53 protein-coding genes (2 of these 53 running past the window's edge) are annotated in these 55,529 nt (G+C 68.6%); 30 read left to right on the top strand and 23 right to left on the bottom strand.

Annotation, left to right across the window (positions count from 1 at the left end; translation table 11 throughout):
* A protein-coding gene (locus AC07PV_RS18740; protein ID WP_218341229.1) for a LysR family transcriptional regulator crosses the window boundary here: on the top strand, window positions 1-606 show its 3' portion. 306 nt of this gene lie to the left of the window's left edge; 606 of the gene's 912 nt are visible here — the last part of the coding sequence; its start codon lies off the left edge, out of view; its stop codon occupies window positions 604-606.
* Between the two features lie 33 nt (window positions 607-639).
* Here the strand turns inward: AC07PV_RS18740 and AC07PV_RS18745 are convergent, their stop codons facing one another.
* The 8 genes from AC07PV_RS18745 to trpE all read right to left on the bottom strand — a co-directional run bounded on the left by AC07PV_RS18745 (window position 640) and on the right by trpE (window position 7,087).
* Window positions 640-1,356: a uracil-DNA glycosylase gene (locus tag AC07PV_RS18745; RefSeq protein WP_494631025.1), complete on the bottom strand. Its 717-nt coding sequence runs from the start codon at window positions 1,354-1,356 to the stop codon at window positions 640-642.
* 68 nt (window positions 1,357-1,424) lie between these two features.
* Complete coding sequence (trpC, locus tag AC07PV_RS18750) at window positions 1,425-2,225, bottom strand: indole-3-glycerol phosphate synthase TrpC (protein WP_218385017.1); 801 nt, start codon at window positions 2,223-2,225, stop codon at window positions 1,425-1,427.
* Window positions 2,226-2,407: 182 nt separating this feature from the next.
* Entirely contained in the window at window positions 2,408-3,439 is a 1,032-nt protein-coding gene (gene trpD / locus AC07PV_RS18755; RefSeq protein WP_369643585.1) for an anthranilate phosphoribosyltransferase, read from the bottom strand.
* Between the two features lie 41 nt (window positions 3,440-3,480).
* On the bottom strand, window positions 3,481-4,152 hold the full coding sequence (locus AC07PV_RS18760; protein ID WP_494631026.1) for a LysE family translocator: 672 nt from the start codon (window positions 4,150-4,152) through the stop codon (window positions 3,481-3,483).
* A 4-nt stretch (window positions 4,153-4,156) separates the two neighbouring features.
* On the bottom strand, window positions 4,157-4,690 hold the full coding sequence (locus tag AC07PV_RS18765) for a DinB family protein (protein WP_494631028.1): 534 nt from the start codon (window positions 4,688-4,690) through the stop codon (window positions 4,157-4,159).
* Window positions 4,687-5,259, bottom strand: a complete 573-nt coding sequence (locus tag AC07PV_RS18770; RefSeq protein WP_218296793.1) for an aminodeoxychorismate/anthranilate synthase component II — start codon at window positions 5,257-5,259, stop codon at window positions 4,687-4,689. Before AC07PV_RS18770 ends, AC07PV_RS18765 begins: the two co-directional genes overlap by 4 nt.
* The gene (locus tag AC07PV_RS18775) at window positions 5,256-5,591 is read right to left on the bottom strand and encodes a chorismate mutase (RefSeq protein ID WP_218296792.1); all 336 of its coding nucleotides are present in this window, start codon (window positions 5,589-5,591) and stop codon (window positions 5,256-5,258) included. The genes AC07PV_RS18770 and AC07PV_RS18775 overlap by 4 nt, the downstream gene beginning before the upstream one ends.
* Window positions 5,588-7,087, bottom strand: a complete 1,500-nt coding sequence (gene trpE / locus AC07PV_RS18780) for an anthranilate synthase component I (protein ID WP_218296791.1) — start codon at window positions 7,085-7,087, stop codon at window positions 5,588-5,590. The genes AC07PV_RS18775 and trpE overlap by 4 nt, the downstream gene beginning before the upstream one ends.
* A gap of 352 nt (window positions 7,088-7,439) precedes the next feature.
* On the opposite strand from trpE, the gene AC07PV_RS18785 reads away from it, so the two are divergent.
* Window positions 7,440-8,027, top strand: a complete 588-nt coding sequence (locus tag AC07PV_RS18785; protein WP_218341223.1) for a chalcone isomerase family protein — start codon at window positions 7,440-7,442, stop codon at window positions 8,025-8,027.
* Between the two features lie 299 nt (window positions 8,028-8,326).
* Window positions 8,327-9,985 carry a methyl-accepting chemotaxis protein gene (locus AC07PV_RS18790; protein WP_494631029.1) on the top strand — a complete coding sequence of 553 codons (1,659 nt, stop codon included), beginning with the start codon at window positions 8,327-8,329 and terminating at the stop codon, window positions 9,983-9,985.
* On the opposite strand, the gene gph is transcribed toward AC07PV_RS18790, so the two are convergent.
* From gph to AC07PV_RS18805, 3 genes are all read right to left on the bottom strand, one after another.
* Entirely contained in the window at window positions 9,986-10,693 is a 708-nt protein-coding gene (gene gph, locus AC07PV_RS18795) for a phosphoglycolate phosphatase (protein ID WP_369643588.1), read from the bottom strand. It lies immediately after the preceding gene.
* Between the two features lie 240 nt (window positions 10,694-10,933).
* Entirely contained in the window at window positions 10,934-12,400 is a 1,467-nt protein-coding gene (locus AC07PV_RS18800) for a hypothetical protein (RefSeq protein WP_494631058.1), read from the bottom strand.
* Between the two features lie 53 nt (window positions 12,401-12,453).
* Window positions 12,454-13,806, bottom strand: coding sequence for an SPFH domain-containing protein (locus AC07PV_RS18805; RefSeq protein ID WP_494631030.1), 1,353 nt, complete (start codon window positions 13,804-13,806; stop codon window positions 12,454-12,456).
* 230 nt (window positions 13,807-14,036) lie between these two features.
* Between AC07PV_RS18805 and AC07PV_RS18810 the strand changes: the two genes are divergently transcribed.
* Complete coding sequence (locus tag AC07PV_RS18810; RefSeq protein WP_218296786.1) at window positions 14,037-14,738, top strand: response regulator transcription factor; 702 nt, start codon at window positions 14,037-14,039, stop codon at window positions 14,736-14,738.
* A 168-nt stretch (window positions 14,739-14,906) separates the two neighbouring features.
* Window positions 14,907-17,048, top strand: coding sequence for a sensor histidine kinase (locus AC07PV_RS18815; RefSeq protein WP_494631031.1), 2,142 nt, complete (start codon window positions 14,907-14,909; stop codon window positions 17,046-17,048).
* 127 nt (window positions 17,049-17,175) lie between these two features.
* On the opposite strand, the gene AC07PV_RS18820 is transcribed toward AC07PV_RS18815, so the two are convergent.
* On the bottom strand, window positions 17,176-18,243 hold the full coding sequence (locus AC07PV_RS18820) for a DUF5666 domain-containing protein (protein ID WP_494631032.1): 1,068 nt from the start codon (window positions 18,241-18,243) through the stop codon (window positions 17,176-17,178).
* A 512-nt stretch (window positions 18,244-18,755) separates the two neighbouring features.
* A complete protein-coding gene (locus tag AC07PV_RS18825) occupies window positions 18,756-19,628 on the bottom strand; it encodes a DUF6502 family protein (protein WP_255591589.1) in 873 nt (290 codons plus the stop codon).
* 216 nt (window positions 19,629-19,844) lie between these two features.
* Between AC07PV_RS18825 and AC07PV_RS18830 the strand changes: the two genes are divergently transcribed.
* From AC07PV_RS18830 to AC07PV_RS18860, 7 genes are all read left to right on the top strand, one after another.
* On the top strand, window positions 19,845-20,252 hold the full coding sequence (locus tag AC07PV_RS18830) for a type IV pilin protein (protein ID WP_369643592.1): 408 nt from the start codon (window positions 19,845-19,847) through the stop codon (window positions 20,250-20,252).
* A 13-nt stretch (window positions 20,253-20,265) separates the two neighbouring features.
* Window positions 20,266-20,754 (top strand): GspH/FimT family pseudopilin, encoded by a 489-nt coding sequence (locus tag AC07PV_RS18835; protein WP_218341220.1) that lies wholly within the window; start codon window positions 20,266-20,268, stop codon window positions 20,752-20,754.
* Window positions 20,751-21,293: a type IV pilus modification protein PilV gene (pilV, locus tag AC07PV_RS18840; RefSeq protein WP_218341219.1), complete on the top strand. Its 543-nt coding sequence runs from the start codon at window positions 20,751-20,753 to the stop codon at window positions 21,291-21,293. The genes AC07PV_RS18835 and pilV overlap by 4 nt, the downstream gene beginning before the upstream one ends.
* 7 nt (window positions 21,294-21,300) lie before the next feature.
* Window positions 21,301-22,401, top strand: a complete 1,101-nt coding sequence (locus AC07PV_RS18845) for a PilW family protein (RefSeq protein ID WP_494631033.1) — start codon at window positions 21,301-21,303, stop codon at window positions 22,399-22,401.
* The gene (locus AC07PV_RS18850) at window positions 22,398-22,976 is read left to right on the top strand and encodes a pilus assembly PilX family protein (RefSeq protein WP_494631034.1); all 579 of its coding nucleotides are present in this window, start codon (window positions 22,398-22,400) and stop codon (window positions 22,974-22,976) included. The genes AC07PV_RS18845 and AC07PV_RS18850 overlap by 4 nt, the downstream gene beginning before the upstream one ends.
* Window positions 22,977-22,992: 16 nt before the next feature.
* A complete protein-coding gene (locus AC07PV_RS18855) occupies window positions 22,993-25,998 on the top strand; it encodes a pilus assembly protein (RefSeq protein ID WP_369643594.1) in 3,006 nt (1,001 codons plus the stop codon).
* A 262-nt stretch (window positions 25,999-26,260) separates the two neighbouring features.
* Complete coding sequence (locus AC07PV_RS18860; protein WP_218296783.1) at window positions 26,261-26,644, top strand: hypothetical protein; 384 nt, start codon at window positions 26,261-26,263, stop codon at window positions 26,642-26,644.
* Between the two features lie 74 nt (window positions 26,645-26,718).
* Here the strand turns inward: AC07PV_RS18860 and rpe are convergent, their stop codons facing one another.
* Window positions 26,719-27,399 (bottom strand): ribulose-phosphate 3-epimerase, encoded by a 681-nt coding sequence (gene rpe, locus AC07PV_RS18865; protein ID WP_218341214.1) that lies wholly within the window; start codon window positions 27,397-27,399, stop codon window positions 26,719-26,721.
* A 147-nt stretch (window positions 27,400-27,546) separates the two neighbouring features.
* On the opposite strand from rpe, the gene apaG reads away from it, so the two are divergent.
* The 4 genes from apaG to AC07PV_RS18885 all read left to right on the top strand — a co-directional run bounded on the left by apaG (window position 27,547) and on the right by AC07PV_RS18885 (window position 32,492).
* Window positions 27,547-27,954: a Co2+/Mg2+ efflux facilitator ApaG/CorD gene (apaG, locus tag AC07PV_RS18870; protein ID WP_218296781.1), complete on the top strand. Its 408-nt coding sequence runs from the start codon at window positions 27,547-27,549 to the stop codon at window positions 27,952-27,954.
* Window positions 27,951-29,948, top strand: a complete 1,998-nt coding sequence (gene tlpB, locus AC07PV_RS18875; RefSeq protein WP_494631035.1) for a transporter-like protein TlpB — start codon at window positions 27,951-27,953, stop codon at window positions 29,946-29,948. Before apaG ends, tlpB begins: the two co-directional genes overlap by 4 nt.
* A 166-nt stretch (window positions 29,949-30,114) precedes the next feature.
* Window positions 30,115-31,371, top strand: coding sequence for a cation:proton antiporter (locus tag AC07PV_RS18880; RefSeq protein ID WP_218296779.1), 1,257 nt, complete (start codon window positions 30,115-30,117; stop codon window positions 31,369-31,371).
* Window positions 31,368-32,492, top strand: a complete 1,125-nt coding sequence (locus AC07PV_RS18885) for a YbdK family carboxylate-amine ligase (protein WP_218296778.1) — start codon at window positions 31,368-31,370, stop codon at window positions 32,490-32,492. Before AC07PV_RS18880 ends, AC07PV_RS18885 begins: the two co-directional genes overlap by 4 nt.
* Before the next feature lie 18 nt (window positions 32,493-32,510).
* On the opposite strand, the gene AC07PV_RS18890 is transcribed toward AC07PV_RS18885, so the two are convergent.
* Complete coding sequence (locus tag AC07PV_RS18890; RefSeq protein WP_494631036.1) at window positions 32,511-32,912, bottom strand: tautomerase family protein; 402 nt, start codon at window positions 32,910-32,912, stop codon at window positions 32,511-32,513.
* 338 nt (window positions 32,913-33,250) lie between these two features.
* Here AC07PV_RS18890 and AC07PV_RS18895 point away from each other — a divergent pair, with 338 nt between their 5' ends.
* From AC07PV_RS18895 to AC07PV_RS18915, 5 genes are all read left to right on the top strand, one after another.
* Window positions 33,251-34,147, top strand: a complete 897-nt coding sequence (locus AC07PV_RS18895; protein ID WP_218296776.1) for a LysR family transcriptional regulator — start codon at window positions 33,251-33,253, stop codon at window positions 34,145-34,147.
* 109 nt (window positions 34,148-34,256) lie between these two features.
* A complete protein-coding gene (gene thiL / locus AC07PV_RS18900; RefSeq protein ID WP_494631037.1) occupies window positions 34,257-35,240 on the top strand; it encodes a thiamine-phosphate kinase in 984 nt (327 codons plus the stop codon).
* A gap of 127 nt (window positions 35,241-35,367) precedes the next feature.
* A complete protein-coding gene (locus AC07PV_RS18905; protein ID WP_218296774.1) occupies window positions 35,368-35,571 on the top strand; it encodes a YgaP family membrane protein in 204 nt (67 codons plus the stop codon).
* 135 nt (window positions 35,572-35,706) lie between these two features.
* Complete coding sequence (locus AC07PV_RS18910) at window positions 35,707-36,258, top strand: RNA polymerase sigma factor (protein ID WP_494631038.1); 552 nt, start codon at window positions 35,707-35,709, stop codon at window positions 36,256-36,258.
* Window positions 36,259-36,353: 95 nt separating this feature from the next.
* The gene (locus tag AC07PV_RS18915; RefSeq protein ID WP_218296772.1) at window positions 36,354-36,707 is read left to right on the top strand and encodes a hypothetical protein; all 354 of its coding nucleotides are present in this window, start codon (window positions 36,354-36,356) and stop codon (window positions 36,705-36,707) included.
* A 120-nt stretch (window positions 36,708-36,827) separates the two neighbouring features.
* Here AC07PV_RS18915 and AC07PV_RS18920 read toward each other — a convergent pair whose 3' ends face one another.
* Window positions 36,828-38,006, bottom strand: coding sequence for an Acg family FMN-binding oxidoreductase (locus tag AC07PV_RS18920; RefSeq protein ID WP_218296771.1), 1,179 nt, complete (start codon window positions 38,004-38,006; stop codon window positions 36,828-36,830).
* A gap of 39 nt (window positions 38,007-38,045) precedes the next feature.
* On the bottom strand, window positions 38,046-39,086 hold the full coding sequence (locus AC07PV_RS18925; protein WP_494631039.1) for an NAD-dependent epimerase/dehydratase family protein: 1,041 nt from the start codon (window positions 39,084-39,086) through the stop codon (window positions 38,046-38,048).
* Between the two features lie 135 nt (window positions 39,087-39,221).
* Between AC07PV_RS18925 and AC07PV_RS18930 the strand changes: the two genes are divergently transcribed.
* From AC07PV_RS18930 to AC07PV_RS18945, 4 genes are all read left to right on the top strand, one after another.
* Complete coding sequence (locus tag AC07PV_RS18930; protein ID WP_492807869.1) at window positions 39,222-40,106, top strand: LysR family transcriptional regulator; 885 nt, start codon at window positions 39,222-39,224, stop codon at window positions 40,104-40,106.
* A 67-nt stretch (window positions 40,107-40,173) separates the two neighbouring features.
* Window positions 40,174-41,850 (top strand): DUF4139 domain-containing protein, encoded by a 1,677-nt coding sequence (locus tag AC07PV_RS18935; RefSeq protein WP_494631040.1) that lies wholly within the window; start codon window positions 40,174-40,176, stop codon window positions 41,848-41,850.
* A 164-nt stretch (window positions 41,851-42,014) separates the two neighbouring features.
* A complete protein-coding gene (locus tag AC07PV_RS18940; RefSeq protein WP_494631042.1) occupies window positions 42,015-42,545 on the top strand; it encodes a phosphatidylglycerophosphatase A family protein in 531 nt (176 codons plus the stop codon).
* Window positions 42,542-43,069, top strand: a complete 528-nt coding sequence (locus AC07PV_RS18945) for a CinA family protein (protein WP_218296767.1) — start codon at window positions 42,542-42,544, stop codon at window positions 43,067-43,069. Before AC07PV_RS18940 ends, AC07PV_RS18945 begins: the two co-directional genes overlap by 4 nt.
* A gap of 140 nt (window positions 43,070-43,209) precedes the next feature.
* Here AC07PV_RS18945 and AC07PV_RS18950 read toward each other — a convergent pair whose 3' ends face one another.
* Entirely contained in the window at window positions 43,210-44,481 is a 1,272-nt protein-coding gene (locus AC07PV_RS18950) for an IPTL-CTERM sorting domain-containing protein (protein WP_255591576.1), read from the bottom strand.
* Between the two features lie 439 nt (window positions 44,482-44,920).
* Here AC07PV_RS18950 and AC07PV_RS18955 point away from each other — a divergent pair, with 439 nt between their 5' ends.
* Together AC07PV_RS18955 and AC07PV_RS18960 are read left to right on the top strand one after the other, a co-directional pair.
* The gene (locus AC07PV_RS18955) at window positions 44,921-45,814 is read left to right on the top strand and encodes an alpha/beta fold hydrolase (protein ID WP_494631043.1); all 894 of its coding nucleotides are present in this window, start codon (window positions 44,921-44,923) and stop codon (window positions 45,812-45,814) included.
* Between the two features lie 219 nt (window positions 45,815-46,033).
* On the top strand, window positions 46,034-47,911 hold the full coding sequence (locus tag AC07PV_RS18960) for a patatin-like phospholipase family protein (RefSeq protein ID WP_218296765.1): 1,878 nt from the start codon (window positions 46,034-46,036) through the stop codon (window positions 47,909-47,911).
* A 111-nt stretch (window positions 47,912-48,022) separates the two neighbouring features.
* On the opposite strand, the gene AC07PV_RS18965 is transcribed toward AC07PV_RS18960, so the two are convergent.
* Window positions 48,023-48,847, bottom strand: coding sequence for a UPF0149 family protein (locus AC07PV_RS18965; RefSeq protein WP_369643606.1), 825 nt, complete (start codon window positions 48,845-48,847; stop codon window positions 48,023-48,025).
* A gap of 157 nt (window positions 48,848-49,004) precedes the next feature.
* On the opposite strand from AC07PV_RS18965, the gene AC07PV_RS18970 reads away from it, so the two are divergent.
* The 3 genes from AC07PV_RS18970 to AC07PV_RS18980 are packed head-to-tail and all read left to right on the top strand — an operon-like array spanning window position 49,005 to window position 51,998.
* The gene (locus AC07PV_RS18970) at window positions 49,005-50,747 is read left to right on the top strand and encodes an FMN-binding glutamate synthase family protein (RefSeq protein WP_218341201.1); all 1,743 of its coding nucleotides are present in this window, start codon (window positions 49,005-49,007) and stop codon (window positions 50,745-50,747) included.
* Window positions 50,744-51,556, top strand: coding sequence for a BUD32 family EKC/KEOPS complex subunit (locus tag AC07PV_RS18975; protein ID WP_494631044.1), 813 nt, complete (start codon window positions 50,744-50,746; stop codon window positions 51,554-51,556). Before AC07PV_RS18970 ends, AC07PV_RS18975 begins: the two co-directional genes overlap by 4 nt.
* A 13-nt stretch (window positions 51,557-51,569) precedes the next feature.
* A complete protein-coding gene (locus AC07PV_RS18980) occupies window positions 51,570-51,998 on the top strand; it encodes a GNAT family N-acetyltransferase (RefSeq protein ID WP_494631045.1) in 429 nt (142 codons plus the stop codon).
* A 333-nt stretch (window positions 51,999-52,331) separates the two neighbouring features.
* Here AC07PV_RS18980 and AC07PV_RS18985 read toward each other — a convergent pair whose 3' ends face one another.
* The 4 genes from AC07PV_RS18985 to AC07PV_RS19000 form a co-directional block, all read right to left on the bottom strand.
* Entirely contained in the window at window positions 52,332-52,817 is a 486-nt protein-coding gene (locus AC07PV_RS18985; RefSeq protein WP_494631047.1) for a putative toxin-antitoxin system toxin component, PIN family, read from the bottom strand.
* Window positions 52,807-54,111: a THUMP domain-containing class I SAM-dependent RNA methyltransferase gene (locus AC07PV_RS18990; protein WP_218296759.1), complete on the bottom strand. Its 1,305-nt coding sequence runs from the start codon at window positions 54,109-54,111 to the stop codon at window positions 52,807-52,809. The genes AC07PV_RS18985 and AC07PV_RS18990 overlap by 11 nt, the downstream gene beginning before the upstream one ends.
* The gene (locus AC07PV_RS18995) at window positions 54,108-54,590 is read right to left on the bottom strand and encodes an acyl-CoA thioesterase (RefSeq protein ID WP_218341196.1); all 483 of its coding nucleotides are present in this window, start codon (window positions 54,588-54,590) and stop codon (window positions 54,108-54,110) included. Before AC07PV_RS18995 ends, AC07PV_RS18990 begins: the two co-directional genes overlap by 4 nt.
* A 91-nt stretch (window positions 54,591-54,681) precedes the next feature.
* Window positions 54,682-55,529, bottom strand: the 3' portion of a protein-coding gene (locus tag AC07PV_RS19000; protein WP_218296757.1) for an RNA polymerase factor sigma-54. It continues 742 nt past the right edge of the window; only the last 848 of its 1,590 coding nucleotides appear in the window; its start codon lies off the right edge, out of view; the stop codon is at window positions 54,682-54,684.

The raw sequence follows: 55,529 nt of genomic DNA on the forward strand, positions 1-55,529 counted from the left end.
TCGGACGCATTTGCCAACGAGTTGGTGCCGCGCCTGTGTGTGGAATTCCAGCGCACGCACACGGGCATCCAGTTCAGCGTGATCTCGCTGCCCACCGCCCAGGTGCCCGACGCGGTGCGCAGCGGCGCGGCCGACATCGGCCTGTGCTTCAGCCGTGCGCCGCACAAGGACATCGAGGTCGCCTACCGGCAAGGCGCTCCGGTGCTGGCACTCATCCCGCCCGGCCATGCGCTGGCGGAATCGGCCAGCGTCACGCTCGCGCAGATGGCCGCCTACCCCCTGGCCCTGCCGCCCGCCGAGACCACGGTGCGCCAGATGATTGACATCGTGTGCAGCCGCCAGGGCCTGCAGCTGGAGGCGGTGCTCATCAGCAACCATGCCAAGACGGTGCTCAACTTCGTGGCGCATGGCGGGGGGCTGTCGGTGGCCAGCGAGATCGCGGCACGCCACCTGGTGGCGGCGGGCGCCGTGGTGGCCGTGCCCATCAGCGACCCGGGCATGGACCTGCGCGACCTGGAGGTGCAGACCCTGGCGGGCCGCAGCCTGCCCGTGGCGGCGCAGGCCTTTCTCGACCTGCTCAAGGAGCGGCTGCCGGGGCGCTGGTAGACCGCGGGGGCGCAGCGCCGCCGCGCTGGCGCCTCAATACCCGTGCTGCGCCCGGAACGCGCGCGCCTTGCCGAAATGCCCGTTGCCGATGAACGGCACGGGCGGGCGCAGGGCGGACAGCGGCGAAGGGTGGTTGGACAGGAGCAGCAAGTGGCCTCGGTCCTGGGGGATCAGCGCGCGCTTGGATTGCGCGTGCGAGCCCCAGAGCATGAACACCACGGGCCGCTCGCCCTCGGCCACATGGCGGATGACCGCGTCGGTCAGGGCCTCCCAGCCCTTGCCGGCATGGCTGGCGGGCTGGCCCTCTTCCACCGTGAGGCCGGTGTTGAGCAACAGCACGCCGTTCTTCGCCCACTTGACCAGGCTGCCCCCCGGGTTCGGAAACGGCGGGAAAGCCACGCCCAGGTCGCGCTGCATTTCCTTGAAGATGTTTTGCAGCGAGGGCGGCAGGCGCACGCCCGGCGCCACCGAGAACGCGAGCCCCTCGGCCTGGCCGCGCCCGTGGTAGGGGTCCTGGCCCAGGATGACCACGCGCACCTCGTCCGGCGGCGTGAGTTCCAGCGCCCGCAGCGGGCGGGGCGGGAAGATCACCGCGCCCGCATCGAGCCGCGACTGCAGAAAGGCAAGCAGCGACTGGCCGCGCACACCGGCAAAGAAGTCATCGACCAGCGGCTGCCAGCCGGGGGCCACCGGCCAGTCAGCCGGGTCAGCGCTTTGCAGCTGGGTGGGGTTTGCAGCGGCGTCATTCATGGTAAAAAGTGCCTCTACCGCTTGATGGACAAGCGCAATAAGCTATCAAATAAGGAGCAAACGCAGAATCAGGCGAACAGCTTCGCCAGCGCTTCGCCCGGCTCCGGCGCGCGCATGAACGCCTCGCCCACCAAAAACGCGTGAACGCCGGCATCGCGCATGCGCTTCACATCGTCGGGCTTCAGGATGCCCGACTCGGTGACCAGCAGCCGGTCGGCCGGCACGTCCTTGAGCAGGCCCAGGGTGGTGTCCAGCGTCACCTCGAAGGTGCGCAGGTTGCGGTTGTTGATGCCCACCAGCGGCGTCTTGAGCCTGAGCGCGCGCTGCAGCTCGGCGCCGTCGTGCACCTCCACCAGCACCGCCATGTCCAGGCTGCGCGCGATGGCTTCGAAGTCGGCCATCTGGGCGTCGTCCAGGCTGGCCGCGATCAGCAAGATGGCATCCGCCCCCATCGCCCGGGACTCGTAGATCTGGTACGCATCGACCATGAAGTCCTTGCGCAGCACCGGCAGCTGGCAGCTGGCACGCGCTTGCTTGAGGTAATCCACGCTGCCCTGGAAGAACTGCTTGTCCGTCAGCACCGACAGGCAGGCGGCGCTCACCTTGCCGTCGCCATCGGCATAGCTTTGCGCGATGTCGGCGGGGATGAAGTCGGCGCGCAGCACGCCCTTGCTGGGGCTGGCCTTCTTGACCTCGGCGATCACCGCCGCCTGGCCCTTGGCGATCTTGGCGCGCAGGGCTCCTTCGAAGTCGCGCGTGAGCACACGGCTCTCGGCATCGGCACGGATGGCGTCGAGGGGCGTGCGCTTCTTGGCAGCGGCCACTTCTTCGTGCTTGACGGCCACGATCTTGTTGAGGATGTCGCTCATGGGAAACCTGCCTTTTCAACCCCGGCGGGGTCGCGATTGAACGTTGAAACATGGCGCGAGCGCAACGCCCGCGCGGCCCAAAGCGGAGGACACCGCAGCGCTGGCCTTGCCAGGCTGCGGGTGTCGCCCCCCTTTCCGCAGGAGAAGGGGGAAAGCGGCACTGCCGCTCAGGGGGTTGATCTTCATGCAGCCAGCGCATGCGTGCGCGTGACCATCTGCTCGAGCTTGGCCAGCGCCGCGCCCGAGGCGATGGCGGCCCGTGCCTTTTCAAGCCCTGCGGGAACCGAGTCGACCACATTGGCCGCATACAGCGCCACGCCCGCGTTCAGGCAGACGATGTCCTGCGCGGCGCCCGGCTCGCCCTTGAGCACGCCGATCAGCATCTCGCGCGACTGTTCGGGGGATTCGACCTTCAAGGCGCGGTTGCTGGACATGGCCAGGCCGAAGTCCTCGGGGTGGATTTCGTACTCGGTGATCTGGCCGTTTTTCAGCTCGCCCACCAGCGTGGCCGCGCCCAGGCTGACTTCGTCCATGCCGTCGCGGCCGTAGACCACCATGGCGTGTTCGGCGCCCAGGCGCTGCAGCGCGCGCACCTGGATGCCCACGAGGTCGGGGTGGAACACGCCCATCAGGATGTTGGGCGCGCCGGCCGGGTTGGTCAGCGGGCCCAGGATGTTGAAGATGGTGCGCACGCCCAGCTCCTTGCGCACCGGGGCCACGTTCTTCATGGCCGGGTGGTGGTTGGGCGCGAACATGAAGCCGATACCGACCTCTGCGATGCACTGCGCGATCTGCTCGGGCTTGAGGTTGATGTGGATGCCCAGGGCCTCCATCACGTCCGCGCTGCCGCTCTTGCTGGACACGCCGCGCCCGCCGTGCTTGCTGACCTTGGCGCCCGCCGCTGCCGCCACGAACATGGAGCAGGTGGAGATATTGAAGGTGTTGGCGCCGTCGCCGCCGGTGCCCACGATGTCCACCAGGTGCTTGCTGTCGGGCACATGGACCTTGGTGGAGAACTCGCGCATCACCTGCGCGGCGGCCGTGATCTCGCCGATGGTTTCCTTCTTCACGCGCAGGCCGGTGACGATGGCCGCCGTCATGACGGGCGAGAGCTCGCCGCTCATGATCATGCGCATCAGGTGCAGCATCTCGTCGTGGAAGATTTCGCGGTGCTCGATGGTGCGCTGCAGCGCTTCCTGGGGGGTGATGGACATGGTGTCTCCAGTGTCTTTTCGACGGTATCTGTCTGTCTAGTTCAATGCGTGGGTTGATCGGTGAAGGCCAGTTTCAGGCCGAAGCCGATGAACATGGCGCCCGCCACGCGGTCCAGCCAGTGCATGCCGCGCTGCACCGCGCCCATGCGGCGCGCCATCCAGCCCGCGGCCAGCGCCCAGCCCGTGTTGACGGGAATCGCGTTCACGTTGAACAGCACGCCCAGCAGCACGAAGGCCAGCGCCTTGTTCTCGGTGCCGGGCGTGATGAACTGCGGCACGAATGCCAGGAAGAAGATGGCGACCTTGGGGTTGAGCACGTTGGTCCAGAAGCCGCCCATGAAAATCTTGGACAGCGGCGTGGCAGCACCGGACGATGCCCCCGCCTGCGCCACCGCGATGGCCGCCGCGCTGCCACCGTCACCCGAGGGCTTGGACAGCAGCATGCGCACGCCCATCCACATGAGGTAGGCCGCGCCCACCCACTTGAGCACGGTGAACGCCGTGGCCGAAGTGGCCAGCAGCGCGCCCACGCCCACGGCGGCCGCGAAGATGTGCACGAAGCACCCGGCCGTGATGCCAAGGCCGGCGACGATGCCCGCGCGGGTGCCGGACTTGAGCGCGTTGGACACGATGTAGAGCACGTCCGGGCCGGGCGTGAGGTTCAGCAGCCAGCCGGCCGCGATGAACATGAGCAGTTGGTGGCTGTCGGGCATGGTGTTACGACCAGCGTCGCTCCGGTTGCAGGCGGTGCAGGAAGGTGGTGAGCGAGTCGCGCGGCAGCGGCACCGCATGCCCCGCCAGGATGCGGCCGGCCGCGCCCCGGTGGTAGGTGCCGTGGACCACGACGTGGTTCAGGATCTCGGCCCGCGTCATGGTGCCGGTGTCGCCGTCGGTGAAGCGGAACTGCACGGGCTCGGCCAGCTGGTCCGCGCCGAGGCCGCCGGCGTACTGCAGGTACCAGTCGTCCGACGCGCGCACGGCTTCGCGCAGGGCGGGCAGTGCGGGCGTCTCTTCGGTGTTGGTGGCCGCGTAGGCGGTCTGCGGCAGGCCCTGCAGGTGGCTCGCGAAGATGCGGTCCACCACGTAGGTGTGGTTCAGGATGCGCACGAAGAGCCGGCGGTCGCCTTCGGGCAATACCGCCTGTGACGCCTCGCCCAGCGCGAGCAACTCTTCATTGGCCCAGCGCTTGTACTGGAACAGCTGGGCGAGCGAGCCCGAGGAAGCTGCTGCAGCATCGGCCGGCGCCGTCATGCGCGCTGCTCCAGAAAGTTCTTCAGCATCGCGTGACCGTGTTCGGTGAGGATGCTTTCGGGGTGGAACTGCACGCCCTGGATGGCCAGCTCCTTGTGGCGCACGCCCATGATCTCGCCGTCATCCGTCCAGGCCGTGACCTGCAGCACGTCGGGGCACGCGGCGCGATCGATGGCCAGCGAGTGGTAGCGGTTCACGGTGAATTTTTCGGGCAGGCCCGCGAACACGCCCTGCTGTGTGGTGGTGATGACGCTGGTCTTGCCGTGCATCAGCTCCTGCGCGCGGACGATGGTGCCGCCGAAGGCCGCGCCGATGCTCTGGTGGCCCAGGCACACGCCCAGGATGGGCAGCTTGCCCGCGAAGTGCTGGATCGCCGCCACCGAGATGCCGGCCTCGGCGGGCGAGCACGGGCCGGGCGAGATCACCAGGCGGTCGGGCGCGCGCGCCGCAATGCCTTCAAGCGTGATTTCATCGTTGCGGAACACCTCGACCTCGGCACCCAGCTCGCCGAAGTACTGCACGATGTTGTAGGTGAAGCTGTCGTAGTTGTCGACCATCAAGAGTTTCATGCGGCGCTCCCGGCAGAGGCGGATTCGCGCAGGCGGGCGAACTCGCGGTGTTCATAGGCAATGCAGGCTTCCATGAGGCTGCGGTAGATGGCTTCCATCACGTCGGCATCGCCGCCTTCGGCCAGCGCCTGCTCGCGCACGCGGTCCACGATGGCCTGTATGCGCGCCTCATCGCGCACCTGCGTGGCGTCTTGCTTGATGCGCGCGGCCTGCGTCATGTAGCCCACGCGCTCCACCAGCAGGGGCACCAGCACGTCGTCCAGCCTGTTCACCTCGCGGCGCACGTCCGGCATGGCGGCGCAGGATTTGACTTTGTCGATGGCGCGGGTCATTCGAGGCCCTCCTCGACCAGCTCCGCCGCGCGCAGCAGCGCACGGGCCTTGTGCTCGGTTTCCTTCCATTCCAGCTCGGGCACCGAGTCGGCCACCACGCCGGCGGCCGCCTGCACGTAGAGCGTGCCGTTCTTCACGATGCCGGTGCGGATGGCGATGGCCACGTCCATGTCGCCGGCGTAGCTCAGGTAGCCGCAGGCGCCGCCGTACAGGCCGCGCTTGGTGGGTTCGAGCTGGTCGATGATTTCCATCGCATGCACCTTGGGCGCGCCGGTGAGCGTGCCGGCCGGGAAGGTGGCCTTGAGCACGTCGATGGCCGTCATGCCGTCGTTGAGGATGCCTTCCACGTTGCTCACGATGTGCATCACGTGGCTGTAGCGCTCGATGGCGAAGGCCTCGGTCACCTTCACCGTGCCGGTCTTGGCGATGCGGCCGATGTCGTTGCGCGCCAGGTCGATCAGCATCACATGCTCGGCGCGCTCCTTGGGGTCGTTGATGAGCTCGACCTCGGCGGCCTTGTCCTTCTCCAGCGTGGCGCCACGGGGGCGCGTGCCGGCCAGGGGGCGGATGGTGACCTTCTGGCCGTCGGGCGTGTTCTCCTGGCGCACCAGGATCTCGGGGCTCGCACCCACCACGTGGAAGTCGCCGAAGTCGTAGAAGTACATGTACGGCGACGGGTTCAGCGAGCGCAGCGCGCGGTACAGCGACAGGGGGCTTTCGGTGTAGCGCTTGTGGATGCGCTGGCCCACCTGCACCTGCATGAAGTCACCCGCGGCGATCAGTTCCTTGGCGCGGTCCACGGCGGCGAGGTAGTCGGCCTTGGAGAAGTCGCGCTGCGCGGGGTGGCTCTCGGTGGGCTTGACGATGGGCGCGCTCACCGAATACTTGAGCTGGTCCTTCAGGTCGCGCAGGCGCTTCTTGGCCTTGGCGTAGGCCTCGGGCTGGGCCGGGTCGGCGTAGACGATGAGGTAGAGCTTGCCCGACAGGTTGTCGATGACGGCGAGTTCCTCGCACTGCAGCAGCAGGATGTCGGGGCAGCCCAGCGTGTCGGGCGGGCAGGTGTCTTCGAGCTTCTTTTCGATGTAGCGCACCGCGTCGTAGCCGAAGTAGCCGGCCAGGCCGCCGCAAAAGCGCGGAAGGCCGGGGCGCAGGGCCACCTTGAAGCGCTTCTGGTACGCCTCGATGAAGTCGAGCGGGTTGCCCGCTGCGGACTCCACCACCTCGCCGTTGGTCACCACCTCGGTCTTGGCGCTGGCGCCAAAACCGCTGGCGCGCAGCAGCGTGCGCGCGGGCAGGCCGATGAAGCTGTAGCGCCCGAAGCGCTCGCCGCCCACCACGGATTCGAGCAGGAAGCTGTGCTTGCCGCCGTCCTTGCTGTGGGCCAGCTTCAGGTACAGGGAGAGAGGGGTTTCCAGGTCCGCAAAGGCTTCCGCCATGAGCGGAATGCGGTTGTAGCCTTCGCCGGCCAGGCTTTTGAATTCAAGTTCTGTGATCACGGGGAGAGCTCCCAGCTGTGGCAGCGCGTGTCCCCCGGGCAATAAAAGGGGGCGCTGCGGTCCATTCAATCGGCCCCGGTAGGGCCACGGGTGCACGCTGGGGCGATTGCCCAGGTGCCATCAGGCGTTCAAGGAGACAGGCTGACGCCAGGGCCAGGCTCCCCGGTCGCTGCAACCTGTGATGAACACGTGGTGAATGAACATGGCCCAAAGTGTAGCAAAGGTTCCCGGCCGCCCCGGTTTTGACACACCGCAACGCCGCGCCGCGCAACCACTCGAAAACCCTGTTGCGGCAAAAAGCAGGTGCAGCAACAATTTGAAACGAACGACCGTTCTTTTTTAGGAGTTGCGCATGAAGTTCCTCCAGCGATGCGCCGCAGCGGCAGCGTTGTGCCTGCTGACGGCCGGTGCCATTGCCCAGACCATCACCGTGGCCGACGTCAAGTACGAAGAAACCACCAGCCTGAGCGGCAGCAGCCTGCAGCTCAATGGGGCGGGCGTGCGCTACAAGGCGGTCTTCAAGGTCTACACGGCCGGCCTGTATCTCGAAAAGAAAGCCCACACGCCGCAGGACATTGCCGCGCTCAAGGGCCCCAAGCGCATGAGCATCACCATGCTGCGCGAGATCGACTCCACCGAGCTGGGCAAGCTCTTCTCGCGCGGCATGGAGGACAACATGGACCGCGCGGCGTTCTCCAAGCTGATTCCCGGCGTGCTGCGCATGAGCCAGATCTTCTCGGACCACAAGAAGCTGCAGGCAGGCGACCAGTTCATGATCGACTGGATACCCGGCACCGGCACGGTGATCACGGTCAAGGGCAAGCCGCAGGGCGAGCCTTTCAAGGAGCCGGAATTCTTCAACGCGCTGCTGGGCATCTGGCTGGGCAACACACCGGCCGACTGGAAGCTCAAGGATGCCTTGCTCGGCAAGCCCGCATAGCCGCCCGCGCCGGTTGCGCGTCCCGGGACACCGCCGCTACGGGCAAACCCCCATGAAAGCATGCCTGCGGCTGTCACCCGCCCGACAGCGGCGGGCCGCACCGGGGCGTAACCTTTGATCCAGGGAATTCAGGGCCTTCGACGCAACCTGCACCGCATGCCCCTGCGGCGCCACCCGCGCCATGTGATGCCACGCACAGCCCGGCCCGGGCGCCCTGCGCCACCCGCATGCGCCACGGCCCTTGCCACCCCAGAGCCCCACCCCCGCCCCCAGACACCTTTTTTGCGCCCGCCCTCACCATGAAATTCAGCAACCTTTCCGTCGGCCTGCGCCTGGGCGCATCCTTTGGGGCCATCCTGCTCATCACCGCCCTCATCGCAGCCACCGGCATATGGCGCATCGCCAGCCTGCAGAACGCCAGCGAGCGTGTCGCCACGCAGGAGATCGAGCAACAGATGCTGGTGGAAGACTGGGCCTCCGACATCCGCCTGAACTGGGTCCGCACGGAGGCATTCCTCAAGGCCATCGACCGCGACTACATGGACAAGCTCGCCGCGGACACCCAGGCCACGGCCAAGGGCATGGATGCCAAGGTCCAGCGCATCGAGGCGCTGGTGCAGGGCGAGCCTGGCCGCGCACTGCTGGCCGCCATTGCCACGGCGCGCGCGGCCTACAACGACAAGCAGGCCGAGATCCGCGAACTGCACCGGGGCGGCGAGCCGAACGTGCCCGCCCTGGTGGACAAGGACCTTCGCCCGCTGGCCGACAAATACCTGAAGTCACTGGACGACCTGCGCACGGCCATGGCCACGCAACTGGCTGAAAGCCAGGCCGACACCGGTACCCTTGCCAAGGCCAGCCAGGCACTTCTGGGCGTGGGCACTCTGGTGGCGGTAGCGCTGGGGGCCCTGCTGGCCTGGACGGTCACGCGCTCGATCGTCCGGCCCGTGCAGCGGGGCAAGCAGGCGGCGGAGAGCATTGCCAGCGGCGACCTCACGCACGCCATCGAAGCCCATGGCGGCGACGAGACAGGCCAGCTGCTCCAGGCGCTGTCCACCATGCAATCGCGCCTGGCCACCATCGTGGGCAATGTGCGCCACAGCGCCGAAGGCGTGGCCACCGCCAGTGCCGAAATCGCCTCGGGCAACAACGACCTGTCGGCCCGCACCGAGCAGCAGGCCTCGGCGCTGCAGCAGACGGCCGCCTCGATGGAACAGCTGGGCTCCACGGTGCGCCAGAACGCGGACAACGCGCGCCAGGCCAACCAGCTGGCGATGAGCGCCTCCACCGTCGCCCAGCAGGGCGGCGACGTGGTGGCCGAGGTGGTGGACACCATGAAGGGCATCAACGACAGCAGCCGCAAGATCGCCGACATCATCAGCGTGATCGACGGCATCGCGTTCCAGACCAACATCCTGGCGCTCAACGCGGCGGTGGAGGCGGCCCGCGCGGGCGAGCAGGGCCGGGGCTTCGCGGTGGTGGCCGGCGAGGTGCGCAGCCTGGCCGGGCGCTCGGCGCAGGCCGCCAAGGAAATCAAGGCCCTGATCGGCACCAGCGTGGAGCGCGTGGAACAGGGCACCGCGCTGGTGGACAAGGCGGGCGCCACGATGGCCGAGGTGGTCGGGGCCATCCGCCGCGTGACGGACATCATGGGCGAGATCAGCGCGGCCAGCAGCGAGCAGAGCCAGGGCGTGTCGCAGGTGGGCGAGGCGGTCACGCAGATGGACCAGGCCACGCAGCAGAACGCGGCGCTGGTGGAGCAAAGCGCCGCAGCGGCCGACAGCCTCAAGACCCAGGCAGGCCAGCTGGTCGATGCCGTGGCCGTGTTCCGGCTGGGCAGCGACGCTGGTGCTGGCGCGCCAGCGCATGCGGCACTCGTCACCACGGCACCACCGGCCCGTACAGCCGGCAGCGCACGGGTGCTGACAACGGCTGCGCAGCGCCGTATCGCGGCCTGATCAGCCCGCGAACGCGCTCAGCGCATCCGCGAAACCATCGGCATCCACCGCCCGCGCGGGCTGGCCGTGGTTGTAGCCGTAGGTCACCAGCACCACGGGGCAGCCGGCGGCGCGCGCGGCCTGCGCATCGTTGCTGGAATCGCCGACCATCAGCGTGCGCGCGGGCGCGGTGCCCAGGGCCTCGCAGGTCTTGACGAGGGGCAGCGGATCGGGCTTCTTGCGCGCGAAGCTGTCGCCACCGAACACCTGCGAAAAGTAGCCGTCGAGCCCCTTGGCCTTCAGCAAGGGCACGGCGAAATCCAGGGGCTTGTTGGTCAGGCAGGCCAGGCGCAGGCCCGCGGCCTGCAGCGCCTGCAGGCCGGCCACCACGCCGGGGTACACCTGCGCATACTGGCCGTTGATGGCCAGGTAGTGCTTCTGGTAGCTGGCCCAGGCGGCGGGGTACAGCGATTCGACCTGCGCCGCATCGGCCGGCTGGCCCTCGGATGCCAGCACATGGGCCAGCACCGACCGCAGCAGGTGCTCCGAGCCTTTGCCCACCATGCGCTCGATGGAGGGTGCCTCGATGGGTGGCAGCGCCAGTTCGCGCAGCATGCGGTTGAGCGCCTCGGCAAAGTCCCCGAGCGTGTCCACCATGGTGCCGTCCAGGTCCACGATGGCGGCGTCCACGCGGGACAACAGGGCGGACAGGGGCGAGGGTGTGGACATGCGAAAAACCTTGCAGTGCAGACGAGGAAAGGCCGGGCATCTTGCCCGGCCTGCCTGGATTTTAAAGGGCCCATCTTCGTCGCACATCGCGACCGCCATGCATGGCCATTGCCCCGTGAAACTGGCGCGGCCAAAACCAGTGCTCCCGCGCAAGGGCCGCCCCGCCGCGCTGGGAGCGTCCCCGCCCAGATTGCGAAACAATCTGAGAGAGGGGGAAGGCGCGAAGCGACTCAGGGGTGCTCATCTCAAGCTCAGTGTCTGGCGCTTCCAGGCCGGGTCCTGCCAGCGCTGGAACAGAGGCAGCGCGGCCACGTCACCCGTCACGCGCTCGGTGGCCAGGCCTTCCAGGCGCACGATCTCGAAGCTCTTGCGGTAGCGGCCCTGGCCCCGGGCCTCGCGCGCCACCAGCATCTGCTGGCCGCCGGGCACCCAGCCAGCCCACTCGGCCACGCCGGTTTCGGGCGCCGTGGCGGCGGGGGGCAGCACGTCGACCAGCCAGCCCTCGGCGGTCTTGCGCATCACCCACAGCTCGCGCCAGCCTTCCAGCGGCTGCACGGCCAGGGCCACGGCCGTGCCCTCGCGGTTCACGCTGGCCGAGGCAGCCCAGACCACGCCGTAGGTGCAGCGGCGCAGCAGCGGGGTCTTCACGCCCCTGTGGGCATCGACCAGCAGCACGCAGGTCTCGCCGGGCGCACCGGGCTCGGTCACGATGCCCGGGCGGCTGCCCTGGGCCACCGGCAGGCTGGCGGGCACCAGGGCCCAGCGCACGGCGCCCACGCGCATGGCGGCATCGTTGTAGGCCGGCTGGTCCTCGTCGGGCAGGTCGTTCCTGCTCACACCGGAGAACTCGGCCAGGGCGCGGGCCGCAGCAGCGGCCACGGCCGGGCCGACGGCATCCTTGCGCGCCTGCTGGAAGGCCAGGGCACTCCACACACTGGCACGGCGCACCTGGATGCGGTTGCGCACATAGGAGGGCAGGCCGGCCACGTCCACGCGTTCGAGCACATCGGACTGCCATTCCTGCACGCGGGCACGCTCGTGCGGCGGCAGGTCGGGGTTCACGCACTCGGGGCGGGTGAGGGCCAGGGCGGCGCGGGCGCGCTGCTCGGCATCGGCCACGGGCATGGCCATCACGCGGCGAAAGGCCTCGCCGTCGTAGCAGACCTGCATGCGGCCTTCGACCTCGTAGGTCGTGAAGCGCACGCCGTAGCCGTTGGCCACGTCCAGGTGGGCCGACAGCGTGGCGCCCGAGGCCTTGCCCGGCACGGCGGCCGAGGCGCGGCGCGCCAGCCGGTCGGCCAGCGTGCCCAGTGCGTCGAAGGCCTGGGCGCCCTGCTCACCGGCCAGCGCACTGGCGGGCGCGGCCTGCAGGTAGGCGGCCGTGATGCCGATGCCCAGCGCCTCGGCGCCCGGGCTGTCGCGCACGAAGCGCAGCACCGACAGCAGGGCCGGGCCCTGGGCCTCATCGAGCGCCACGCGGCGCACGTCGCTGGCGCGGATGAAGCCGCCGCGTTCGCGCTTGTGGTCCCAGACCTGCAGGTAGTCGAGGCGCTCGCCGCGCACTTCGAGCACCTCGCCCTGCCACAGGGCGGACTGCTGCTGGGCCGAGTCGCGCGGGGCGGCGCGCAGGCTGGCCTGGTCCTGCACGACGATGGCGCTGCCGAATGCGCTGGCGGGCGCGGGGGGCACTGCGGCGGTGGCGAGCATCGCGGCGGCAGAGGCGATGGCTGCGACGAGCGTGAGGGTGGTGCGGTCCATGTTCATTGCTCCGTGGCGGGGGTCGTGGCGGTGTCGTCGGCACCGGCGGCAGCCTGCGCGGCCACGGCCTGGGCATTGCGGTTGCCGCCCAGCAGCGCGGCACCGATGAAATCGCCATTGGTCGGCGGGGGCGCGATGATGACCTGGATCTTGTCCGACAGCTTGTCGGCCAGCGTCTTCTGGATCAGCAACGGGTGGCGCGTGACCAGGGCGCCTTCGCGCGCCATCTGCTCGGCGTTGACCTTGCCGATGCGGTCCATGCGGTAGGCCTCGGCCTCGGCCAGCTTCTGGCGCGCATCGGCCTCGCCGTTGGCTTCGATGCGGCGCGCCTGCGCGCTGCCCTCCGCGGCCTTGATGCGCGAGACCTTCTCGGCCTCGGCCTCCAGCTGGCGCTGCTCGATCTGGCGCTGCTTGAAGGGCAGCACGTGCTTCATGGCCTCTTCCTGGGCGCGGGCGGCGATCACCTGCTCGCGGGCGGCGGCTTCGGCGGCCACCTCGCGGCGCACCTTGTCGGCGCTGGCGTCGAGCTCGGTCTCCTTCACGCGCTTGTCCTTGAGCTCCAGCGTGTAGCGCATCTTCTCGGACGCCAGCTCCTCGGCCAGCAGGCTGTCCATGCCACGGCGGTATTCGGCGGGCAGGTCCACCTTGCCGATCTGCACATGGCGCAGCAGCACGCCTTCGGCGGCCAGGCGGGTGCGCAGTTCGGCTTCAATGGTCTGCGCGATTTCGGCGCGCTTGGACGAGAAAATCTCGCGCACCGTGTAGCGGGCAAACACCCTGTAGACCAAGCCCTGCACGGCAGGCGCCACGATGTCGGCGTCCACGTCATCGGGCAGGCGGCCGGCCCGGACGGCGTCGGAGGCGGGATCGAGCGCGTAGCGCACGCTCAGGTCGAGCCCGAACGACAGGCCTTCCACCGATTGCAGGGGTGCGCTGCCGTTGGCCTGGCGCATGGCTTCAGGGCGATAGCTCTGGTCCCGCAAGGAGAAGATGCGCACACTGTGCAGGCCCGGCACCACCCACATGCTGCCGTCGCGCCACTGGCTCACCGAACCGGTGAACTGGTTCATGCGGACCGCCAGCTCGCCCTGGCCCAGTTGCTGCACCGGTGGGTGGCGCACCACCAGGGCACCGGCGGCCACCACCACGGCTGCGGCCGCCATCCAGCGCGCCGTGCTGGCCGTGGGCAGCAGGTAGGCCCAGTGGATGCGCCCTTCGGCCGCGGATGCTGGCGTGGGGGCGTCGGCTTCCACAGGTGCCGCAGCTTGCGGCCCTTCGGCACGGGCGTCCAGCGGGTGGGCGGCGGCGTTGCGGCCACGCAGGGCTTGCACGATGCGGCTCCAGGCGGTTCTCATGGTGTTTCTCTCTCTTGGGTGGTGAATTTGTTGTCTGCTTCTGAGCGGCCCAACCGGGCTGCTCATTGGGGACTGATTCTTCGGATTCACCCCGGAAGCAACAATGCAGCGCAGCCCCCAAAGCCCTCACGCCCGCCGCGCAAACCCTCCGGGCCCGGAAGAAACCTTCACACCGGGCAAGCCAGGCGCCCCGGATAATCCACGCACCCCCACCCACTCCGCGCCCCACCATGACCCGCATCGCCGTGATCGAAGACGACCTGCCCACCAGCAACCAGCTGGCGGGCTGGATTGCGAGCGCGAAAAACGGCATCGTGATCGACCAGTGGTTCACGCGCGACGACGCCGAAGCCGCCCTGGCGCGCGAGCACTACGACGCCGTGGTGCTCGACATCGAACTGGGCCGCGAGCGCCATGCGGGCGTGGCGCTCATCAACGCCATCAACAAGCGCCGCCAGGGCACGCCGGTACTGGTGGTGTCGGCCATGCCCGCCGCCATCTACCGCAGCATCATGAAGGCGCTGGACGCGTGGGACTACCTGCAGAAGACCACGTTCGAGGAGGCCGACTTCATCGAGACCTTCCTCGACATCCTGCGCACCACGCAGGCCCCGGCGAACGCCGCCACGTCCTTGTCCGCGCCGGCGCCGGATGCGCTGGTGCTGGACCCGCTGTGGCAGCGCACCCCCACCTGGCGCGGCGAGCGCATCAACCTGCCGCTGACGGCCCAGCGCATCCTGGCCACGCTGCACCAGCGCAGCGGCGAGGTCGTGTCGTACGACGAGCTGTTCGAGGTGGTCAAGAGCGGGCGCAACCGGGACAACGTGCGCAAGCATGTGAGCACCATCCGCGAAGCCCTGCGCGAGGTGGACCCCGCCTTCGAAGGCATTGAAAACGTGCCCATGCGGGGCTTTCGCTGGGTAGGCAAGTGAGGCATCCCCCTGAGCGGCTTCGCCGCTTCCCCCTTCTCTCGAACGGCTGCGCCATTCAGGAAGGGGGACGCCGCCAGTGCGGCGGGGCGGCCCTTGCACGGCGGCCCTGGCCTGGGCCGCGCCGGGTTCAGACGCCGTGTGCAGTGCTTTCACGCAGGGGGACCTGAAATGAAACGCCTGCTGCGCCCCACGCTCGACATCCCCAAGCTGGAAATGCCCCGCCTGGGCCTGCCCGCCTTCCGGCTGCGGATTCTGGTGCGCGGTGTGTTTGTGCTGCTGGCGCTGGCCACCGTCGCGCTGAGCGTGGTGCTGCTCAAGGAAGAAAAGGAGCGTGGCTGGCAAAGCTACCGGCACGGCTTCGCGCGCAGCCAGTCCGAGGTCATGGCCCGCCTGCGCCACCCCTCGGGGCAGCTGGCCCTGCTCAACGCGGGCAGCCGGGGTTCGGCCCCGGCACCGCTCGCACCCTTGCTGCTGCCCTATGCGGCGCTGGACTTCGACGACCAGAACAAGGCCCAGCAGGCGGTGGAGATGGCAGGCTGCGCGGTGCAGTACCCCGACGGCGCGTCGGTCTGCGCGGCCATCGGCAACAACCCGTATGCCGGGGGCTTCATCTATCTGGTGGGCAGCTTCTACGCGGGCGCGCTGGTGCCGCGCGAACGTGGTGCCCTGGACCTGCAGGCGGTGCACCGCGCCCGCGTCACGCTGGACATGCGCGGCGCCACATCCCGCTGGGTCGCGCCCTTTGAAGCACTGCCCCCCCAGGGCACGATCAGCACCCGGGGCCGCCTGACGGGTTTCGTGGACGGTGGCGAGGAATCCCTGGACGCACGTGCCCGGCCGGTGCGGGATTTTCGCGGCTGGCTCTGGCAGAACGGCCAGTGCCGGGACCTCGCGGGCGCCGCGCCCGATTGCCTGCGCCGCACCTTCTATTCCATCCGCCTTCCCGTGGAGCTGTTCCGCGAAGCGCTGTTTGACAAGCAGCGCCTGGTCTGGCCGCCACAGGATCTGGGCAGCATGCGCTTGCGCGTGGAAATGCTGGCGCCCGGTGCGGTTGCGCCCCTGTTCGACAGCAATGCCCCCGGAGCCCAGGCCGCCGCATCGCTGGCCGACGTGGCGCGCACCCTGCTGCCTGGCGAACAGGTACAGATCCGCAAGCTGGGCACGAGCGACAGCGAAGCGATCACGCTCAAGGGCTCCGAGGTGCAGGCAGATCCGTCGGCGCCCTGGCTGCTGCGCCTCATCAGCTGGCTGCCGCTGGAGTGGCAGGCCGCTGGCGACAACAGGACGCAGCCCGTACCGGCGGGCCTCGACATTCTGGACACTCCGGCGGGCAACTATGCCGTGACCTTCACCGGCAACCTGCGCGGCGTGGAGCAGGGGCTTGCGGCCGTGGCCACCCGGGTGTCGTGGTACCTGGGCGCGATGCTCGCGGCCATCGCACTGGCCTGGCTGGTGGTGGAAGTGGGCCTCATCCGCCGCGTGACCGCCCTCACCCGCCGCGCGGCAGCGGTTTCGTACAACGTGCAGGAGGGGCACATCGGCCCGCGCCTGGGCGACCTCGACGTATCGGACCTGCGTGGGTCGGACGAACTGGGCATTCTGGCCGGAGGCCTGGCCGACCTTCTGCAGCGCGTGAAGGACGACATCCAGCGCGAACAGTTGCGCGCCCAGCAGGAGCGCGACATGTGGCATGCCGTGGGGCACGAGATCATGTCCCCCTTGCAGTCGCTCATGGTGCTGCACGGCGGCGCAAGCGACCCGGGCCACCGCTACATCCAGCGCATGCAGCAGGCGGTGCACGTGCTCTATGGCACTGCATCCCCGGCGGAGGCCTTGCAGGCGGCGGACGTGCCGCAGGGGCGGCTGGACCTGGACGCCTTCCTGCGCCATGTGGCCGGCAACGCGCACTTTGCCGGTATCGACCAGGTGGTCTATGAAGGCGGCGCGGGGCCTGTCATCGTGCGGGCGGACGAGTTTGCGCTGGAGGACGTGGTGACCCACATCCTGCGCAACGCCGACCGCTACCGCCCGGCGGGCACGGCGATCACGCTGACGCTGGCGGCCTCCGAATCCACCGCCAGCGCCACGCTGCACAACCAGGGCGCCACTATCGACGAGGATCTGCTGGAGCGCATTTTCGAGCTGGGCGTCTCCGACCCCAGCCTGCCCATGCCGGAGGGCGAGACCGGGCACCGGGGCCAGGGTCTGTTCGTGGCCAAGACCTACATGGCCAAGATGGGCGGCGCAGTCAACGCGCGCAATACGGCCGATGGCGTGGCCTTCGTCCTGACCTTTCAGCGCCTGGGCTGACGCCTTCGCCCCACGCGCAACGGGGGGCAGCGGGGTTGCACCGGCCACCGCGCACCACGTTCCCGCGGCTGCGCCACAGCGCGTTGCGAGACGCCTGCGCCGCACCCGGTCCGAGGCCTCCAGGGCATCATTCGAATTGAACTTCGGTGGCCTGAAGTACCCCGGAAACCACCTGGCGGCCTCGCACCGTCACGCGAACGCCATTGCGCAAACCCTTCGCCGTCCCGTTGGCGAACACCACGCCCTCACCGGAGGCATTCACGGGCTGTCCGTTCACACGGAAGTCATGGATGGACCGATACTGCCCAATGGCACCGATCAGCTCAAAGGTGGCAGGCCCGCCCGCCCCCGGCACATGGCGAATGCGCGCCCGCTGGGCCACCAGCACACCGCCGGCCATCGTTCCGGCGACTTCGAGCTTGACGCCATTTCCAATGGCCGTGGCGGGCCCGCCCGTGATGAGCGCGGACGCGGCATTCACCCGCGTTCCGTACAGCGAGAACTCGGCATTCAGATGACTGAAGTTCGACACGATGCCCAGCAGGTTGGCCGCGAAGCTCCCCGCCGTGGGCAAGGTGTGGCCTCGCCGGATCTGTTGAGCGTTCAGCACGCCATCAACGGGCGGCGCCATGGCCCGCACGTACACCACCATGCCATTGGCCAATGCAGTGCCGAGCAACGTGCCCTTGAAAGACGCGGCCGCGTAGCTCACCAGATGGCCGCCCAGCCGGAAGGTCCTGGAAGCACCATCAAGCTGTTCAATGGCACCCGCCATGATCAACGGCATGCCCGGGTCCTTGCGTTCGACCCGGCTCGCACGCCACCGGCCATCCCCCACTGGCAGCGCATAGATCTGCAAGGTGGTGCCCACCGCCACCGAGGACAGTCCCGCCAGGCCGTCGTACACCGTGGTTGTATCCACCGCAATCCGGTTCCCCCAGATTTCGAATTCGCCCGCGGCCACGTTCAGCGCCGTGACCGGCCCCCGGAACTCGGGGACCGAAAGCACGCTGGTCGCGACCCCCGTCGCCAGGTCTGGCCGAATGGAGCCGCTGATCAACGCGGTCATCCCCAGGCGCAACGCGTCCGAATCCTCTGTCGTGATCTGCGCAGTGTCGGTGGCAAATCGCACGCCATTGACAATCACGCTGCCAAAACCGTCCGCAACGCCGATGCCCACGGCGGAAGCCGTCACCCCCGTGCCTCCGGAGCCCACGCCGCCCGCGTCCCCTGGGGCGGCAGCAACACCATCTCCCACCCCATCGCCTGTGCCTGTGCCTGTGCCTGTGCCTGTGCCTGTGCCTGTGCCTGTGCCTGTGCCTGTGCCTGTGCCTGTGCCTGTGCCCGTGCCCGTGCCCGTGCCCGTGCCCGTGCCCGTGCCCGTGCCTGTGCCTGTGCCTGTGCCTGTGCCTGTGCCTGTGCCCGTGCCCGTGCCCGTGCCCGTGCCCGTGCCTGTGCCTGTGCCTGTGCCTGTGCCTGTGCCTGTGCCTGTGCCCGTGCCTGTGCCTGTGCCCGTGCCTGTGCCCGTGCCGGCATCAGTGCCCGAACCCGAACCTGTGCCGGCATCAGTGCCTGGGCCCGAGACTCCACCGCCTCCCACTCCTGCGGGCGCAGTGCCCTCCTGCGACCCACCGCCACAAGCTGCCAAGGCGAGCCACAGAGTCAGCAAGACTGACCGAATCAACACATTCATGGGATATCTCACTGTTATTCTTTCAACGGATCAGATGCTCTCGGCTGGCCGGCCCCTTGGAGAGGCACCACGGGCGCCTCGATGCCGTGGGGCCGATCCCGTTCGTCCTCGTAGTAGGCGTAGATCCCGACACGCATGCGCCCCGCCCCCTGCCCGTCGCTCTGTTCCACGGCGTCCGTCATCTCCCGCACGAGCAGATGGTGGGTCGCCTCCCAGTGCTGGCGTGCGACCTGATGTATGCGCTCGCAGTCCTCCAGTGTCAAGCCGGAGGCATAGACCGCGCGCTCCAGCATGCGGGGCTGCTGGCCCAGCGTGTTGGATACCGCGGCCTGCAGATGGTCTCGCACGTTGTCTCCCAGGAAGGCGAGCATGTCGCGCACGCTGGCGGTGGGCAAAAAGCTGTCCCCCAGCAAGTGGACCTCACCGTCCGAGAGAGCGACCAGGTTCAGCCTCAGCAACTCTTCCAGCACGGTGCGGTGGTGGACATTGCCACGGGTCGCGAACCGGGACAGCAGTTCGAAGGAATGGCCCTTCCCAGAATCCGCCAAGGGCAATGTGCGCTGCGATTCGTCTTCCGAGACCACCTGGAGCCAGGCCGTGTAGGCCTTCGCCGCCGCAGAACCCTCGGTGGCAGGCAACACGGAGCGCGTGTCGCGCACCCGGGCTGTCACGTCCTTGCGATTGAGCCCGGTCGTGGTGGCCAACTGGCTGAGATTGGGTTTCGCCCCATCCTTCGCGAGCCATAGATTCCTGGCCTCGTCGACCAAGAGGTCGCGCAGCACCTCTTCGAGCTGCGGATGCTTCAGACCCATCGCCAGGGCCAGACGCACCGCTGGCCGCAGGATGCGTGCCAGGGCGGCTTGGGTCCAGGAAATTCGATCTTGCATGAATGTTCGGAATAACCCGCGATTTTCCGCGAATTTCGCGGCATTTGCCATGCTGCCCAAGGCGCCACGGACTCACCTTCCAACGCGGTTGTCTGCTGTCGCTCCATCGACCACGACACCGCCTCCAGCCCACCTCCGTGCAACATTTTGCAATAGAATGAATGTGATAATTTCACATTTCATCGCAACACCGCAGCTTGGCAGAGGAGAACCGACATGGATCGGAACAAGGGGTTTACCCTGATAGAGCTGATGATCACAGTGGCTGTGATCAGCATCCTGGCTGCCGTCGCCTATCCCTCTTACCAGGAGCACGTGCGCAAATCACGCCGTGCAGAAGCGCAATCGGTACTCATGAACATCGGCACCCGGCAGCAACAAATGCTCCTGGACACGCGCAGTTACGCGGCGACGGCGGCCGCCCTGAACGTCGCGGTTCCTCCTCAGGTCACCGCCAACTACACCATCACTGTCAGTGCACCGGCCAGCACCCCTCCTTCCTTCACCGCCACAGCGACACCCCAGGGCAGCCAATTGAACGACAAGTGCGGCACCCTGGGCGTGGACCACACGGGAGCAAAGACCGCCGTGAAAAACGGAAACGCCCAGACGGGCTGCTGGTAGGGGAAGACGCGCCATGCATACCCTCAGACACCGCCCGGCCGCCGGGTTCACGCTCATTGAGCTGATGGTCACCGTAGCCCTGCTGGCGGTGGTGGTGTCCTTGGCGGCCCCTTCCTTTCGCAACTTGCTGGAAATGCAGCGCATGCGTGCCGCGGCCTTCGACCTCATGGCGGACCTGACACTGGCCCGCAACGAAGCCCTCAAGCGCGGCCAGCTTGCCACCCCGGTCACGCTTCGCCCCACTTCAGGCGATGCCTCCCACTGGGAGTCCGGCTGGAGCGTGATGGTGGGCACAGAGGTCGTGAGCCGCAAAAACCCCGTCGGCAACGGCGTGACTTTCACCGGACCAGCGCTTGTCACATTCGATCGCAACGGTCGCGTCTCCAGTTCCACCACCGTGGCCCGTTTCGCCCTGATGAACAGCGATGCCAATCGCAGCCGCTGCATTTCACTCGATCCCTCGGGTCGCCCCAAGAGCGCCACCACCGCTTGCCCGCCATGAAGTCCTCTTCCTCTCCCCAGCAAGGTGTCGCGTTGATCGAGGCGCTGATTGCCATGCTGATCGTTGCATTTGGCGTACTGGGTTTTGTTGGCCTGCAGGCCCGCACCACCGTGGCCAATCTCGAGGGATATCAGCGATCACAGGCACTCATCCTGGTCAATGACATGGCCGAGCGCATGAAATTGAACCGTGGTGATGCGGTGGCCTATGTAGGCAGCAGCATCGGCACGGCGGCGCCAGGCGATTGCACCAATGCGGCCCTCACGACCGCGCAGCGGGATATGTGTGAATGGGCCACGACCATCCAAGGGGCAGGGGAGGTGCAGGGCGGCACCAAGGTGGGCGCCATGCTGAACGCACGCGGCTGCATCACCAATCCGGCAACCAACCAGTACTTGATCTCCGTGGCATGGCAAGGCCTGCAGCCCAGCGGGTCTCCCGCAAACGCCTGTGGCCAGAACGCGTACAGCAGCGAGGACACCCGCCGCGTCGTTTCCGTCGTGATGCAGGTGGCCCAGCTCACGGATCCCGCACCCTGAACCGCCCATGAAACCTACATTCGCAGCCTCGCACACGCCGTCTGCACGCCTGCGCCAGCGCCAGCGCGGATTTTCGCTCGTGGAGCTGATGGTGGGCCTTGCCATCGGCCTGGTGCTGGTCGCGGGGCTGGCTCTGCTGTTCGCCAACAGCAGCCAGTCGGGGAACGAACTCGAAAAAAGCATCCGGCAGATTGAAAACGGCCGCTATGCGGAGGAGCTGCTGCACGACGATCTCGCCCTTGCGGGCTTCTACGGCGAGGTGCCGGCGGACTTCCTGGGCTATACCACCCCCGACGTCTGCGCGACTGCGCTGCCCGACCTGGGCTGGGACAAAACCGTTCCATCAGACCCCAAGGTACCGCTGCCCCTCATGGGCCTGACAGCGGCACAGGCTCAAGCCTTGCCGGCGACATGCATCACAAACCACAAGGCTGGAACCATCGCGTTTGCAATCCATCGGCTGGGGGCCGATCTCGTGGCGCCCGCAGCCAAGGTTGCCAATGCGCCCTACGTGCAGACATCCCGATGTGTCACCGATCCTGTGGCCGACCCCTTCCTCGTGTCCGCAACCTCGGGGGATTTCACCCTCAGGAACTTGCAGTGCAATGGCATCAACCCGGTCCGGCAATACGTTTCCCGCATCTACTACATCGCCGACTGCAACGAGTGCGGTAGCGACACGACGCCCACACTCAAGATGGCGGAGCTGCGTGGGACCCAGATGGTGACCGTGCCGCTGGCCGAGGGGATCGAGAATCTCGTCCTCGAGTATGGTTTCGACACCACCGATCCCGCCGATGCGGACCCCGCAACCGATGCCAGCAAAGGCGGCCCTGATGTGTTTCGCCCCGGGCTGAGCGGGGTCGTGGGCGCCCGCGACAACGACTGGGCCAACGTCGTTGCCGTGCGTCTTCATCTGCTCTCCAGGACCACGGAAAAGTCTCCGGGCTACAGCGACAGCGGCAAGACCTATGTCATGGGCCCCTCCAGCATCTCCGGAGACGGCAGCGGCTTCAAGCGCCGCGTGTACACCACCACGGTGCGCCTTACCAACGTGGCAGGTCTGCGCGAGGTTTCTCCCCCCGCCACGCCAGCGTCATCACCATGAACACCCATACCACCCAGCGTGGCGCCACCTTGGTGGTCGCCCTGATCTTCCTGGTGCTGATGAGCCTGTTTGCCATCAGCGCGTTCAACAGTTCGTCCGGAAATTTGCGCATCATCGGCAATACGCAGGCGCGCCAGGAAGGGCTTTCCGCAGCACAGATGGCGGTGGAGAAAACCATCAGCGCGTCCACCTTCCATACCAACCCCGACGGGGTGGCTGCCTCGCCGGTTCTGGTCGACATGGATGGCAACGGGACAACGGACTACTCCGCGGTGCTTTCGCCAAGACCCCAGTGCACGCGCGCCAAACCCATCCTTGCCGGCGACCTTCCCCCGGCGCCGAAGACGCCAACCACCATCGATGTCTACGCGCCCTGCCGTGCCGCTCCCAAGCAGGGGGGAACGTTCGTGGACCTGGAAACACCGATCGCCGGCGCAGACCCTGAAAGCTGCGCCAACAGCGAGTGGAATGTCAGGGCGCAAGTCAGCGATCCACAGACTCAAACCAAGGTCGCCGTCAACCAGGGCGTCGCCGTCGTGGTCTTCGGCAACGAAGTATCCAGTTTCTGCAAGTAGCCACAGGAGTTTCACCATGCAAGGCTTCACAACCCGTCAACTGCGCCGGTGGACCGTCCTGGCGATGGGGCTGGCAGCCACCCTGCCCTGCCTCGCTCAGTACACCAGCGACATCGATATCTACAGCGGCACATCCACCTCGGATCCCCCCAACGTACTCATCCTGCTGGACAACACGGCCAACTGGAACAATGCGTTTACCAACGAAATTGCCGCCATGGTGAGCACCATCAATGCCTTGCCGGCTGGCAAGTTTCGCGTAGGCCTGATGCTGTTCACGGAAACCGGCAACCCCAACAACAACGTCGATGGCGGCTATCTGCGCGCGGCCATCAGGCCATTGGACGCTGCCTACAAGACCACGTTCACCAACATGCTCGGCAGCCTGGACAAGCTGGGGGACAAATCCAATGGCGGGAAGGCCGGCAAGACGATGGCCGAGGCCTACTACTACTTCACGGGTGCTGCGCCCAACTCTGGGAACAACAAGGTCAAGGCGGACTACGCAGGCAATGCTTCAGGCACGGCATTTTCCAATGCCATCTACGCACAGCCCAACAATGCCCTGCCGTCTTTCGCGGGATCCCCCTATCGCAGCCCGCTCGTTGACGCCTGCGCGCGCAACTACATCATCTACATCAGCAACGGCGCAGCGCAAGACAACAACAGCGACAACACCGATGCATCCACCCGCCTGTCTGCAGCCTACGCAGCAGCCGGCCTTGCCCGTCCAGCCGATATCACGGACCTGTCGCCGAACGGTTCACAAAGCAATTTTGCCGATGAGTGGGCGCGCTTCATGAAGAAGTCGCCCAGCAATATCACAACCTACACCATGGATGTGGACCGTGTCACGACCGGCCAGGGCCCGGGATGGAGCGCCTTGCTTGGAAGCATGGCGGTCAACAGCGGTGGGGAATACTTCGCCGTCAGCTCCGCGGGTACTGATATCGCTGAGAAGCTGGTATCCATATTCAACCAGCTCCAGGCGAGTGACAGCGTGTTTTCGTCCGCCAGCCTGCCCGTCAGCGTGAATGCCCGAGGCACCTACCAGAACCAGGTGTTCATGGGCATGTTCCGACCTGACCCTGACTCTCGTCCCCGCTGGCGCGGCAACCTCAAGCAGTACCAGTTCGGATACGACGTGCCCACGGACACCCTCTTCCTGGCGGGGGCGGATGGAAAGGCGGCGGTCAGCGGTGCGTCCGGCTTCATCTCGCCCACAGCGATTTCCTTCTGGACATCACCCAGCACTTTCTGGGCCAAGGATCCCATGGGCACGCCTCCCAGCGCATCGGACTCACCGGATGGAGAGGTTGTCGAAAAAGGCGGCGTCGCACAACTGATCCGGAGCGCCTATGCCACCAACCAGGCTACACGGAACCTGTATACCTGTATCGGATGTGCCACAGGAACCAACCTTGCAACCAGCACTTCCGCCCGGTTCAGCACTTCCAACTCGTCACTCACTTCCACACTGGACACCAGCACCATCAACTGGGTGCGTGGCACCAACAACGCGGCGGAAGTGGGCCCCACCACCACGCCGGCAACGACGATCCGACCGAGCGTGCACGGCGATATCCTGCATTCACGTCCAGCCGTTGTGAACTATGGAGGGAATACGGGTGTCGTGGTGTTCTATGGCTCGAACGACGGCATGCTGCGAGCCATCAATGGCAACCAGAGCGGCAATGATGCAGGCGCGGAACTCTGGGGATTCATCCCGCAAGAGCATTTCGGCAAGCTCCAACGGCTGCACGACAACACGCCGGATATCCGCTTGTCCACGACGCTCGTGATTGACGAGACCTCCGCCAGCAAGCCCCAGCCCCGCGACTACTTCGTTGATGGGCCGATCAGCGTCTATCAAAAAGTGAACGCGGACGGCTCCAATGCCAAGGTGTACCTGTATGTGGGCATGCGTCGTGGCGGACGCTTCATCTATGCGCTGGACGTCACGGACCCAACACAACCGAAGTTCCTCTGGAGAAAATCCAATACCGACACGGACTCTCGCTTGAGCGTGCTGGGGCAGACGTGGTCCGAACCCAGAGTGGCAAAGATCAAGGGGCATGCCGACCCCGTGCTGGTGATGGGCGGGGGCTACGATGCCGCTGCGGAAGACGCGGCCACACCCGGTAGCACCACGATGGGCAATGCGGTCTACGTGCTCGACGCATTCACGGGATCGGTTCTCAAGAGGTTTGACACCGCGCGCAGCGTCCCCGCGGACGTCACCCTTGTCGACTCAGACTATGACGGCTACACCGACCGCGCCTACGCGGTGGACACCGGTGGCAACATCTACCGCATCGATCTGGAGACCCCCTCCTCCTCGGCCGTCTCGGATTGGGGCATCTACAAGCTGGCGGCGCTGGCAGGAACGGACACCCGAAAGTTCTTCTACGCGCCTGACGTGGTACCGACAAAAACATTTACCGCTGTGCAAGTGGGATCTGGCGACCGGGAAAAGCCCTTGAAGGGCACAACAGCCGGCACCGACCGCTTTTTCACCGTGTTTGATGACCGGACCGCCAAGGGTACGGCGACATCCTTCACCCCGATCTTGCCGGGCTCTCTCGGTTTGTCCGGCAGCACCACCGACAACATGACCAATGGCTGCTACTTTCCCATGACGGCGGGCGAAAAGGTGGTGAATGCGGCGACGACCTTCCGTGGCCAGACTTACTTCGGCACCAACAAGCCGACACCGCCGGGCAATACATGCTCGGCCAACCTGGGAGAGGCACGCACCTACGCTGCGCCGCTCTTTTGCCGAGCTCCGGCAAGCCAGAAGCTCAATGGCGGCGGCCTGCCCCCCAGCCCCGTGGCGGGATTCGTGACCATCACCTACACCCAGACCAACGCAGATGGCACAACGTCGGAAGTGACCAAGCAGAAGGAATTCGTGATCGGGGCACCGAACCCCAAGGAATCAGGGATTGAAGCAGGGAAATCCACGGCCACCTTGGGCATTCCTCGCAAGCGCCGCTTCTGGTACCAAGAGAACGCACGTTGAGCCACGGTGCTCCAGGCCAAAAAGGCTGACATGAAGTCGGCCTTTTTTTGGTTTGGCGCCGTGCCCATCCGCCGGGCGCGCCAAGGCATTCGCGCGGACACGTGAACGCTCCGCACGAACGAAGCGGCAGCATGCTCCATGAAAGAAGGAAGGCGCGAGGGCGCACGGAGGCGGGAGGCGGTGTCTGACAGGGTCGCAAGGCGCTCGGGGCTACGCTGAAGCCAGCCCGTTTGTGATTACCGAGATTGCCAGGAGCCCTTACATGACCCGCACCGCTTTTTTTGCCCCCGTCCTCACGGCGACCCTGTTGGCAGCCTGCGCAGGCGCCCTCGCCCAGACGCCGCCCCCGGATGCCCGTGCGCGCTACGAGCAGGAGCGCGAGAAGTGCATGACCAACAACACCCAGGACAGCCTCGCGACCTGCCTGCGCGAGGCGAACAACGCGCTGGACGCGTCCCGCAAGGGGCAGCTGAGCAACCCGGGCGCCGCCGCCACGGACAACGCCACGCAGCGCTGCGCGGCGTTCCCGACGGCGGCGGAGCAGACGGAATGCGTGCGCCGCATCCAGAACAGCCCGGCCAGCGGCTCGGTGCCCGGTGGCGGGGTGCTGCGTGAATCCACCACGACCACCGTCGTGCCGCAATAGGCAGTGGCAGCCCCGTATTGGTAATCGTGCCGCGGCAGGCCGCAGCGGCGCGGCCTGGCCAGCCGCCGTGGACGTCAGGCCAGCTGCACGCGCATGGCGTCGATAACGCCCTGGTAGTCTGGCTTGCCGAAGATGGCGCTGCCCGCCACGAACGTATCGGCGCCCGCATCCGCCACACGGCGGATGTTGTCCGTCTTGATGCCGCCGTCCACCTCGAGGCGGATGTCCTTGCCCGTGGCATCGATGCGGCGGCGCACCTCCTCGATCTTGCGCAGCGCCGAGTCGATGAAGCTCTGGCCACCAAACCCTGGGTTCACGCTCATGATGAGGATCAGATCGATGTCGTCGATCACCCAGTCGAGCACATCCAGCGGCGCGGCCGGGTTGAACACCAGGCCGGGCTTCACGCCCTTGGCGCGGATGGCCTGGATGCTGCGGTGCACATGGGCCGAAGCGTCCGGATGGAAGCTGATGTAGTCGGCCCCGGCGTCGGCGAACGCGGCGGCCAACGCATCCACGGGCTCGATCATCAGGTGCACGTCCACCGGAACGGGCACGCCGGCGGCGGTCCGGGCATGCGGCTTGAGTGCCTGGCAGACCATGGGGCCGAAGGTCAGGTTGGGTACGTAATGGTTGTCCATCACGTCGAAGTGGATCCAGTCCGCGCCAGCGGCGATGACATTGCGCACCTCTTCACCCAGGCGGGCGAAGTCGGCGGAGAGGATGGAGGGGGCGATGCGGAAAGAACGGCTCATGGGGGCAATTGTCGCAGTTCAGCGGTTCCACAGGGCAAGCCTCGCCTATTGCGCTGCGTGCACGCGACGTGCCTCCGCCCGGGCGCCGCCGCGCACTCAGGCCCCGGGCACGCGGGGTTTCTGCACCATTGGCTTACCATTCGCCCCATGCCAAAGTACCAGTTCGCCGTGGAGGTGCGCCCCGAATACCTGCCCGAGCAGTCCGCCCCGGACACCGGCGTGTTCAGCTTCGCCTACACGATCACCATCACCAATGCGGGGGAAGCGCCAGCACAGCTGATTTCGCGCCACTGGATCATCAGCGATTCCCGCGGCCACACCGAGGAGGTCAAGGGCCTGGGCGTGGTGGGCCACCAGCCGCTGCTCAAGCCCGGTGAATCGTTTCAGTACACCAGCGGATGCCGGCTGCGCACCGCCAGCGGCACCATGCACGGGACGTTCCACTGCGTGGCGGAGGACGGGGAGCCTTTCAACACGCCCGTGCCGCTCTTCGTGCTGGAAGCGATCAACCACGGCCCGTCGGGTGAGCCGCTGAGCGGTCGGGTGCTGCATTGAAGCGTGGCAAGACCACCCCGGACCTGGCCAGCCTGCTGTCGGCGCTGGATCCGGCAGCCGACCTCGCGCACCGCCACCTGTGGCTCATCCACCTACTGGACTGGGTGCGGGGCGAGCGCGACACCGTGGCCTCCGCCGTGGGCCGCGTGCAGCTCTTCCTGGATGCGGCGCAGGCACGGCCCGACATCCAGCTGCGGCTTCAGGCGTGGTGGGCCACGCTGGTCGACCAGGTGGACATCACCACCCTGCTGGCGGATTTCGGCTTCGCGCCCCGCACCGCGCTGGTCAGCGAGCTGGCCGAACGCCTGCGCACCAAGCTGCTGCCGGGCAGCCCTGAAACCATCGACGCGTCCGAGCTGTTCATGCTGGCCCTGCCCGGGGAGTTCGACGCGCAGTGGCTGTCGGCCCTGGAAGAAGCCCAGCTCACCCGCCTTGTGGCGCTGCTGGCGCCCCCCAGCACCGAAGGCAACCCGGGCCCCTCGCGCTGGCAACGGGCCCTGCTGGATGCCATCACCTACTGCGCCGGACAGATTCTCTCCACGGGCTTCGCACCCGAGCTGCGCCTGCGCATGAGCGAATCCGCCCGCGAAGCCCAGCCCTTTCATGCCCTGATCCGCGACGTGGAAAGCCTGCGCGTGGAGGTGCTGCATGCGCTGCGCACTCCAGACCGGCTCAACGAGGCCGCGCAGCGCCTGCGCGAGCGGCTGGAGGCCTGCCGCGCCGCGGCCGCCACGGTCTACACCCATTTCGAGGACAACGGCATCTCCGTGGGCCTGGTCTTCCGCCTGCGGCAACTGCGCGAGCGCATCCTGCGCGTGCGCGAGCTGCTGGACTGCCTGCTGTCGCCCAAGCCGTCCGTCACCGCCGCCCGGCTCATGGCACGCCTGGTGATGGTGGGCCAGGAACGGCGCAGCCTGCGCGCCCTGCTGGCGTCCAACTCCTCGCTGCTGGCGGCCAAGGTGGTCGAGCGCAGCGCGGAAACCGGCGAACACTACATCACGCGCACCGCGGCCGAGTACCGGGCCATGGTCCGCAAGGCGGCAGGGGGCGGCGCGGTCATGGCCTTCACCACGCTGGCCAAGTTCGGCCTCTATGCGTTGGCGCTGTCGGCCTTCTGGGGCGGCTTCTGGGCGGGCGTGAACTACGCCGTCACGTTCGTGCTGATCCAGCTGCTGCACCTGACCGTGGCGACCAAGCAGCCCGCGATGACGGCGCCCGCCATGGCCGCAAAGCTCAAGGAGCTGGGCGCCAGCGACGCCATCGAGTCGTTCGTGGACGAGATCACGCACCTGGTGCGCTCCCAGGTGGCCGCCGTGCTGGGCAATGTGTTCGTGGTGTTCCCGGCGGTGCTCGGGCTGGCCATGCTGATCGCGCTGGCCACCGGCAGCCCGGCCATCAGCGAGCGCGAGGCAGCGCACGTGTTCGAGTCCCTGCACCTGCTGGGCCCGTCGCTGCTCTTCGCGGCATTCACCGGGGTGCTGCTGTTCGCTTCCAGCATCATCGCGGGCTGGACCGAGAACTGGTTCGTGCTCAACCGCCTGGACTCGGCCATGCACTACAACCCGCGCATCACACGCATGCTGGGCACGGAGCGGGCCGCCCGCTGGGCGCGTTTCCTGCGCGAGAACCTCTCGGGCTTCGCGGCCAACATCTCGCTGGGCTTCATGCTGGGGCTCGTCCCGGCCTTTGCAGGGTTTTTCGGACTGGCCCTGGATGTGCGCCATGTCACACTGTCCACGGGCCAGGTGGGCGCGGCCAGCGCCGCGCTGGGCCTGGGAGTGCTGCACATGCCCGCCTTCTGGTGGGCCGTGGCGTCGCTTCCCTTGCTGGGCGCGCTGAATGTCACCGTCAGTTTCTACCTGGCCTTCAGCCTCGCGCTGCGCGCGCAGAACGTGAGCGGCGTGGACCGGTCGCGCATCTACGCGGCGATCCGCGCGCGCATGCGTTCGGCGCCCCTGAGTTTTTTCATGCCCGAACGCCGCACCGCGCCCTGAGGCGCAGCGGCGGGTGGAACCAAGCGCCGCCCCTGTCCTACAGAGACGTTTTGTTTCCGCCTGTAAATTCAGGCCACGCCAGGCGCACCCCTTCCCCCGCGGAGGCGGTGTGCGCCCGCTCCTTCACACCGACGGGCCAGCCCGTCTGACGCAGAGGTCCCGAAACATGAATGAAATCCTGAGCTTCTGGGCGCAATGGCTGCGCCCCTCGGCCGGGTTGCCCACGGTGCAATGGTCGCTGCTGCTCGCGGTGGCGGCCATGGTGGGCTATCTCACGCAGCGCCACACCGGCCTGCCCAAGGTGCTGGGCTACTCGCTGGTGGGCACCGCCGCCGGGCTCGCAGGCTTCAGCGGCGCCGTGTGGCCGCTGCAGGGTATCGGCCTGTTCCTGCTGGAGCTGGGCATCGCCCTGGTGCTCTTTGAATGCGGTGGCCGCATCCCGCTGCGCTGGTTCCGCCACAACCCCATGGTGCTGGTGCAGAGCATTGCCGAATCCGTGCTGACCTACTTTGCCGTGTACTGGGTGCTGGTGTGGCTGAACCTGCCCCCGCAGGTGGCCGGCCCGCTGGCGCTGGTGGCCCTGGCGGCATCGCCCGCCGTGCTCACGCGCGTGGTGGCGGACACCCGCGCGGCCGGCCCGGTGACGGAGCGCGCCATCGTGCTCACCACCCTGTCCACCCTGTATGCGCTGACGCTGGGCAGCGCGAAGGCCGAGCTGATCAACCGCCAGAGCCTCACCGTGGTGGAAACCGTGTACCCGGTGATCGTGGTGCTGGGCGTTTCCATCGTGGTGGCGGCCGTGCTGGCGCTGGTCTTGCGCATGGCGCTGCGCTTCATGAGCCCCACGAGCGAGAACACCTCGATGCTGTTCCTCGCACTGGTGGCGGCGGGCACCGCCGTGGCGGCGCACATGGGCGGTTCGGCGCCGCTGGCGGCGCTGCTGGGCGGCATGCTGCTCAAGCAGCTCAACCCGCGCCCCTGGGCGTGGCCGCGCCAGCTGGGCAATGCGTCCTCGCTGCTGACCATGCTGATGTTCGTGCTGGTGTCCACCGTGGCCGCCCAGGCGGACTGGAGCGCGCCGGTGGCGGGCGTCGTGCTGGCACTGATCGCCGTGCGCCTGCTGGCCAAGGCCACGGGTGTCGCCCTGGGCAACGTGGGCAGCGGCGCCAGCTGGAAGCAGGCCCTGTGGGTGGGCTGCGCCATGACGCCGATGTCGTCCATCGCGCTGCTGATTGCCTCGCAGTTCGTGCTCGCCTCGCCCTCCACGGGCCATGTGATCGCCGGCGTGGCGCTGCCCGCCATCCTGCTCATGGAAGTGCTGGGCGCCGTGATCGCCACCGTGGCCATCTACCGCGCGGGCGAGAGCTCTAAACCCTGGGCGCCACTGACGACCCGTGGCCACAACGGAGACACCCCATCGTGAGTCTTGAAGCCTTCAACCATTCCGAACCGCTGACGCTGGGCGTCGAGCTGGAGCTGCAGCTCGTCAACACCAACGACTACGACCTGGCCCCCTATGCCGAGGACATGCTGCGCCTCATGAAGAAAACCCCGCTGCCCGGCAGCGTGGTGCCCGAGATGACGAACAGCATGATCGAGATATCCACGGGCATCTGCCATTCCAGCAGCGAGGTGCTGGGCCAGCTCACGCCCATCCGCGACGCGCTGGTCAAGAGCGCCGACAAGCTCAACATCGCCGTGGTGGGCGGCGGCACGCACCCGTTCCAGCAATGGCACGAGCGGCGCATCTACGACAAGCCGCGCTTTCGCGAGCTGTCGGAGCTGTACGGCTACCTGTCCAAGCAGTTCACCATCTTCGGCCAGCACGTGCACATCGGCTGCCCCGACGCGAACGCCGCGCTGCTCATGCTGCACCGCATGTCGCGCTACATCCCGCACTTCATCGCGCTGTCGGCATCGAGCCCCTACGTGCAGGGGCAGGACACGGCGTTCGACTCGGCGCGCCTGAACTCGGTGTTCGCGTTTCCGCTCTCGGGCCGCGCCCCGCTGGCGCTCACGTGGGAGGACTTCACCGCCTACTTCGACAAGATGACGCGCACCGGCGTGGTCAAGAGCATGAAGGACTTCTACTGGGACATCCGCCCCAAGCCTGAGTTCGGCACCATCGAGATCCGCGTGTTCGACACCCCGCTCACCATCGAGCGCGCCGCCGCGCTGGCGGGCTACGTGCAGTCGCTGGGCGCCTGGTTCCTGGCCGAGCAGCCCTTCATGCCCACCGAGGACGACTACCTGGTCTACACCTACAACCGCTTCCAGGCCTGCCGCTTCGGCATGGACGCGGTGTACGTGGACCCGGCCACGGGCGACCACATGCCGCTGCGCGAGCACATCCTCAAGACCATGGACAAGATCGCCGGCCACGCCGCCGTGCAAGGCGCATCGAGCGCCATGCACATGCTGCGCACCGAGGTCGAAGCGGGCCAGAACGATGCGCGCTGGCTGCGCGAGCGCCAGCGCGAGGAGCAACTGCTGGCCGAGGTCAGCCGCCAGGCGGCGCAGCGCTTTCGCGGCGCCACGGCCTGATCCTGCGCGGCCCCGCCGTCACGCCGGCAGCACCGCCAGCTGGCGCGAGTGCTGCGTGCGCCCACCATGGCCCCAGTCGCTGGCGGGCAGCTCCCGCACCACCACGTAGCTGGCGGGGGCCAGCACGCCGTCCCCGGCCAGCTGGCGCTGCAGCTCCGCGAACGCCGCCTGGATGAAGGCGGCCTTCTCTTCCTGCGTGTTCGTGCCCTGCGTGATGCTGATCTCCAGCAACGCCGTGGGCTGTTCGGCCGGCGCACCGCCGATGTGCCAGCGCGCGGCGGGCAGGTCGTCGATGACCACCGCCGTCACCTCGCGGCGCTTGCCCAGCAGGTCCACCGTGAGGTCCGTCAGCGCGCCGGCCAGTTGCCGGTAGCGTTCGGGGTTTTGCAGCGGGGCCAGTTTCAGAACGAGGGTTGGCATGGTGCTGTCTTCCTTTCTTGCGGGGTGGGAGCAGCAGGGGACGGCGTGTTCAGCCCGGCGCTGCGCAAAACCCAAAGGCCCGCGCGCACCAGAGTGCGCGCCAGCCAGGCGTGGGCGTCACGAAGGGCCTGCTGGCGCAGCCGCAGCGCGTCGCGCCGGGCGCAATCGCGCAGCCTCTGGTACTCAGCGGGGTGCATGGGCTGGTGCATGGCGGTTCCTTTCGAGGGCTGTTTTGCAGGGCTTGAAGCCACTGTAGGCAGCCCCGGGCGCGGCGGAAACGGCCCACGGCGCAAGACCGTTTTGCGCGGATTGCAAGGCCCCGCCGTTACCATCGCCCCATGCGCGAGATCCGCTTTGAAGACATGCACCTGTTCGTGCGCGTGGCCGACCTGGGCTCGCTCTCGGCGGTGGCGCGCGAGCGCGGCGCGCCGGTGAGCCAGGTCTCGCGCACCCTGTCGCGCATCGAGCAAGCCTGCGGCGCGCGGCTGCTGCACCGCTCCACGCATGGCCTCGCGCCCACACCCGAGGGACTGACCTTCCTGGACTACTGCCGCCGCATCACGGGCACGCTCGACGAGCTGGAAGGCGAATTCGCCCACCAGAGCGGCCAGCCCCGTGGCTGGGTGCGCGTGGCGTCCAGCTCGGTCGTGGCCGAGCACCTGTTGATTCCGAGCTTTGACAGCCTGCAGCGGCAGCACCCGCAACTGCGCGTGGAGCTGCTGGTGGATGACCGCATGGCCGACATGGCGCGCGATGGCATCGACATCGCCATCCGCACCGGCCCCCCGCTGACCGACACCGTGGTGGCGCGCCCGCTGGGCACCTTGGCACGCGCCCTGTACGCCACGCCCGGCTACCTGCAGGCCCATGGCGCGCCAGAACACCCCGACGACCTGCACGCGCACCGCCTCATCGCCAACAGCGCGGTGGCTTTCCTGAACCATTGGCCCTTCCTCGTCGATGGAGAACCCCGCGTGCTGGTGGCCGAGGGCCACTGGCGCTCGGGCAGCACCGCCATCACGGCGCGCATGGCGCTGCAGGGCCTGGGCATTGCGCGCCTGGCCACGGTGGTGGCCGAGCCCCTCGTGCGCCAGGGCCTGCTGGCGCCCGTGCTCGCCGACTGCGTGGACCTGCAGCCCAGCCCGATCCATGCCATCACCCTCACCCGCAGGCACCGGCTGCCCAAGATCCAGGCCTGCATCGACCACTGGGCGCGGTGGTTTGACCCGCGCTAGCGCACCACCATGCCACGCTCTTTTTTGCTGCCGCACATGTTTTCTGATTTTTGGCCCTCCCCGGCCCACCATCCACACCGCACACACCCCATGACCACACGGCCCTGCCATGGGTGAGTTCGACCTGATCGCCCGCTACTTCACCCGCCCCGCGCGCCCCGGCGGCGCCGTGGCCCTGGGCGTGGGAGACGACTGCGCGCTGCTGGCGCCTGCGCCCGGCATGCAGCTGGCCATCTCCAGCGACATGCTGGTGGAGGGCCGCCACTTCTTTGCGGACGTGGACCCCGAGGCCCTGGGCCACAAGGCGCTGGCCGTGAACCTGTCGGACCTGGCGGCCTGTGGCGCGCGCCCGCTGGCGTTCACCCTCGCCCTGTCGTTGCCCCGGGTGGACGAGGCCTGGCTCGCGGGCTTCTCGCGCGGGCTGCTGGCGCTGGCCGACGCCCACGGCTGTGCGCTGGTGGGCGGCGACACCACGCAGGGCCCGCTCAATATCTGCATCACGGTATTTGGCGAGGTCCCCCCGGGCCAGGCCCTGCTGCGCAGCGGCGCACGGGCCGGCGACGACATCTATGTCAGCGGCACGCTGGGCGACGCCCGCCTGGCGCTGGAAGCCCTGCTGGGCCACGCCCCCCTGCCCGCCGGCGTGCTGGCCCGCGCGCGCCAGCGGCTGGAGCGCCCCACCCCGCGCGTGGCCCTGGGCCTGGCCCTGCGCGGGGTGGCCAGCAGCGCCATGGATGTGAGCGACGGGCTGCTGGGCGACCTGTCGCACATCCTCAAGGCCTCGGGCGTCGGGGCCCACATCGACACGCACACTACTTCAAAAATGATAGCATCCAGCGCTTACCCATCAAGCGCCAACGGCCAAATTGGCTTGGAATTGATCCACCAATGCACGCTGGCAGGCGGCGACGACTATGAGCTGGCCTTCACCGCCCCGCCCGCACAGCGTGACGCCGTGGCCGCCGCGTCGCGGGCCAGCGGCACGCCCGTCACCCGCATCGGCACCGTGCGGGCCGAGCCCGGACTGCAGCTGCTGGACGCGCAGGGCCAGCCCATGGACAACCGCTACGCCTCGTTCGACCATTTCCGGTAACGGGCCCCGGCGGCCGGCGGCCACTTTTTTTCGCGGACCATGAATCCTTTGGCGAAACCAGCGGCTCTTGGTGGGGGGAGGCGCCCTGTGCTGGCATCTCCTTCAACCGACCAAGGAACCAATTCCCATGCTGTACCGCAAGAACATTACCCGCCCCGAAAGCCTGCTGCGCGTTGTGGGGGGCGTCGCCCTCATCGCTGCGGGGCTGTGGTGGCTGGCCGCATCCCCCTTGGGCCTGGCGCTGGCCGCCGCGGGCGTCGGCAGCATCCTGAGCGGCGCGTTGGGCTACTGCCCCGCCTGCGCCATGGTGGGCCGCAGGCCCGTGGAATGACATGAGACATTCCCCCCTCGAGTCGCTTCGCGCCTTCACCCCCCGCTCTCACGCTGCGCGCGGGCAGGGAGGCGCAGCCAGCGCGCCGGTCTCATGGGCTGCGGGTGGCGCAATGCACCGTGGAGAACTGAGAAGATGAGCCCCACCCAACCACTACCCACGCTCGCCCAGCTGCTACCCGCAGCGCGCAGCGGCGACGCCGTGGCGATGGAGCAGCTGCTGCGCCTGACCCGCCCCGACATCCGCCGCTATGCGCTGCGCCACTGCGCGGCCACCACGGCCACCGACGACGTGGTGCAGGAGGCGCTCATCATCGTCTACCGCCGGGTGGGCGCGCTGCGCGAGGTGGCGGCGTTTGGCGGCTGGGTGGTACGCATCGTGCAGCGGCTGTGCATGCGGCCCATGCTCGCGTGGCTCAAGGCCGAGCCCCTGGCGCAGGTGGAGGACACGCTGGCATGGTCGCACCGGCCCGACCACGAACTGCGCCACGACCTGGCCCTGGCCATCGACTCGCTGCCCCCCCTCTACCGCGACGCGCTGCTCCTGCGCGACTTCGAGGAGCTGACCATCGAGGAGATGGCCCAGCGCTTGGGCGTGACGCGCGAAGCGGCCAAGAGCCGCCTGCACCGCGCGCGGGCCCTGGTGCGGGAGTACCTTTCCGCGCCCGCCGGCACCCCGGGGCATTGAGGCCAGGCGCCAAAGCGGCCGCGCTGCGCAATAGTTCACGCGGCGCCCTGCGGGCTTTTGCAACGCCAGGCCCGCAGCGTGCAACATCACGCCCCATGGCCTACACCTACCTGTTCTTTCAACCCGCCCGGCTGCCGCTGCGCACGGAGGACCTCTCGCCCGACACCGTGCTGGTGCTGCGCGACATCGAGCACATCAAGGCATCGCTCGCCCAGGTGCTGCCGGGGCTGGAATGGGCCCTGCCCACCTGGGGCCATGCCACGGTGCTGGGCCACGGGGTGGAGTTCCACCTTCCCGAGAACGTCTCCGAAGGCCCGCTGGCCATGCATTGCTCGCTGCGCACCGACTACACCGCATGGGTGCAGGCGCTGTGCGACACGCTGGGCTGGCTGGCCTTCGACGAAACGCCCATGTGCCTGCAGCCCCACGGGCCGCCCTTTCCCGCTTGACGCGCCGCGCGCGAAGCCCCGGTTCGACGCCGCCGCCCGGCGGGAACGGGAAGCCGCCCCGGCCCTCCAGCCAAACAGCCAGCCGGCAAACAGGCCTTCCTTGCGCGGCGACCGCCCCGCTCAGGCGCGCACGAACTGCGCCAGCGGCCGGCGCGGCGTGGCGGGCACCTCGCCCTGCGGGTAGCCGATGCGGCAGAACATCTGCACCGTGGCATCGTCCGCGCTGCGCGGCGCGGGCCGCCCCAGCACCAGCTGGTGCACGCGCTCGTAGTGCGGCGCCATCTCGGCGAACTCCTGCAGCGCCTGGCTCATGGGGTGCATGCCCACGCCCAGCGCCGTGGCCCGCAGCTGCAGGCGCGCATAGGCCCGGCCCGCCTGGACCTGGTCAGCGCGCGTGTTGCCGCCCGCGATCCACACAAAACCCATGGCCGTGCGGCTGTGGCCTTCGAAGCGGCCCATCGCGCTCTTGTAGGCCGCGCTGCCTTCGGCGGGCGGCGCCGTGCGGTCGAACATGCCCAGCGCCGCCACCGCCCGCACGAAGGGCGAGTTCAGGGAGATGCCGTCGCGGTGGCGCAGGATTTCGGAGGGGCCCACGCGCGTGAGGTGGATGCTCTCCATCATCGTGCGCGGGGTGAGCAGCTCGACCTGCGCGGATTCCCAGCACAGCGCGCGCAGCGGCCCCAGGCGGGCATCGTCCACCGTTCCCCCGGCCTGCAGCGGCGCCCCGGGGCGCTGGCTGGCCAGCAGCGCGGCCAGCACCTCGGGCGCCACGGGACGGGCCGTGTCGAAGTCGCTCTTGGGCGTGCGGCGCTGCAGCACCTGCGCAAACAGCGGATCGGGCTGGCCCGCGGGCTGGAGGGTGACACGCGCCACGGGCCGGTCGTCCCAGGCGGTCAGCGCCTCGGGCAGCGGGCCCTGCGGCCACAGCTGCACCTCGCTGCCCGCGCCTTGCTGCGCCAATGCCAGCACCAGCAGCTCCAGGAACGCCCCGTGGCCGATCAGGATCTGTCGGCCCAGCGGGTCGGTGTGCGGCAGCACGCGCTCGCGGTCGGTGCGCAGGGTGATCACGCCGTCCTCGCGCAGGTCCACCACCCAGGGCTGCAGGTTGTGCGGGTTCGGCGCGGTGATGGCGTAGGCCACGGCGCGGCGGCGCACCTCGGTCTCGCCCACGGGGCCCTGCCAGGCCTCGACCGCCTCGGCGGGGTAGTGCGGGCCGGCCACGCCACACGCGGCCAGCGTGCCCGTGGCGGCGGCGATGGTGCCACCACCGGCCAATCGAATGAAGTTGCGGCGATGCATGGAGACGCTCCTTGGAGGGGTGAGAAAGACAGACACGGGTCAGGCCAGCGCGGCACGGCGCGCCTGCGGGGCCAGCAGCCCCAGGTCGGCGAGCGCCTGGCGCACCGCCTGGTCGAAGGGCGTGTGGGGTTCACCGCCGATGAGCGCGCGCAGGCGCGTGTTGTCCAGCCGGTGCGGCGTGCTCCACAGGTAGCGCATGGCCGCCAGCGCGGCGAACGTGGGCGCCACGGCGCCCGCGATGCGCAGCAGCGGCCAGGGCAGCCGCCCTACCCGCAGCGCGCCGGCATCGGGCAGCCAGCCCTGTTCCGCGGCAATGGCCGTGAAGCTGTGCAGCCATTGCCGGGCGCTGGCGTGGTGCCCCGCGAAATGCAGGCATTCAAAGGCGGCCAGGCGATGCCGCTCCTGGGCCACGCGCACGAAGGCACGCGCCAGGTCGGGCAGGTAGGCCCAGGGCGTGGCCACGTCCAGCGGGCCGGGCCAGGTGATGCGGCCCCGGGGCAGCTCCCTGGCGATGGCCTGGTCGAGCCAGCTGCCCGGGCCGCTGCCAAAGAAGTCGCCCGCGCGCACCACCACCGCCCGCAGTCCGCCGTCCCGCGTGGCGGCGGCCAGGCGCTGCTCGAGTTGCACGCGCAGGCGGCCCTTGAAGCCGGTGGCGGCCTGGGGCGTGTCCTCGTGCAGCACGGCGGGCATGGCCTCGCCGAAGTTGTAGACGTTCCCGGGCAGCATGAGCGTGGCGCCCAGCGTGCGCGTGACGGCGACCGCCGCCTCCATGAGGGCGGGCGCCTCGTCGCGCCAGGCCTTGTGCGTGTAGGCCGGGTTGAGCGCATGCACCACCACCTGGGCGCCCCGGGCCTGCGCCGCCAGCGCGGGGGTGTCCTGCACCGCCGCGGGCAGCCACCACACGCCGGGGATGGCCGGCAGCGCCGCTCCCTGGGCGCCCGGCCGCACCTGCGCCAGCACTTGCCAGCCCGCCTGGGCGAAAGCGCGGGCGGCGGCCTGCCCCAGGCGGCCCCGGCCTCCAAGGATCAGCACGGTGGAAGCCGCCGGGGCGGCGGTGCTGGGCGTGGCGCTGGTGGTCATTGGGGGCCTTTGTGAAAAGAAGGAATGGGGTGATTGTGGAAATGCGCGGCGAACTACACAATTGCCTAACTTTTCATATCAGCAATTCATTTTTGAATAGCAAGGCCCGCAGAAACCGGAGCACGCCGCCGCCCCATGAATCAGACCTTCGACTGGAGCCTGGTGCAGTCCTTCCTGGCCGCGCTCGACCAGGGCAGCCTGCTGGGCGCGGCGCGCGTGCTGAACGCGAGCCAGCCCACCATCGGCCGCCACATCGCCGAGCTGGAGGCACAGTTGGGCGTGGTGCTGTTCGAGCGCACCGGGCGCGGGCTGCTGCCCACGGCCACGGCGCTCCAGCTGGCCGAATCGGCGCGCGCGATGGAGGCCGGCGCGCACCAGCTCGCGCGCAGCGTGTCGGGCGCGCAGGCCGGGGTGAGCGGCACCGTGCGCATCACCGCCAGCCAGCCCGTGGCCTGCGCGCTGCTGCCCCCCGTGCTCGCGCGCATGCGGCAGGCGCTGCCCGAGGTGCAGGTGGAGCTGGTGGCCAGCAACGAGGTCACCAACCTGCTGCGCCGCGAGGCCGACATCGCGCTGCGCATGGTGCGCCCCAGCCAGGCCAGCCTGGTGGCCAGGCGCATCGGGGCGGTGACCCTGGGCGCCTACGCCCACCGCGACTACCTGCGCCGCAAGGGCGTGCCGCGCCAGCCGGCCGACCTGCTTCAGCACGAGCTGATCGGGAACGACCGGCACGAGGACATTCCGCAGGGCTTCGCGGCCATGGGCTACCCGGTGGAACGCCAGCATTTCGCGTTCCGCACCGACGATCTCATGGCCTACTGGGCGGCCGTGCGCGCGGGCCTGGGCATCGGCTTCGTCGGCCGCTACCTGGCCCGCACCGATCCCGAGGTGGTGGCCGTGCTGCCCCTGCTGCCCCTGCCCGAGCTGCCCATCTGGCTCACGGTCCACCGCGAGATCCGCACCAGCCGCAGGATCCGCGCCGTGTATGACTTCCTGGCGCACGAGGTCCCGGGGATGCTGTGAGCATCCGGCAACGCCACACGGCTGCTAGCATCCCATTTCCGTTTGTCCACCGCGCCCGAGGAACCCCGTGATCCACTTCCCCATCGCCCTGCGCTTGCGCGCTCCACGCCCGCTGCGGCACGCGTGCCTGGCCGGCCTGGCCGTGCTGTGGAACGTGGCCCCGGCGGCCCTGGCCCAGGACACCTCGCGCATCACGCGCGTCACCGTCTATCCGGGCAGCGCCACCGTGGAGCGCGTGGCCAAGGTGCCCGCCGGCGCGCGCAGCCTCACGCTGGCCTGCCTGCCCGCGTCGCTGGATGCGCAAAGCCTGCAGATCAACGCCGACCCCGGCGTGCGGGTGGGCGAGTTCAATGTGCTCACCGAAGACCGCGATGTGGTGGCCGCCTGCGCCAGCCCCCTGGACGGCCGCATCCGCGAGCTGGAGGACCAGATCGCCGGCGTGAAGGCCGAGGCCTCGGCGCTGCAGCTGGTGGACAGCTACCTGCGCGGCGTGGCCCACGCGGGGCCCGCCCCCGGCGATGCGGCGGCGGCGGGCCGCACCGGCGGCCTCGCCCCCGCACCCGCGCAGATCACCGCGACGGCCGAGGTGCTGCGCAAGTCCGGGCAGGACAGCTTTGCGCGCGCGCACCAGCTCCAGCGCAAGCAGGAATCGCTGGAACTGGCGCTCAAGCCCCTGGTGGCCGAGCGCGAGCGCGTGGCCAGCCAGCGCGCGCGGGTGGTGTCCGTCACCATCAACCTCGCCACCGAGCGCGAGGCCGAGCTGCGCCTGTCCTACCAGGTGCGCGGCCCGGGCTGGCAGCCCACCTACCGCGCCACGCTGGACGCCGGCCAAGCCAAGGTGCTGGTCGAGCGCCAGGCGCTGGTGGCGCAAAACAGCGGCGAGGACTGGGGCAACGTGCAGCTGACCCTTTCCACCGGCCAGCCCGGCCGCGCCACCCAGGGCCGCCTGCCGCGCGCCTGGACGCTGGACGTGGCACCGCCGCCGCAGCCCGTGGCCGCGGCGGCCCCCATGATGGCCATGGCCCCGCCCGCCCCCGCGCCCGCGGCCCGCGCGCGCAATGTGGCCGAGGAGGCCATGCCCACGTTCGACGTGAGCGCCACCGACAAGGGTTTCGCCACCGAATTCGCGGTGCCGCAGCGCATCACCGTGCCATCGAGCGGCCAGCGCGTGACGCTGGCGCTGGGCAGCCACGCCGCGCCCGCCACGCTGATCACCCGCACGGCCCCCGCCGTGGAAGAAGCCGCCTACCTGGTGGCCGACATCGCCCAGCCGCCCGGCGTGTGGCCCGCGGGCCCGGCGGGCCTGTACCGCGACGGCGCGTTCGTGGGCAGCGGGCGCATCGACTTCGGCACGCCCAGCCCGGGCGCTCCGGCGGGCAGCACCAGCCTGTCGTTCGGCCGCGATGAACTGGTCACGGTTCGGGCCGAGCCCGCGCAGGACCTGACCGGCAGCACGGGCTTCACCGGCTCGCGCACCGAGCGCAAGACCCGCCGCGCCTACAGCGTGGAAAACCGCCACAAGACCGGCATCACGCTGCAGGTGCTGCATGCCGCGCCGGTCTCGCGCAACGAGAAGATCGAGGTCGAATCGCGCTACCAGCCCCAGCCCGCCGACATGGCCTGGAACCGCACGCCCGGCACCGTGGCCTGGCAGCAGGCCCTGGGCGCGGGCGCCACGGCGCAGTTCAGCGCCGAGCACACGATCCGGTATCCCAAGGATGTCGAGCTGCAAGAGCGCCAGTAAATGATGAGGCACCCCCTGAGGCGCTTCGCGCCGTCACCCCTCTCTCGCTGCGCGGGAAGGGGACGCACCCGGTGGCCTGGCAAAGCCAGTTTCACAGGTACGCTGGCCTTGTGCGCGCCAGCTCCATACGCCGTGGGTTGCACGAAGCACCGTTGATTGTTGATATGACCCCCAGCTCTCCTTCCGCCCACACACCCGCCCCCCGGCGCCCCACCGTGGCGTTCATGTTTTCTCACCCGGCGCACTTCATCGCCCTGGGTTTTGGCGCCGGGCTGTCGCGCGTGGCGCCGGGCACCGTGGGCACGCTGTGGGCCTGGCTGAGCTACCTGGTGCTGCAGCAATGGCTGTCGCCCCAGCACATGGGCCTGCTGATTGCAGGGAGCACCGTGGTGGGCTGGTGGGCCTGCACCGCCACCGCCCGCAACATGGCAGTGGCCGACCCCGGCAGCATCGTGTGGGACGAGATCGTGGCCTTCTGGCTGGTGCTCTGGCTGGCCATGCCCATGGGCTGGTGGGGGCAGCTCGCGGCATTCGCGCTGTTCCGCTTCTTCGATGCCGCCAAGCCCGGCCCCGTGGGCTGGGCCGACAGCCTGTTCAAGGGCTTTGGCTGGCGCGGCGGCTGGGGTATCTTGTGGGACGACTTTGTGGCAGCCTTCTGCACGCTGCTGGCCATTGCACTGTGGAGGTTCCTATGACAACCGCATCGCTATCGAATGAAGAGCTGCTGGCGCTTGATACATCAGCGCTGGAGGCCAATTTGACGCAAATTTCCCTGCGGCTGCTGAAACACAGCCACCTGCTGGCCACCGCCGAGAGCTGCTCGGGCGGCATGATCGCAGCGGCCTGCACCGACCTGGCGGGCTCCAGCCAGTGGTTCGAGCGTGGTTTTGTCACCTACTCCAACACCGCCAAGGTCGACATGCTGGGTGTGCCCGCCGCCCTGATCGAACAGGACGGCGCCGTGAGCGAGTCCGTGGCCCGCGCCATGGCCGACGGGGCGCTCACCCATTCGCAGGCGCAGGTCAGCCTGGCCGTGACCGGCGTGGCCGGCCCCACGGGCGGCAGCGACGCCAAGCCCGTGGGCACGGTGTGGTTTGCCTGGTGCGTGAATGGCGAAACCCACAGCGAGATGCAGCACTTTGCGGGCGACCGCGCCGCCATCCGCACGGCCACGGTGCGCTATGCGCTGCAGCGGCTGCTGGCCTGGTTGCCCGCCTGAGGCGGCGTTGCCTTGCGCCGCCTCACGTCGTCTCACGCCGTTGATTCGCGTTACCGCGGTACCGCACCGTCTGCGGCTTCCGCTTGGGCTATACGGTTGAACGCACATCCGCATGAGACGGCGCCCGCAGGCGGGTCGGCCTATGCGCGGCCGCGAAAAACACCGCGCCGCCTTGCAGGGATCGCTGCCAGCCCGAGCAGACCTGCCAGCAGCACCAGCCCCCACGACGAAAGCGTGGGCACGGCCATGGCCGCCCCCAGAGCCACGGCAAACACCCCCGACAGCAGGCCCAGGTTCTGCGGATTGCCGTGGGCGTCGCGCGCTCCCGTCACCTGCACGTCGACCGCCGGGAGCACCAGATTGCCCGCGCCCACGGTGAAGCTCTGCACGTAGTGCGTGCTGTCCGTCCAGCTGCCGCCCGTGGGCGTCAGTACGGCAGCCAGGCCCGGCTGGTTGGGGAAGCTCAACACCGGCGTGCTGGCGGTGTCCATGGGTTCGCTGAAAGTGATCGTCAGCGTGAAGAGCTCCCCGGCGCGCAGGATGCTGCCGCCCCGCTGCGTGGTCAGGTCGCTGCGCAATACGGCGGTGCTGGGCGCGACCGCCAGGACGCTGGGGTTCCTGGTGTCGATGCTGAACACGCCCGTGAGTTCGAAATCGGTGTTCTTGTTGTCGGGGTCGTCCTTGCGCCCCACGCCGCCGGCGATCAGCACGTTGATGCTGTCGAACTGCTCGTCGCCATCGGCAATCGTCCAGGTCACTATGTAGCGGTTGCGGTTCGCCCATGTGGATGTGACATTGCCGAGCGTGAGCGGCGTGCCGCCCGTGTTGGTGAACACCAGGTTCGTGCACAGATAGTTGAGCGGCACCCCATTGGGGCACCCGCCATAGTCGCTGGCAATGTCATACCGGATAACGAATGTGACGGTTTTCCCGATGTCGGCGTCGGTGAGGACATGGCCGCTGCCGGCCGGGTGCACCAGGATGCCGCCATCGATGACACCCTTCATGTCGACGACATGCGGGGGAGGGATGTAGAGAATCTCGAACACGTCGGCCTGAAAGCCGGGGGACTGGACCGCGCCCACGGTGTCCTTCGCGCCGCTGACCGCCACGTCCACCGGGCTGATGTTCACGACCATGCTGGCGGTGCCATAGTTCTGCCGGAACGTCGTGGCATCGAGCCAGGTCGAGGTGGTGGGCACCAGAAACGCCCCGGGGTCTTCACCCACCGTGGGAAACGAGATGACCGGAGTGACGGCGGTGTCCATGGCGACGTCGTAGGTCACCGTCAAATGAAAGGCGTCACCGCCCGATACCGGGGAGTCGCTGGGCACGACCGATACCATCGCCGGAGCCGCCAGCACAAACGGTGCCGCCAGGCACAGGCACCACGGCAGCAGCAGCCGTGCCATCAGCCGGCCCCGCCCCCTTGAAATCACGCCCACCCCAAGCCCCGCCCCGCCTGTACAGGCCATCTCTGTCGTACCCACAACCATTCCTTTTTCGGCCCACAGGGCCTGTTTCTTTTTTTCGCGCCGAGCACCTTGCCGAACCACCGGTGGAATTCAGAACCTGCGAGGGAAAACCCGGTGCCACGCGGGGCTGCCGCGCACCGCGCCCCAGGCTGCTGCCGGCTGCATGCGGACACCCCGGGGTGCCACCGCGCGAGCCGGCCGTCAGTGTAACTTTACGTAAACAAAGACGATCCGGCGGCGGCCCCGCGGCGCGAACTGGGGCACCCGGTCGCCAACGCGCCCCTCGCGCGCACCCACCACCGCGTCCACCGCCAGCGCGCTCTTGCGCTGCAGCGCTGCGGTGTAGCATGGGCGCACCTCATTCGCGGCGCACACCATGCACTGGTTCCAAGGATTCAACACCCAACGTATCGCCACGGGCGGGGCAGATATCTTTGTGCGCACGGGCGGCAACGCCGAGGGGCCGCCGCTCTTGCTGCTGCACGGCTTTCCGCAAACGCATGCGCTGTGGCACCGCGTGGCGCAGCAACTGCAGCACGACTACTTTTTGGTGATGCCCGATTTGCGCGGCTATGGCGACTCGTCGCACGCCCCCGGCCTGCCCGGCCACGCCAACTACAGCAAACGCGCGATGGCGCAGGACATGGCCGAGGTCATGACGGCGCTGGGCCATGAGGCGTTCTTCGTGTGCGGCCACGACCGGGGCGGCCGCGTGGCGCACCGCCTGGCGCTGGACCACGCGGCGCGCGTGCGCAGGCTGTGCGTGATCGACATCGCGCCCACGCTCGACATGTACGCCCGCACCGACATGGATTTCGCGCGGGCCTACTACCACTGGTTCCACCTGATCCAGCCCGCGCCGCTGCCCGAGACCATGATCGGCGGCAACGCGCGCGCCTACCTGCACGCCAAGCTGGGCGGCTGGGGCAGCGCGGGCCTGGCCCACATCGAACCCCAGGCCCTGGCCGACTACGAGCGCTGCTTTTGCACGCCCGAGGCCATCCACACCGCGTGCGAGGACTACCGCGCCAGCGCGGGCATCGACCTGGACCACGACCGCACGGGCCGCGCGCAGGGCGAGAAGATCGCCTGCGACACGCTGGTGCTGTGGGGCGAGCACGGCGTGGTGCACCGGCTGTTCGATCCGCTGGCACTGTGGCAGGCGCAGTGCGCGGGCGCCGTGACCGGCCAGGCCGTGCCCGCCGGGCACTTCATCCCCGAGCAATTGCCCGAGGCCACGGCCGGCGCGCTGCGCGCCTTCATGCGCTGACGGCGCGGGCCCGGGCCGCGCACGGACCACAATCGCCGCGGCAGGCGTGCATTTGTTCACGCAGGCCCCGGCCGGCGCCTGCCGCCGGGCACGCGCAGGGGCTCCGGCGTTCCTAGAATCCGCCGCTTCGCAGCTGCGGAATCCGTTGCGAAGGCCTGTGCGCAGGCACCCCGTTTTCCGCAGCGCCCCCCCAAAACAAGCCCTGCCGATTGCGCGACCATGCCCCCTTTCACCGCCACCCAGAACCAACTGCTCACCGAGCACCTGCGCAGCTTTCTGCACGGCATCGAGCCCGAGGCGCTGGAGCTGCTGCGGGCCCACCTGGAATGGGTGGAGGTGCCCGGCGGCAGCACGCTGATGGCGCAGGGCGAGCCGGGCGAATCGATGTACCTCACGGTGAGCGGCCGCCTGCGCGCCTATGTGCGTGGCGACGACGGCCACCAGCGCCGCGTGGCCGACATGGGGCGCGGCCAGGTGATCGGCGAGATCAGCCTGTTCACCGATGCCCCCCGCGCCGCGACCGTGGTGGCCGTGCGCGACTCGGTGCTGGTGCGCCTGACCAAGGACGTGTTCAAGACCCTGCTGGCCAGCAGCGCGCAGGTGTCCATCGCGCTCACGCGCCAGATCATCCAGCGCCTGCAGTCCGGGACGGCCGCCAACGTGGCCGCGCTGGAGCGCCCCGTGGCCATGGGGCTGCTGCCGATCAGCGCCGGGGTGGACCTGCAGGGCTTCGGCCAGGGCATGGCACGCCAGCTGGGCCTCATCGGCCGCGTGCGCGTGGTGGATTCCGCCACGGTGGACGCCGAACTGCGCGAGGCCGGCATCGCGCAGCGCGAGGGCGCCGACGCCACGGCCAACCGGCGCATCGCCATGCTGCTCGACGAGATCGAGGCGCGCAACGACTTCGTGCTGCTGGTGGCCGACCCCGAGCCCACGCCCTGGACGCGCCGCGTGAGCCGCCACTGCGACGAGCTGCTGCTGCTGGCCGACGCGCAGGCCGAGCCCGCCCTCCACGCCATCGAGGAGCAGTGCCTGCTGCGCCGCGCGCCGCTGGCCGAGGCCGCCGAGATCCTGGTGCTGCTGCACCCGGCCGGCACCCGGTGCCCGCAAGGCACCCAGCGCTGGCTGGACCGCCGCCCCGTGGCCGACCATCTGCACGTGCGCCCCGCCCTCGACCGCGACATGGCGCGCCTGGCCCGCATCCAGAGCCGCACGGCCGTGGGCCTGGTGCTGGCCGGTGGCGGCGCGCGCGGCTTCGCGCACCTGGGCGTCTACCGCGCGCTGCAGGAAGAAGGCGTGGAGATCGATTGCGTGGGCGGCACCAGCATCGGTTCGGTGATGGCGGCGTACGTCGCCTCCGACCAGCCGCTGGAGGCCGTGATGGCCAATGCGCGCGAGGCCTTTCGCACCAACCCCACGGGAGACTTCAACCTGCTGCCGCTGCTGTCGCTCATCAAGGGCCGGCGCCTGCGCCACATCCTGCACGCGGCCGTGGAGCGACTGGTGGGCTTCCCCGCGCAGATCGAGGACCTGTGGAAGAACTACTACTGCGTGGCCACCAACTACTCCAAGGCGAGCGAGCAGGTCGTGCGCCGGGGCAGCCTGGTGAAGTCGCTGCTGGCCAGCATCTCCATCCCCGGCGCGCTGCCGCCCGTGGTGCACGAGGGCGACTTGCTGTGCGACGGCGGCACGTTCAACAACTTTCCGGTGGACGTGATGCGCGGCATGCGCGGCGTGGGCACGGTGATCGGCGTGGACCTGAACTTCAGGAAGCCCCGGCGCATCGACCTGGACGACGTGCCCACGAGCTGGGCCCTGCTGCGCGACAAGCTGCGGCCGCGCGCCAAGCGGCGCTACCGGCTGCCGTCGCTGGCGAGCTACCTGATGAACGTGACCATCCTGTACAGCATGTCGCGCCAGCGCCAGTCGCAGCAGCTCACCGACCTGTACTTCAACCCGCCCATGGACCGCGTGGGCATGCTGCAGTGGAACCGCTTCGAGCAGATCGTGCAGCAGGGCTATGCGCACGGTACCGAGGTGCTCGACGCGCTGGATGCCGTGCGCCGCCAGCGCATCGGCGGGCTGCGGGCGGCCTGAGAAGCAGCCCGCACGGTGCGCGGGTTTCAAATCAAAAAAGGCCGTGGCGCTTGCGTGACAAGCGCCAATTGCTATTTATTTAATAGCAACCCGACCGATAGAGACCGGGACTCAGGTCGCCCCGTGGCACTTCTTGTACTTCTTGCCGCTGCCGCAGGGGCAGGGGTCGTTGCGGCCCGGCTCGGGGGCCTTGCGCACCGTTTCCACGCGCGGGCCCATGCTCTTCCAGATCTGGCGCAGGTCGTACACGGCCCAGATGGCTTCGCCGAAGGCCTCGACGCGCGCCTGGCTGGTGCTGGGCGGGCCGTCCTCGCTGTACATGCAGACCTCGGGCTTGCCGGTGTCGTCCTCGGTCAGCGCGACGATGCTGTCCAGCGCGTCGTCCAGCCACCGGGCGGCCTCCTTGTCGCGCGGGGCGGCCCAGTCCTCGGGCCAGTTCTCCACGGCGAACATGAAGCCCAGGGCCCAGACCTGGCCGAAGGACGGGATTTCCTGGTCGTCGCCCATCTCCGCGCGCTGCTCGTCGGTGAGGCTGGCCACCGCGCCGCGCATGTCCATGGCCTCGGGCTGGAAGGTGCGGTCGTCATCCAGCGTTTCGACCTTGGTGTCCAGCTGCGCCACGATCTCGTTCCAGCGGCGGTCCCACAGCGCGAGGAAACGCGCCTGCTGGGCGGCATCCGCGAAGGCGGGCAGCAGCGGCAGGGGCTCGCCCTCGGCCACATCGAGCTCGGCGCCGTCGCCCAGCAGCATGGGCAGGTATTCGGCGGGGGCGATGGGGCGGCGGCTGCAGATCACGGCGGTCATGAAACCGTCGCAGAACTCCCACTGCGGGATTTCCTCGCCGCGCGAACGCAGGTCGTCCAGGATGTTGTCGATCTCTTCGAGTTCGTCGGGGCCCAGCCCCAGGGGGGCGGCGGCAGGCGTGGTATCGGTCATGGCAGGGCTCCGGTCAATCGCTCAGGGGCGAAGAAGAACAATTTTTTACTTCTATGATGCTGCGCAGGTCCGCCGCTTGCGGCCGGGCCTGCGAAAAGGCGGCCAGTGTAGCCCTCTCGCCGCCTGGCGCCCGGCATCCCGCAGAATCAGGACCCCCATGATCCACCAACTCAACTCCCTGTACCCGGTGCGCTACACGGCCTTCGCGCTGTGCGTTTTCGGGCTGCTGCTGTCGCTGTTCGCGCTGGTGGCCTTTAGCGTGGGACTGCCCGTGGTGCTGGTGTTCGCCGCCCTGGTGGCCGTGGGCGTGTACGACCTGCAGCAGTCGCGCCACGCCATCCTGCGCAACTACCCGGTCATCGGCCACATCCGCTTCATGCTCGAATACGTGCGGCCCGAGGTGCGCCAGTATTTCATCGAAAGCGACAGCGAGGCCGCGCCGTTCTCGCGCGCGCAGCGCTCGCTGGTGTACCAGCGCGCCAAGGGCGACCCGGACAACCGCCCCTTCGGCACCCACCTGGACGTGGGCGCGCAGGGCTACGAATGGGTGAACCACTCGCTCGCGCCCACACAGCTGCCGTCGCACGACTTTCGCGTGTGGATCGGCGGCAACCCGGATGCACCGTCGCCGTCCGTGGCGCCCTGTACCCAGCCCTACCACGCGAGCGTGTTCAACATCTCGGCCATGAGCTTTGGCGCGCTGTCGGCCAACGCCATCCTGGCGCTCAACCAGGGCGCCAGGAAGGGCGGCTTCGCGCACGACACGGGCGAGGGCAGCATCAGCCAGCACCACCGCGTGCACGGCGGCGACCTGATCTGGGAGATCGGCTCGGGCTACTTCGGCTGCCGCAATCCCGACGGCACGTTCAGCGAAGAGCGTTTTGCGGCCAACGCCACCGACCCGCAGGTCAAGATGATCGAGCTGAAGCTGAGCCAGGGCGCCAAGCCCGGCCACGGCGGCGTGCTGCCCGGGGCCAAGGTCACGGCCGAGATCGCGGCCGCGCGCGGCGTGAAGGAAGGCGAGGCCTGCATCTCGCCCGCCAGCCACAGCGCCTTCCGCAACCCGGTGGAGATGATGCAGTTCATCGCCAGGCTGCGCACGCTCTCGGGCGGCAAGCCCACGGGCTTCAAGTTCTGCCTGGGCCACCCGTGGGAGTGGTTCGCCATCGTCAAGGCCATGCTGGTCACGGGCATCACGCCCGACTTCATCGTGGTCGACGGCGCCGAGGGCGGCACCGGCGCGGCCCCGGTGGAGTTCAGCGACCACGTGGGCGCGCCGCTGCAGGAGGGCCTGCTGCTGGTGCACAACACCCTGGTGGGCGTGAACCTGCGCGACCGCGTGCGCATCGGCTGCGCGGGCAAGGTCATCAGCGCCTTCGACATCGCCCGCATGATGGCGCTGGGCGCCGACTGGTGCAACGCGGGGCGCGGCTTCATGATGGCGCTGGGCTGCATCCAGGCGCAAAGCTGCCACACCGGCCACTGCCCCACGGGCGTGACCACGCAGGACCCGCTGCGCCAGCAGGCCCTGGTGGTGCCCGACAAGGCCACGCGCGTGGCGCAGTTCCACCGCAGCACGCTGCACGCGCTGCAGGAGCTGGTGCAGGCCGCCGGCCTCACCCACCCCAAGGACATCACGGCCCACCACATCGTGCGCCGCATCAGCGACACCGAGGTGCGCCTCTTGTCCAACCTCATCACGCGCATGCTGCCCGGCGCGCTGCTGGGCCCGCTGGACGCGCAGCACAACGTGTTCCGCCTGTACTGGCCCCTGGCCAGCGCGCACAGCTTCCAGGCCAGCGAGCCCGCGCTGGAGCCCTCCATCCCGCACCATGTGGAGCTGGTCCATGCGGCGGCGGCAGGCACCGCCGCCGCGGTGGCAGGGGACGCGGCCGTATGACGATGGACACCCCCGGGGACACCCCCGACTACCGCGCCTTCCTGCAGCAGCACCTGGCCACGCAGCCCCACGCGGTGATGGCCCACGTGCTGGGCGGCGAACAGATCTGGATCAAGCGCGCGGGCGCGCCCCACGGCACGGGGCGCTACCGCGCCATGGCCGCGCTGGCCGGCCTGCTGCGGCTCCCGGTGCTGCGCCCCGTGCCCAACCCCGGCGGCACCGCCGCCATCGCCACCGAGGTGCGGCGCCTCACGGACCTGGCGGCGCGGGGTGTGCTCGTGCCCGTGGTGCTGGCCGCGCAGCGAGATGGCTTCGCGATGCGGCACCTGGGCCGCACGGGGGAGGAGACCCATTCGCTGGGCAACGAGATCGACCATGCCGTGCAGGCGGGCGACACGGCGGCCGTGCTGGCGCTGTGGCAACAGGGGCTGGACACACTCGCCCATGTGCACCGCCAGGGCACGTGCCTGAGCCAGGCCTTTGCGCGCAACCTGGTGCGCTGCCCCGATGGCGAAGTGGCCTGCATCGACTTCGAGGACGATCCTGCGTCCGTGCTGCCGCTGCCGGTATGCCATGTGCGCGATGCGCTGTGCTATGCGCACTCCACGGCCATCTATCTGCACCAGAGCGGCACGCTGGGCGAGGGGCGCGAGCGCTGGGCGGCGTGGGTGGCGCATGGGAGCACGGAGATGCGGGAGGTGCTGGCGACCAGCGTTCGCCGGATGGGGTGGATGCGGCAACTGCCTGCGAGCCGCAAGCTGGGGCGGGACTTGCAGCGGGTGCGGGCGGCGTATGACTTGTTGGCATGACAAGACTAGCGCGATGAACGACTATGAGATTTACACCCCCACAGCAGAAGAAGTCCACTCCGGCGTCCTCGGCCGCCGGATGCGGCAGTTCAACTACGGATTTGTTGGCGAATACGGCCAGACGCAGCCAGTGTGGGTGAGCGCACGTGACACCAAGGGTGAATTGCTGGGCGGGCTGCGCGGATTCGTGTTTCTGCAGTGGCTGAATGTGGAACTTCTGTTTGTCGACGAATCGGCCCGGAACCAAGGGCTGGGCCGAAGCCTGCTGGCTACGGCGGAACAGAAAGCCCGCGAGCTGGGTGCGCACAGCGCGACGCTGAGTACCTTTGAGTGGCAAGCGCGGGGCTTTTACCTCAAGCAGGGCTATGAGGAGTTCGGACACATCGACAACTACATCCAGGGCTTTCAGCTGGTGTACATGAAGAAGGTACTCGCACCTTGATGTCTCCGGGCAGGGAGACTGGATCTTCAGAAGCGCTAGACGAACCACAGCCAGATGGCCACGCCCAGACACCCCAGCGAGAGCACAACAAAGGCCCAGCAGAGGCCAGGAATGCCACCGATGGCAGTGAACTTGTTCGCCTGCAGCCCCTCCTGTTCAGCGCGTGACAGGGGGTCCACTCCGACAGCCCGACCAGAAGATGGCGGTACAGCCCAGATCTTATGGTCCGACGTTCGCTCGAACTGACGCGCATCGAATGCAAGGTACGCGAAGAAGCCTGAGAGGACTAGAAAACCCAATGGTCTCATACCGATCCTTCCAGTGACGGCCGCATCAAGCCACTGGAGCGACGGACGCTTCTTCCAGCACCAACTCCGTCGCCACATCCGCGCCCAAGCTCAACAACCGCTTGCGCATACAAATCACGGCCTTGTCCTTGCTCAGCAAAATCGCCCGGTGCGCGGCGGCCAGGTCGATGAACTTCTGGTCGTCCGCGTCCTTGCACACATAGGCCACCCTGGGCGCAACATCCACCAGCTGCACCTGCACATCAAACGCGGACAGCACCTGCGCCGCGTCCACGCGGTAGTAGTCCATGCGCTCTGCGATGTGCGGGTAGGCCAACACCCGCTCCAGCTCATCGCGCATGACCTGCGTGGCGATCCATGACAGGCGCCCCTGGGCCAGCAGCGTGCGCAGCGGCGCGGTACGCGGGTCGCTGAAGATCAGCAGGTCCAGCGCCACGTTGGTGTCCACCACCACGGGGCGCGCGGGCTCGCCCTCAGCGGCCTCGGCGGGCAGCGAAAGCTCAACCCGCATCGCGCGGGCCGCCGGCATCGGGCGCCTGGGGCGGCGCCTTGGCACCGCGGTCGCGCACCGCGCCCTTGATCATGTCGAAGCGGAACATGCGGCATTCGATGGGGCCGTTCCACATCGGCACGCGGCGCGACTCCTTCAGGCGCATCTTGCCGGGCAGCTTGAGGTCGGGCGTGAGCATCCAGGCCGTCCAGCCGCTGTAGTTCTTCTTCCAGTGCGCGGCCAGCTGGCTGAAGAACTCGCCGCCATCGTCGGTATGGGCTTCTTCACGGCCCACGGCCAGGCCCTGGGCACGGTCGGCCGCGCGCTCGCTGGCATTGCGGCCCGCGGCACCGGCCGCGGCGATGCGTTCGCCGTACGGGGGGTTCAGGAGCATCACGCCGGGCTGCTCGCACGGCGGCATGCGCTGCAGCGCATCGCCTCCGCGCAGCTGCACGGCGCCCGCCACGCCGGCGCGCTCGGCATTGCGCTCGGCGAAATCCACCATCCGGAAGGCGACGTCACTGCCGAAAATAGGTACAGCGCTTGTCTGTATTGCGCCTTCAGCTTCATTTTTAATAGCAGACCAGACATGGGCCTGGTAGGGCAGCAGTTTCTCGAACGCAAAGCGGCGCAGCCTGCCCGCCGGAATGCGGCAGGCGATCTGCGCGGCCTCGATGGCGATGGTGCCGCTGCCGCAGCAGGGGTCGTACAGCGGCTGGGGGTTGTCGCCGTGGGGGTCCCAGCCGCTGGCGGCGATCATGGCAGCGGCCAGGGTCTCCTTCAGCGGGGCGTCGCCCTTGTCCTCGCGCCAGCCGCGCTTGAACAGCGGCTCGCCCGAGGTGTCGATGTAGATGGTGGCTTCGTCGGTGGTCAGGTGCAGGTGGATGCGCACGTCGGGCCACTGCGTGTTCACGTCGGGGCGCACGCCGCTCTTGGCGCGAAAGCGGTCGGCCACCGCGTCCTTGACCTTGAGCCCCGCGAAATTGAGGCTCTGCAGCGGGCTGTGCTGGGCGGTCACCTCGACCTTGAAGGTCTGGCGCGTGGTGAACCAGATTTCCCAGGCCACGTCGCTGGCGGCGGCGTAGAGGTCGTTCTCGGAGCGGTACGGGCGGTGCGCCAGCTGCACCAGCACGCGCTGGGCCAGGCGGCTGTGCAGGTTCAGCAGCAGCGCGTCGCGCCACGAGGCGCGCAGCAGCACGCCGCCCCGGCCCACCAGCAGATCCTGCCCCGTGAGGCCGGTGATGCCATGCACCTCGTCGGCCAGGAAGCCCTCCACACCGGCGGCGCAGGGGAGAAAAAGTTGGAGTTGGTTCATGACGATGGTGAGGATACGCGCTCGGAAAGTGCGTGTGAATCCGGCGTGCCGGCACGGGCCAGCAGCAACTGGCGGATGGAGTCCGGGATCGGCGCCACCTTGCGGCCGGCCTTGCCGATGAAAACGATGCCGATCTTGCCGCGCGCCACCTCGCGGCCCGAGGTCTTCTCGGTCATGCAAAAGACCAGGTCGAACCCATAGCGGTTGAAGTCCGCAGGCGCCATCTCCACGCGCATGGTCTCGCCGTGGAACCCCTCGGACTTGTACTGCGCCACGATGTCTCCGACCACGATGGACAGCCCGCCCACGTCGGCCTCGGGGTAGCCGAGTGACTGGAAAAACCGCACCCGGGCCTCGGACACGAGGCTCAGCAGCTGCGCGTTGTCCAGGTGCCCGCCCTGGTTGACGTGGCTGATGTAGATCTGCATTTCGGTGGCGAAACCGAAGTGCGCGGGAAGGTCGAAGACGATGCGGGCCATGGACGGGGTGGCGAAGTGAGAGGGAAAGACGGCAACGGAGCGGAAAAACGGGCCACCAGGCGCATGCGCCGTGCACGCGCTCGCAAGGCGCCTACAGCGCCTTGCGCAGATTCGCCGGCGCGATCTTGAGCGCCTCGCGGTACTTGGCGACGGTGCGGCGCGCGCACTCGATGCCCTGCTCCTTGAGCATCTCGGCGATCTGGCTGTCGGACAGCGGCTTGGTCGGGCTCTCGGCGGCCACGAACTGCTTGATGAGGGCGCGCACGGCGGTGCTCGACGCATTGCCGCCGGTCTCGGTGCCCAGGCCCGAGCCGAAGAAGTACTTGAGCTCGTAGGTGCCGATGGGCGTGGCCATGTACTTGGCCGTGGTCACGCGGCTGATGGTGGACTCGTGCAGGCCCAGCTCGTCGGCGATGTCGCGCAGCACCAGCGGGCGCATGGCGAGTTCGCCGTGGGTGAAGAAGTTCTTCTGCCGCTCCACGATGGCGCGCGAGACGCGCAGGATGGTGTCAAAGCGCTGCTGGATGTTCTTGATGAACCAGCGCGCCTCCTGCAGGCGCTGCTGCATGCCCTGGTGGCCCTCGCCGCCCTTGTGGCCGCGCAGGGCGCCGGCATAGATGTCGTGCACGCGCAGGCGCGGCATCACGTCGGGGTTGAGCTGCACGATGAAGTTGTGCTGCCCGTCGCGGCCATTGGCGCGCCCGGCCTTGCGCACGATCACGTCGGGGATGATGATGTTGCGCTCCACGTCGGCGAAGCGGCGCCCCGGGCGCGGCTCCAGCCGGGCGATCAGCGCCATGGCGGCGCGGGTGCGCTCCTCGCTGTCGCCGCAGGCCTGCGTGAGGCGGCGCACGTCGCGCCGCGCCAGCATCTCCAGCGGCTGCTGGCACACGCGCAGCGCGGTCTGCACGGTGTCGGGGTCGATGTCGCTGTCCTCGT

Source organism: Acidovorax sp. GW821-FHT09A11, assembly GCF_059418365.1.

Excerpts from the sequence above, each read along its gene's own strand:
- AC07PV_RS18925 (WP_494631039.1), bottom strand. The coding sequence starts at position 39,086 with ATGACCACCAGCGCCACGCCCAGCACCGCCGCCCCGGCGGCTTCCACC.
- trpC (WP_218385017.1), bottom strand. The coding sequence starts at position 2,225 with ATGAGCGACATCCTCAACAAGATCGTGGCCGTCAAGCACGAAGAAGTG.
- AC07PV_RS18955 (WP_494631043.1), top strand. The coding sequence starts at position 44,921 with ATGCACTGGTTCCAAGGATTCAACACCCAACGTATCGCCACGGGCGGG.
- AC07PV_RS18970 (WP_218341201.1), top strand. The coding sequence starts at position 49,005 with ATGATCCACCAACTCAACTCCCTGTACCCGGTGCGCTACACGGCCTTC.
- AC07PV_RS18855 (WP_369643594.1), top strand. The coding sequence starts at position 22,993 with ATGCAAGGCTTCACAACCCGTCAACTGCGCCGGTGGACCGTCCTGGCG.
- AC07PV_RS18975 (WP_494631044.1), top strand. The coding sequence starts at position 50,744 with ATGACGATGGACACCCCCGGGGACACCCCCGACTACCGCGCCTTCCTG.
- AC07PV_RS18835 (WP_218341220.1), top strand. The coding sequence starts at position 20,266 with ATGCATACCCTCAGACACCGCCCGGCCGCCGGGTTCACGCTCATTGAG.
- AC07PV_RS18995 (WP_218341196.1), bottom strand. The coding sequence starts at position 54,590 with ATGGCCCGCATCGTCTTCGACCTTCCCGCGCACTTCGGTTTCGCCACC.
- AC07PV_RS18770 (WP_218296793.1), bottom strand. The coding sequence starts at position 5,259 with ATGAAACTCTTGATGGTCGACAACTACGACAGCTTCACCTACAACATC.
- AC07PV_RS18890 (WP_494631036.1), bottom strand. The coding sequence starts at position 32,912 with ATGCCAACCCTCGTTCTGAAACTGGCCCCGCTGCAAAACCCCGAACGC.
- AC07PV_RS18825 (WP_255591589.1), bottom strand. The coding sequence starts at position 19,628 with ATGCAAGATCGAATTTCCTGGACCCAAGCCGCCCTGGCACGCATCCTG.
- AC07PV_RS18910 (WP_494631038.1), top strand. The coding sequence starts at position 35,707 with ATGAGCCCCACCCAACCACTACCCACGCTCGCCCAGCTGCTACCCGCA.
- gph (WP_369643588.1), bottom strand. The coding sequence starts at position 10,693 with ATGTCCACACCCTCGCCCCTGTCCGCCCTGTTGTCCCGCGTGGACGCC.
- AC07PV_RS18915 (WP_218296772.1), top strand. The coding sequence starts at position 36,354 with ATGGCCTACACCTACCTGTTCTTTCAACCCGCCCGGCTGCCGCTGCGC.
- AC07PV_RS18745 (WP_494631025.1), bottom strand. The coding sequence starts at position 1,356 with ATGAATGACGCCGCTGCAAACCCCACCCAGCTGCAAAGCGCTGACCCG.
- apaG (WP_218296781.1), top strand. The coding sequence starts at position 27,547 with ATGCCAAAGTACCAGTTCGCCGTGGAGGTGCGCCCCGAATACCTGCCC.
- AC07PV_RS18785 (WP_218341223.1), top strand. The coding sequence starts at position 7,440 with ATGAAGTTCCTCCAGCGATGCGCCGCAGCGGCAGCGTTGTGCCTGCTG.
- AC07PV_RS18990 (WP_218296759.1), bottom strand. The coding sequence starts at position 54,111 with ATGAACCAACTCCAACTTTTTCTCCCCTGCGCCGCCGGTGTGGAGGGC.
- thiL (WP_494631037.1), top strand. The coding sequence starts at position 34,257 with ATGGGTGAGTTCGACCTGATCGCCCGCTACTTCACCCGCCCCGCGCGC.
- AC07PV_RS18945 (WP_218296767.1), top strand. The coding sequence starts at position 42,542 with ATGACAACCGCATCGCTATCGAATGAAGAGCTGCTGGCGCTTGATACA.
- AC07PV_RS18905 (WP_218296774.1), top strand. The coding sequence starts at position 35,368 with ATGCTGTACCGCAAGAACATTACCCGCCCCGAAAGCCTGCTGCGCGTT.
- AC07PV_RS18830 (WP_369643592.1), top strand. The coding sequence starts at position 19,845 with ATGGATCGGAACAAGGGGTTTACCCTGATAGAGCTGATGATCACAGTG.
- AC07PV_RS18980 (WP_494631045.1), top strand. The coding sequence starts at position 51,570 with ATGAACGACTATGAGATTTACACCCCCACAGCAGAAGAAGTCCACTCC.
- AC07PV_RS18880 (WP_218296779.1), top strand. The coding sequence starts at position 30,115 with ATGAATGAAATCCTGAGCTTCTGGGCGCAATGGCTGCGCCCCTCGGCC.
- AC07PV_RS18920 (WP_218296771.1), bottom strand. The coding sequence starts at position 38,006 with ATGCATCGCCGCAACTTCATTCGATTGGCCGGTGGTGGCACCATCGCC.
- AC07PV_RS18810 (WP_218296786.1), top strand. The coding sequence starts at position 14,037 with ATGACCCGCATCGCCGTGATCGAAGACGACCTGCCCACCAGCAACCAG.
- pilV (WP_218341219.1), top strand. The coding sequence starts at position 20,751 with ATGAAGTCCTCTTCCTCTCCCCAGCAAGGTGTCGCGTTGATCGAGGCG.
- AC07PV_RS18845 (WP_494631033.1), top strand. The coding sequence starts at position 21,301 with ATGAAACCTACATTCGCAGCCTCGCACACGCCGTCTGCACGCCTGCGC.
- AC07PV_RS18860 (WP_218296783.1), top strand. The coding sequence starts at position 26,261 with ATGACCCGCACCGCTTTTTTTGCCCCCGTCCTCACGGCGACCCTGTTG.
- AC07PV_RS18800 (WP_494631058.1), bottom strand. The coding sequence starts at position 12,400 with ATGCTCGCCACCGCCGCAGTGCCCCCCGCGCCCGCCAGCGCATTCGGC.
- rpe (WP_218341214.1), bottom strand. The coding sequence starts at position 27,399 with ATGAGCCGTTCTTTCCGCATCGCCCCCTCCATCCTCTCCGCCGACTTC.
- AC07PV_RS18965 (WP_369643606.1), bottom strand. The coding sequence starts at position 48,847 with ATGACCGATACCACGCCTGCCGCCGCCCCCCTGGGGCTGGGCCCCGAC.
- AC07PV_RS18815 (WP_494631031.1), top strand. The coding sequence starts at position 14,907 with ATGAAACGCCTGCTGCGCCCCACGCTCGACATCCCCAAGCTGGAAATG.
- AC07PV_RS18985 (WP_494631047.1), bottom strand. The coding sequence starts at position 52,817 with ATGCGGGTTGAGCTTTCGCTGCCCGCCGAGGCCGCTGAGGGCGAGCCC.
- AC07PV_RS18775 (WP_218296792.1), bottom strand. The coding sequence starts at position 5,591 with ATGACCCGCGCCATCGACAAAGTCAAATCCTGCGCCGCCATGCCGGAC.
- AC07PV_RS18895 (WP_218296776.1), top strand. The coding sequence starts at position 33,251 with ATGCGCGAGATCCGCTTTGAAGACATGCACCTGTTCGTGCGCGTGGCC.
- trpD (WP_369643585.1), bottom strand. The coding sequence starts at position 3,439 with ATGTCCATCACCCCCCAGGAAGCGCTGCAGCGCACCATCGAGCACCGC.
- AC07PV_RS18960 (WP_218296765.1), top strand. The coding sequence starts at position 46,034 with ATGCCCCCTTTCACCGCCACCCAGAACCAACTGCTCACCGAGCACCTG.
- AC07PV_RS18805 (WP_494631030.1), bottom strand. The coding sequence starts at position 13,806 with ATGAGAACCGCCTGGAGCCGCATCGTGCAAGCCCTGCGTGGCCGCAAC.
- AC07PV_RS18790 (WP_494631029.1), top strand. The coding sequence starts at position 8,327 with ATGAAATTCAGCAACCTTTCCGTCGGCCTGCGCCTGGGCGCATCCTTT.
- AC07PV_RS18930 (WP_492807869.1), top strand. The coding sequence starts at position 39,222 with ATGAATCAGACCTTCGACTGGAGCCTGGTGCAGTCCTTCCTGGCCGCG.
- AC07PV_RS18765 (WP_494631028.1), bottom strand. The coding sequence starts at position 4,690 with ATGACGGCGCCGGCCGATGCTGCAGCAGCTTCCTCGGGCTCGCTCGCC.
- AC07PV_RS18950 (WP_255591576.1), bottom strand. The coding sequence starts at position 44,481 with ATGGCACGGCTGCTGCTGCCGTGGTGCCTGTGCCTGGCGGCACCGTTT.
- AC07PV_RS18940 (WP_494631042.1), top strand. The coding sequence starts at position 42,015 with ATGACCCCCAGCTCTCCTTCCGCCCACACACCCGCCCCCCGGCGCCCC.
- AC07PV_RS18760 (WP_494631026.1), bottom strand. The coding sequence starts at position 4,152 with ATGCCCGACAGCCACCAACTGCTCATGTTCATCGCGGCCGGCTGGCTG.
- AC07PV_RS18850 (WP_494631034.1), top strand. The coding sequence starts at position 22,398 with ATGAACACCCATACCACCCAGCGTGGCGCCACCTTGGTGGTCGCCCTG.